The sequence below is a fragment of the Lachnoclostridium sp. An169 genome (assembly GCF_002160525.1).
GTDB lineage: Bacteria > Bacillota > Clostridia > Lachnospirales > Lachnospiraceae > Mediterraneibacter > Mediterraneibacter cottocaccae.
Map to the genome: position 1 here is coordinate 1 of NZ_NFKT01000031.1, position 56711 is coordinate 56711.

The following is a 56711-nucleotide window of genomic DNA, read 5'->3' on the forward strand; positions in this document are numbered from 1 at the left end:
GAAAAGTAACCCCACCCGCCTGAGTGTCAGGAGCATGAAAGTGCTTCTGGCACTTTTTTGTAGCTTTTTTGTGAATTTGATTAAAAAGTCCTTGACAACTCGTTTCGGGTAAGACAGCGAAGAGTATTCTGATCAGCTGCGGAGCGAGGCTGGCGCCCTTTGATATTGTGGAAGTACGTGAAATTACCATGTATGATGAACTGGAGCTTGATCTGGTGGGAGACCGGAAGACAGCTCTGTTTTTTATTATCTCGGATACGGATGCCACTTTCAATTTCCTTGTCAGTATGGCTTATACGCAGCTGTTCAATCTGCTGTGTGAAAGAGCTGATGACAAGTATGGCGGACGGCTTCCGGTGCACGTGCGCTGTCTGATCGATGAAGCGGCAAATATCGGGCAGATCCCGAATCTGGAAAAACTGATGGCGACGATCCGGTCCAGGGAGATTTCCGCGTGCCTTGTATTGCAGGCGCAGAGCCAGTTAAAGGCACTGTATAAGGACAACATGGACACAATTATCGGGAATTGTGATTCCAGCCTGTTTCTGGGTGGCAAGGAAGAAACTACCCTGAAAAGCTGGAGTTCCCTTCTTGGGAAAGAGACCATTGATATGTATAACACAAGCGTTACGAAAGGAAATCAGGAGAGCCACGGCCAGAATTTCCAGAAGCTGGGAAAGGATCTGATGTCAATGGACGAGTTGGCTGTGATGGACGGCGGGAAATGTCTGCTGCAGGTCAGAGGCGTCCGGCCGTTTCTTTCTAAGAAGTATGACATTACAAAACATCCGAACTATCATCTTCTCTCTGATTACAATGAGAAGAATGCTTTCGATATTGAAAAATTTCTCTCTACAAGGCTTCATGTATTGCCGGGAGAAATGTACCAGAATTATGTAATTACGGCGGAAGAGCTGAAAGAGCAGCCGGCGTAAGGAAAGGAGATGAGGCGGGCTGAGGATCCGTGATTCACCGTGAAAACTGAATATCCGGCAGGGATGCTTCTGCCGTTTGTATGCCGCCTTTATGCCTGAATATTTTCAACGCATGAAGGTGGCTTATTACGGTTTATCGAAATAAAGGAGAGACTGAATGGAGTTTTGAGTGTGTTGTGAATAATGAACATTGGTTGATATCATGGTATAATAAGGTGATTTAATTTATCTAAATAAGGTGGTAGAAGTTATGGATTGGAAACAAGCGATAAAAGAAATTCAGAAGGCTCAAGAAAAAAACCAATTGGTTATTTTTGTTGGCTCAGGAGTTTCAAATAATTCTGGTATACCGACATGGTGGGATTTGATAAAAGTTATTGCGGATGAACTAGGATATGATAAGTGTAATTCTTGCAAAAACCGGCAAGAAGATTGCCCTAAGTCAGAGTGCGAAGAACGATATGATTTTTCTCAAGATGAATATCTTCGTATTCCAGAATACTATTTTCAAAAAGATACATCGAAAGATCATAGTCAATACTATGAACTTATAAAAACCACATTGAAAAGTGATAAAGATTCTAATCCTATAGATGATGAAATTTTCAAGATTTTACCCCATCATATTATTACAACGAATTATGATGCACTGTTAGAAAAATCAAAAAATCTAAATTCAAAATTGTATACTGTTGTAAGCCAAGACAGCGACTTGCTATCGAAATCAGATGAAAGATATATTATTAAAATGCATGGCGATCTTGAAACTCCAGAGACAATCGTTTTAAAAGAAAGTGACTATATTGATTATGAACAGAAACATACGTTGATTAGTACTTTTATACGGTCTCTTCTTGTAAATCATACCTTTTTGTTTTTGGGATATTCTTTGAACGATTATAATTTGAATCTCATAATTGGATGGATTAACTACTTCAAAAAATTCTATAATGTAGAAGACCGACCAATGAATTATATGGTGAGTTCTACGGTACCTTTGGAATATGAAAAAATGCGTCTTAAAGATAAGAACATTTGCGTAATTGCTCTTGATTCATTACCAAAGGATCTAATTGATAATATAGAGATGCCTAGATCGATTATTAAAACAGAAGGGAAAAAATTGTATTCCTTTCTGAGATGCATTACAGATTCTGAAATTTATCAAAGATATATTCCCTTAGCTAATACGTTAGCAGAAAGATATCAGGTATTAAAAGCATATAAAAAAATCTCGTTTGAAGATTTGATCAACACATATCCATTAGGACAAACATTTTTTGTGAGTACAGAACTTGTCTTTTACGATAAAGTTTGGTATGAAAAAATTTCATCTATTATAGACAGTGGGAATGAGCAGATATTAGATGTTTTTCAACGCGCAATGATAACCAATATTGCACTATTTAAAGAGAAGCATAGTAAACAAATCCCATTGGTATCAGAAGAACAGAATGAGGTGTTTAATTTATATATTAGTAACGATTATATAACTCTTTGGTCAAAAATTCGAGATTCTTCTGATACTGCTGAAAAAATTTATTATTATCACTTTTTTGGAAAGAATAAAACGGAGATTAAAGACATAATTAATGAAGAGTCTTTATTAATTGATTCCAAAGACTATGTTAGTATTATACTTCATAAAATGCGTGCTTATTTAGCGACATTAGACTTTTTAAATAATCAGTCATCCAAAAGGAAAGAACTAGAACAATTGTTTGACACTGCACCTATAAGATATAGAGAAGCAATCAAATACATAAAATCGCTTTTTGAGTCGCCGACACAAAATATGGTTAAAATGAATAAAATCCTAGAGGAACAAGAAAAAAGGTATAAATCAAACAGTAATACCTTGTTTTCAGGACATAGCTTTACAAAAATATGGGATATGCAAAGATATATTTATGATTATTACTTTTTTTTCAAAAAAAACTATTTACCTTTGGATTATTTTTCCGATCCTCAAAATTATTTGAATTATTATGTAAAAGCAATTTTATGTTCATATTCTCCGGTAGCAATAGAAGATGATGAAGGCTTATTATTTAAAACTGACCGTAGACATTATTCACTTAATGAAATTGATTTTGATATAATTATAAAATATATTAATACAAAAGCATTAATAAATACATTGGAAAATTATTCCGTTCAGTTTTTAGAAGTAACAGAAGAAGTTAATATTATTAAGAAATATAATAATTTATGTGCTAGTATTGCAGAATTTAAGTATGACAGTTGGATTGGTCAATTATATAACTTTAATGTACTTATTTGCATATTAGATTTAGATAATGAGTGCAAAAAAGAGCTTTTCAATGCGTTTTGCAGTATGTATATAAATGTCGTTAAAGGGCATGTATATATGGCAGAGAGTTTGTTTGAACCATTAAATCATCTTATAAGAAATATGTCAGTTGGAGGTGTAGAAAGGATAAAAGCAGAGTTACTGGATACGTTGCTCTTAGAAAAAGTTTATGAAGTGTTGATAGAAAGAAAAAGCAGAATGTTTTCAAATGTAATAAAACTCTTATCGCCAAACATAAAGGAAGAGACTACAGAGAGAATTATATCCGAAATCAATCATATAACTGAAGAAAGCAAAAAAATTGAAAAAATATTTATATTACGCTTTGCTTTTTCAAATGAACAATATAGCAGTTATTTGAGTAATAGTATCGGAGAAATAAATTTGGGATGTTTGTTTCAGTTGGTCATTGAAAAAAGAGTTCCATATAATGATTCAGTATTTCAAAGGTTCCTTGAAACAATAGAGAACGAAGTTAAAAGGCGAAAAGAAAATCCAGGAGTTTATTCTTATCCGAATCAATTATCATCCGCTATTGAGGAATGTATTATATTAAAGTTAATAGACTTTGATATAGATATAACCAAATTAAGTCCATATGCAGATTATTCAGAGCCTCTTCAATTTATGTTAGAACCGAAAGAGTTTGATTATTCAAAGGTAAATACGAATAATTATATGTGGCAGAATTTAATATATTCTCCCATGTATAAGCAGTATTTTTTGGAACATAAAAAGGAGATACTTTCAGATGACTTAAGAAAAGTTTTCGATTTAGGATTAGAGACAAGAGATCAACAGAAAATTGTTTATGGTTTATTGTTAGAGGATGATGAATTACGAGGATTTTCTTCATGACAAGTTGTCCGATAATATAGAACTAGTATATGTCGAACTTGCATAATATAATAGCGCTAATCCGCAGCCAGGTAATTGAGCGATATCAATTATCTGGCTATTTTTATATTCATTTTTATCTTGTAGATATTTACGAGGAGGTGTTAAACTGAGAATCCGTGACTCACCGTGAAAACTGAATATCCGGCAGGGCTGCCCCTGCCGTTTATATGCCGCCTTTGTGCCTGGATATTTTCACTGCATGGAGGCGGCTTTTTTGCGTTTTATGTTCAAAGATGAAATATAGAATTACCGAAATAAAGGAGGAACTGAATGGAGTTTTTTTCGAGTGCTATCGATACCCTTCGTATTCTGGTTATTGCTCTGGGAGCAGGACTTGGGGCATGGGGGATCATTAACTTATTAGAGGGTTACGGAAATGATAATCCAGGTGCGAAATCACAGGGAATCAAGCAGCTCATGGCGGGCGCTGGCATTGCCGTTGTGGGTATGACGCTGATCCCTCTGCTGTCCGGCCTGTTCGGTTAATAGCCGATGGGCGGTCTGTTCGACTGGATAACCGAATGGATTAAAGAGGGGCTGATCGATGCGATCACCGGGCAGTATACGAATATTTTTGACTCGGTGAATACGCAGGTTGCTGACGTGGCGTCTCAGGTAGGGGAGACGCCCCAGGGATGGAACAGTGCTGTATTTACCATGATACAGACGCTTTCAGAAACAGTGGTCATTCCCATTGCGGGGATTATCCTGACATTCGTACTTGTGTACGAGCTGATCCAGATGATCCTGGAGAAGAATAACATGCATGAGTTCGATACCTTCAATATCTTCAAGTGGATCTTTAAGACATTTGTTGCCACATATCTGCTGACCAACTGCTTTACGATCGTGATGGCGGTCTTTGATGTGGCGCAGAGCGTGGTGGCGGACAGTGCGGGGGTGATCAACGGAAGTCTGGACGTCACTGCAGCTCTGGAGAACCTGGAGACGCAGTTGGAAGCAATGGGGATGTGGGAACTGATCGGTCTGTGGTTGGAGACGAATATCATCAATCTATGTATGTGGATACTGTCTATCGTGATCTTTGTGATCGTATATGGAAGGATGATTGAAATCTATCTTTCCGTGAGCCTGGCGCCGATCCCGTTCTCTACGATGGTAAACCGGGAGCTGGGGCAGATGGGGCAGAACTATCTCAGATCCCTGTTTGCACTGGGATTTCAGGGATTTCTGATCCTGATCTGTGTTGCAATCTATGCGGTGCTGGTGCAGTCTATCCCTGCATCTGATGATATCCACGGGGCAATCTGGGGCACGGCAGGGTATACGGTCCTGCTGGCATTTGCCCTCTTTAAGACAGGAACCTTATCCAAAGGAATTTTTAACACACATTAGTAATGAGTCAAAATGACAGGAGGAATTGATTTTATGGGTAAAACAAATACAGAAGGAAATATGGCGGAAATTCCGGCACAGGAGGAAAAGAGAGAAGGCTTGCAGATGGACGTCCGGGTGAGGCCGATCGCGCCGATGGGAAATCTGCTTGCTTTCGGTAATGTGACGATCGGGGGATGCTTTAAGATTGACGGGTTCCGTATCTGTTCCGGGGATAAAGGGATGTACGTCAATATGCCCTCTACTCAGGACGGGAAAGGGAACTGGAAGGATGTCTGCTATCCGGTAACGGCAGAGTTCAGAAAGCAGTTATGTGATGCGCTGATTGAGGGATACAGCGCAGCGATTGAAAATCTCCAGGCAACCCTTGAAGCGACCAGGGGAGCAGCGGAAAAGCCGTCTGTTTCCGGATCATTAAAGGAGAACGCCGGTAAAGTAAAAAATCAGCCGGCGAAGTCTGCTCCTGCAAAGACTGAGCAGGCACGCTGATCTTGCAAAGGCGAGGGAGCAGCAGGATGGGTAAAGAAACAGATGAAAAATATGTAGAGCTTATTCAGCGTATAGGCAGTAATCTTTTCGAGGTTCAGGGCAGATTCCTGTCTCTGGATAAACAGGTAATGGCTCAGAGCGTGGAGCAGGTTTCTGTGGCTATGGAAATATACCGCTATATGATCAATCATTATGAGCCACAGTTGGAAGAGATGGAATTTCTTCTACAGTATGAAAATCCGTTGTCGGTGATACAGAGTTACTGGCCGAAACCGGATCCTCTTTTAGGCCATACTGTTATGAAGAAGATCCGGGAAGATGCCCGTGCAGAATTAAAAGAACGTCAAGAGAAGGAATCATCTCTTCATGGGAAACTCAAAAAATCTGCAAGGGATATCAAAAGGGAAAATGACAGAAAGAATAGTGGTAAGGAAAAAACAGGCCGGACGAGAGAGAAAGGACGGTGATTACAATGCCTTATGTGCCTGTGCCAAAAGACCTTGCCCGGGTGAAGACGAAGTTGGCGTTTAATCTGACAAAAAGACAGCTGATCTGTTTCAGCCTGGGCGGGCTGGCAGGGCTGCCCGTATATTTCCTGACACGCGGGGGGATTGGAAATTCAGCAGCGGTACTCCTGATGATCGGGGTAATGATGCCGTTTTTCTTTTTCGCCATGTATGAAAAGGATGGGCAGCCGGCAGAAAAGATCTTAAAGAATATACTCCGTCACAAGCTCTGGCCGAAACAGAGAATCTATCGGACGGAGAACTTATATAGAGCGATGACAAGGAAGGAGGGCTGTGAGATTGCCAAAAAGCAAACAGCAGGAGGCTCAGGAAAAGCGTCTGCAAAGAAATATCCGGCAGGCGGGAAGAAACAGGGCCGACGCAAAAAAAGGAGGGCATAAAGGTTCACGCACAAGGCCGCCGGGGAAGAATAAATCCATCTTCGGTCTGAGCGCGGATGCCCCGCAGACAGTCCAGCAGAGTATCCCGTACCGGGAGATGTACCGGGATGGGATCTGCCGACTGGATGACAGGACCTATACAAAGACAGTACAGTTTTACGATATCAATTATCAGCTGGCGCAGGCGGATGATAAAGCGCAGATCTTTGAGGGATACTGTGATTTCCTCAACTATTTTGACGCTTCGATCCATGTGCAGCTGACCTTTATTAACCAGAGAGCCAATATGCAGGATTTCTCCCGGAATATTGAGATCCCGGAAAAAGGGGATGCATACGACGGGATCCGCAGGGAATACAGTGAGATGCTGAAAGGACAGCTCCAGAAAGGAAACAACGGTCTTACGAAAAGAAAGTATATCACGTTCGGGATCGAGGCAGATGACCTGCGCACGGCAAAGATGCGGCTGGAGCGGATTGAGGCGGATGTGATCGCCAACTTTAAGACGCTGGGAGTGAAAGCCAATCCGCTGAACGGGCTGGAGCGACTGGAGCTTCTGCACAGCCAGTTTCATCCGGACGGCCAGGAGAAGTTTCATTTCCAGTGGAGTGATTTGGCGGAGACCGGGCTGTGTACCAAAGATTTTATTGCCCCTTCCGGGATGTCGTTCTCAAAAGACGGGAAGACTTTCCGGGTGGGAGAGCATTCAGGCGCAGTTTCCTTCTTACAGATCCTGGCGCCGGAACTGACAGACCGGCTGCTGGCAGAGCTGTTGGACTTAAATGATGCGGTGACGGTAAATCTGCATATCCAGTCTATTGACCAGGCGCAGGCAATCCGGAATATAAAGCGGAAGATGTCGGATCTGCAGAAGATGACCATTGAGGAACAGAAGAAAGCGGTGAGATCCGGTTATGACATGGATATCATACCAACGGACCTGTCCGTATACGGGGAAGAGGCGAAAAACCTGCTGCAGGATCTGCAAAGCCGGAATGAGCGGATGTTTCTTGTGACTCTGCTGGTAGAGAATATCGCCCCGAAACGGCAGAAGTTATTCAATGATATCTTTGCTGCATCCGGCGTGGCGCAGAAATATAACTGTGCGCTAAAGCGGCTTGACTATCAGCAGGAGCAGGGGCTGATGTCTTCAATCGCCCTGGGCAGAAACCAGATCGAGATTGAGCGGGGGCTGACAACAAGCAGTACCGCTATTTTTGTGCCCTTTACGACCTGCGAACTGTTCCAGGAAGGAGAGGCACTTTACTATGGCTTGAACGCTTTGAGCAATAACCTGATCATGGCGAACCGCAAGACGCTGAAAAATCCAAACGGGCTGTTCCTTGGAACGCCGGGAAGCGGCAAGTCATTCAGTGCGAAACGGGAGATCGTGAATGTTTTCCTGACAACGGATGACGACATTATTATCGCAGATCCGGAGAATGAATACGCTCCTCTGGTACGGCAGTTCGGAGCCCAGGGGCAGGTGATCGATATTTCTCCGGGTTCTGCGAATTATATTAACCCGATGGATATCAATCTGGATTATTCGGATGACGAAAACCCGGTCACGCTGAAAAGTGATTTTATCCTGTCCTTGTGCGACCTTATTATTGGCGGAAAAGACGGGCTGACACCCATTGAGCGGACGGTGATCGACCGCTGTACCAGGCTTGTGTACCGGGAGTACCTGCAGGATCCTGTACCGGAAAATATGCCGATCCTGGGAGATCTGCACGGCCTTCTTTTAAAGCAGCCGGAGCCGGAGGCGCAGAATATTGCGACAGCGTTGGAAATCTATGTCAACGGATCGTTGAATGTGTTTAACCACCGTTCTAATATCCGGATGGATGACCACCGTGTCATCTGCTTTCAGTTGAAATCTCTGGGAAAGGCGTTAAAAGAGATCGGGCTGTTGATCATGCAGGATGCGGTCTGGAACCGGGTAACGGCCAACCGTTCAAAGCACAGGACTACATGGTTTTATATTGATGAATTCCATCTTCTTCTGAAAGGGCAGACGGGAAGTTTCAGCGTGGAGATCTGGAAACGCTTCCGCAAATGGGGCGGGATCCCGTCAGGATTGACGCAGAACGTGAAAGATCTGCTGGCTTCCCGTGAGATTGAAAATATATTTGAGAATTCCGATTTTATCTATATGCTCAATCAGGCCCAGGGAGACCGGCAGATCCTTGCGAAACAGCTGGGAATCTCACCCCATCAGCTTTCTTATGTGACACATTCCGGGCCCGGGGAAGGGCTTTTATTTTTTGGAAATGTCATTATCCCATTCGTGGACCACTTCCCACGGGATACCATGCTGTATTCCGTCCTTACGACCAGGCCCGAAGAGGTGGGAACCGGCAGGATACAGGAGGCATCGTAAATGAGTGATGAAAAAAACGGAAAGATTACGTTCTATGCGGCGGAGTGTATGGAGTTCATTCATTATGGAGAGCTTCGTGATAATCTGACGCTTGCAGATGCGGTCAGGGAATATAAGAAGATATATCGGAGAAACGCCTCTTCCGGACCGGGGATCGGATTTGTCCTGGAAGACAGAAATATGCCGGATTATTCCGGGATCGAGTATCCCATCTATGAAGGCGGCAGGCTTGCAAAAGAGCAGATTGAACTTGTCCCGGCATTCCGGGATCATCCTCTGGTAAAGCAGGCTGTAAAAGCGATGGAGGCATATCTTCCGCAGCTTGCAAAGGCAGAGAGAGGAAGAAGCGGTGCGGAGCGATAGAAAGAGAAAATCAGAGCGGGTTATTTACGGGAGGTGATTAAGATACCGCGTGACAGAAAATTTGAGAAAGGTCGAAAGGACAGCCGTATGCCGGTCCGGGATGTACATGGAGATGAACGCATGGACGCCGGGAAACGGGAGCAGGACTTTGAGCTTCGCAGACCCAGGGATGCATCGGTGCATGGAAGAGAAAAGAGATACCGGCAGAATGGAACGATAGACCGGCAGCAGAGGGCAGAGCCACGTCCGGGGGATGGATCTGGATCCGGCGGGGAAAGAGCTGAATATGAGAGGTTTGGCAGAGACGAAAGGAGCGCCTCTTTTTCTGATACAGAAAGACTACATCCAGAGCCGGACAAGACCGTGCAGTCCGGGGAGAACGGGAAAAGGCGGAGACTGGATCAGCATGGAAATCAGTATCAGCAGCGCTTCCAGGAGGCGGCGCAGGCAGAGGATGCAAAAGAGAACAGTCAGGGCGCTGTATCGGAGAAACCGGGGCGTAATTCCAAACTGGAGTTTACGGCGGATGAACTTCCGGTGGATCGTGCGGAGAAGAAATTGGCAAAAGCCCGGCAGAGGGCAGAGCGGACAGAACAGAAGCTGGAAAAGGCGGAGGCGCGTCTTCCGGCGCAGAGAAAACTCCGGTTGGAGACAGAGGCGGATCCGCAGACCGGGAAAGGAAAGAGACGGCTGAAATTTGAAAAAGAGGTGAAATCCCAGAGCGCTCATGTCAAGGGCGCTCTTCCTTTGCGCCCGGTCAAGGCGGCAGCAAATGCAGCAACTGCTTATGCGCACAGAAAAGTGTATCAGGCTGAGGATGAAAATGTAGGCGTCAAGGCAGCGCACCGGATGGAGATGGCAGGAGAAGCCGGAGCGCGGACTGCGTACCGGCGGCACCGGACAAGACCTTACCGGAGGGTGGAACGCCTGCAGAAACGGTCAGCCCGTGCCAGGGCAAAAGCAGCCTATCATCAAGCCCTGCAGGAAAACCCGCAGCTTAAGAAAAATATATTTTCCCGGATGTGCCAGAAACGGAAACTGAAACGCAGGTATGCCAAAGCAGCAAGGGAAGCGCAGAAGACCGGAAAACGGGTAAAGAATACGGCGGTTACGACAGAGCGGATTGCAATGCACGTGACATTGTTCGTGAAGAGGCATCCGGTTATTTTCGGCATCCTTACGCTCCTGCTTCTGTTGGTCTTCCTGATCAGTTCTGCACTTACCTCATGTTCCAGTATCGGATCGGGGAGTCTGGGGGCCATGGCTGCTTCTACCTATCTTGCAGACGACCATGATATCAACCAGGCGGAGCTTGCCTACACCGAGTGGGAAACAGATCTTCAATTACAGATCAACCGTGTGGAGACCGACCGTCCCGGGTATGACGAATACCGCTATCAGATCGATGCGATTGAGCATGATCCCTATGAACTGATGGGATATCTGACTGCGGTGTATCAGCATTTTACTTATGAGCAGGTAGAGAGTGTGCTCCGGGAGCTCTTTGCAGAACAGTATACCCTTACTTTTACCGAGGAAACAGAAACCCGTTCCCGGACAGAGACACAGACGGATCCGGAAACCGGAGAATCGATAGAAGTCGAAGTGCCTTATGAGTGGAAAATCCTGAATGTAAAACTGGATGCAGCGCCTATGGCAAACCTGATCGTGGCACGGATGACAGCGGATCAGAAGGAAATCTGTGAGATACTGTTGCAGACGAAAGGGAACCGGCAGTATGTACAGAACGTATTCGGAACCAACTGGCTGCCTTATGTTACGAGCTATTATGGTTATCGGATCCACCCGATCAGCGGGGAGAAGAATTACCATACTGGAATCGATATTGCAATGGCTCAGGGTACAGACATTCTGGCCGGGCATGACGGTGAGGTGACAATGGCGGGAGAAGCAGGCGGTTATGGTCTGTGCGTTGCGATCGAGGGAGAAGCATATGAGAACCATACCCTGACGACGAAGTACGGGCACTGTTCACAGCTTCTGGTATCCGTGGGGCAGGAAGTAAAAGCTGGGGATGTGATCGCCAGAGTGGGGAACACGGGAAATTCCACCGGAGCCCATCTTCATCTGGAAGTGCTGTTGGATGGTGAGTATGTGAATCCAATGTATTTTGCAGATACCGGGGATACGACAGAGCGGCATCTTCCGGATCTGGGAGCAGGCGGAGCCGGCGGCAGCGGGGATTATCTCGACTATGATATCCCGCCGGAGGCGCTGGAAGATGAAGAGTTCGCAGCTATGATCGCAGAGGCGGAAAAATATTTGGGATATCCTTATGTATGGGCTGGATCAAATCCGTCCACATCCTTTGACTGTTCCGGCTATGTCAGCTGGGTGATCAATAACTGCGGCGTAGGATGGAATGTGGGCAGGCTGACCGCGGACGGACTTCTGGGAGTGTGTACGCCGGTGTCCAGAGAAGAGGCAAAGCCGGGCGACCTGGTCTTTTTCCAGGGAACCTATAATACAAGCGGCGCATCGCACGTAGGCATCTATGTGGGAAATGGAATGATGATCCACTGCGGGGATCCGATTTCCTACGCAAGTATTAATACAAGTTACTGGCAGCAGCATTTCTATACATTTGCAAGACTGCCATAACAGATGGGAGGTAATAAGACAGATTGAATCCGAAAATCGAAAAAGTGGAAAAGGAGATCACGAAAACAAAGAATAAGATCTCGGAGCTGCAGGAAAAGCTCCGGGGTCTGGAGAAGCAGAAAACTGAGTTGGAGAACACGGACTATGTGGCGGTTGCCCGCAGCTTTCGCCTGACTCCGGAGGAACTGGCAGAATTTCTGAAAACAAGGCAGGTTCCATCTACAGGGAAGGAACTGCCGAAAGGACAGGAGGAAGGAAATGAGGACTAGAAAGATTTCCTTATTGGCGGCGCTTATGGTTTCCATAGGCGCCTTTACTCTGCCGTTGACAGCCTATGCGGGAGGGAAGACAGATACGTCACCTCCTGTGCTCTCGGCTTTGTTGGAGGGCAGTACGCTGCATGTGTCAGGCAGCGATGCGGAGTCCGGCTTACAGGCGGTGTATGTAGATGGAACCCGGATCAACTCTCTGTCAGATGGATCAGCGGACGTCCTGCTGAAAGATTATGCAGGAACCGGGAGACTGGTCAGTGTCTATGCAGTGGACTATGCCGGGAACCGGTCGGATACGGTAAAGTTGGAAAATCCGTATTATGAAGAACCGGAAGTAACGGCTATTTCTGCGGCAGCGCAGGCTGCTCAGAACACGGCAGAACCGAGTGTGGCGGCAGTTCCGGTCAGTACGGGAAGTGCAGAACAGGACAGCGGATCTTCTCAGGAAGATACGGGATCATCCAGTGATACAGGGAGTGCATCTTCGGGCAGCAGTGAGGATGCAGGGGAAGAAAATGCTTCGTCCATTCCTGACGGAGCGTTTACCCCGGAGGGAACCGGAACGATCCAGGATGCGGCTGTGGAAGAGAAAGACGAGAAACAGTTTTATACCATTACCACCGAAGACGGCAATGTCTTTTATCTGGTCATTGACGGGAAACGGGATGCCAATAATGTGTATTTCCTTAATGGGGTTACAGAAGAGGATCTGATGAGCCTGGCAGAGAAGAGCAACGGCAGTATCAGCGTGATCCCGGAGGAAGAAGCCTGCACCTGCACGGAAAAATGTGAGGCGGGCAGTGTGAATACATCCTGTCTGGTCTGCAAGAATGACCTGACAGGATGTACGGGAAAGGAAGTGCAGCCGGAAGAACCAGAGGAATCTGCACAGCCGGAAGAGTCTGCAAATGAGGAAGGAAGTATCGGGATGATTGTCTTTTTGATACTTGGTGTACTGGCAGTGGTCGGGATCGGATACTATGTGAAAGTGATCCGGCCGAGGAAGCAGGCAGAGGAAGAAGAGGAATTTGACGAAGACGGCTACGGGGATGGTTTTGATCCGGATGAAGCCTATGGAGAACCGGAATACTTGTCAGAGGATGACTTTGACGACAGGAGGGAGGACGGCCGGTAGAGCCGTCCTTAACAATATGAGAAAGTGAGGATTTTTATGGTGAATACGAATACACACCGCCACGGATGGAAACGGTTCGTGGCATTTCTGCTTGGTGTCATCTGCGCACTGGGGATCCTTCCCATGCAGGCGTTGGCTTTATCGCCGGGGCAGACAGCAAGCTCGTGGATCGGGGAGAGATATGTAGGATCTGACGGAAAGGAATATTATGCTCCGGCACCCTATACCTATCTGGTTTATAATTCTGACGGCACAATGGATGTCCGCACCAGCTCCGGAGGCGGAGCCTATCAGCATTATATGCTGACAGCTTCGGATGGAACAAGCCACCAGGTTTACTGTGTAGAGAGTGGAGTGGCTTACAATGCCTCTGAAAATACTTATACATCAGAGAGCGGGAGCAACAGCCGTTATCTGGATCTGCTTCCGTCTGCATCCAGACAGGGGATCAAGCTGACTTCCATATATGGTTGGAAACCGGGGGCTTCCCTTCCGGTCTCGGGAATTAACGAGGATGACTATAAGATAGCGACACAGGTGATCCTCTGGGAGTACCAGCAGCAGTTACGGAGTGATCCGTACAGCCGGCACGGAAACGGACACGCATCGGCGGATCAGTATTACAGTGTGATCGCCGGACGTCCGGCAGAGAAGGCATATAACTGGATCCTTGACCAGGTGGCGTCCCATTCGACGGTTCCTTCTTTTACCTCGTCCAGTCAGTCAAAAGCTCCGGAACTGGAACTGAAATGGGATACAGAGAAGAAGATCTATACACTTACAGTTACAGATACGAACAACCTGAATATTGATCTGGAGATGCTTTCCGGTAGCGGTGTGTCGGTTACGCGGAGCGGGAACCGTTATACCTTTACCAGCGAGAAGATGATCATGGATCCGGTTACTTTTACATTCCGTAAGGATATTCCGGTGGCGGAAGATATGCTGATCTGGGGCAGGCCGGGATATCAAACCATGATGACCGGCGCCAGTGATCCGGTGTCTTTCTATGTGAAGATCAAGACAGAAACTTATGGCACGGCAAAGCTCGTTAAGACAAGTGAGGACGGGATCGTATCAGGAATTACATTCAATATATCCGGCACGGATATCCTGGGAAATAAAGTGGATCAGGATGTGACCACCGGGGAAAACGGACAGATCGAAGAGAAGTTCCTTCCGGGAACCTATTTTGTAAAGGAGCTGCCTGTGGACCGTTATGTGACGCCGGCGGCTCAGTACATTACCATTGAAAGCGGGCAGACATCCACTGTTCATTTCAGCAACATTTTAAAGAAGTTCCGTGTCCATGCCGTGAAGACAGATGCGGATACGGGAACTGCACAGGGCGACGCTACCCTGGCAGGCGCGACCTATGGACTGTACAATAACGGGGATCTGGTGGATACCTTTACAACGGATGCAGCGGGGGAATTCCTGACCGGATATTATGTGTGCGGGGAGAACTGGACGCTCCGGGAGATTGAACCGAGTACAGGATATCTTCTGAATGAGACTGTTTATGAAGTAGGCGCTTCTCCCACTCTGTACGAAGTGGAGCTGAATACAGCGGAGAACAGTGTTACTGAGACTGTGATCTATGGAAATATTCAGCTTGTAAAGCATACCGATGAAGCAGATCCGGATGTTTCGGAGGAAGAGAACGCAGACAATCCGAATGAGGGTGTGATCGAAACGCCGGAAGCCGGAGCTGTGTTTGAAATCTATCTGACAGCAGCAGGCAGTTATGAGGAAGCGAAAGAAAGTGAGCGGGATCTGCTGACAACAGATGAAAACGGGTTTGCGGCGTCAAAACAGCTGCCCTACGGTCACTATACAGTCCATCAGATTGAAGGGAAGGATGGGAAAGGATTTATCCCGGATTTTACCGTTTTTGTCAATGAGAACGGCCATACATACAGCTATATCTTAAACAACCGCACGATCACTTCCAGACTGAAAGTTGAGAAATGCGATGCGGAGACAGGAAATATCATTCCTCTTTCCGGAACCGGCTTTCAGATCAGGGATCTGTCTACCGGGGAGTTTGTTACACAGGAAATCTATTATCCGAACCCGGAGACTCTGGATACCTTCTACGTTTCCGATGAAGGATGGCTGATGCTGCCGGAGCCTCTGCCTACAGGGGATTATGAACTGTACGAAGTGGCTGCTCCGGAGGGCTATGTACTTGCAGATGAACCGGTGCCTTTTACTATTGACGGAAGTGAAGCGGTGGTGACGGTCACACAGTATAACATGCCGCAGAAAGGACAGCTGACAATCACGAAGACTGGAGAAGTTTTCTCTTCTGTCCAGGAGAATGAGGGATTATATCAGCCGGTTTATGAAGTGACCGGACTGCCGGGAGCAGTCTATGATGTGATTGCAGATGAAGATATTTACACTGGCGACGGAACACTCCGGGCAGAAAAGGATACGGTTGTGGAAACATTGACGACCGGGGAAGACGGATCCGCACAGAGTTCCCTTCTGTATCTGGGGCGCTACCGTCTGGAGGAACGGCAGGCTCCGAAGGGAATGGTGCTGAATACCGAACCGGAATATGTGGAGCTGACCTATGCAGGAGAGACCGTGGAAGTGGCACAGGCAGCTGTGGGATTATATGATGAACGGCAGAAAGTTTCGCTTAATCTTCTGAAAGAGCTGGAAACGGATGAACTGTTCGGCATAGGGCTGGGCGAAGAATATCAGGATATTTCCTTTGGCCTGTATGCGGCTGCTGAGGTGACGGCGGCGGATGGCAGTGTGATCCCGGAGGACGGACTTCTGGAAGTTGTGTCAGTTTCACAGAGAGAAGATGGAAGCTATGGAGCAGCGTTTGCGGCGGATCTTCCTTTCGGCAGTTACTATGTAAAAGAGCGGACAACGAACAATGCTTATGTGCTTTCGGATACGGAGTACCCGGTGGATTTTGAATATGCCGGACAGGATACGGGTGTTGTACAGATCACAGTGAATGAGGGCAGTGCGATCCCGAATGAGCTGATCCGAGGAGATGTGGACGGCAAAAAGTACGGGGAGGCAGAAGACGGCAGCGATCCCGCGGAGCTGGCCGGAGCAGTGATCGGGCTTTTCCGGCCGGAGACGGAAGAATTTACAGAAGAGAACGCCCTGCTTACTGTGACGACTGGTGAGGATGGCAGCTTTGCCTTTGAGGGAATTCCGTATGGTCATTGGATTGTGAAAGAGATTTCTGCGCCCTCCCTTTATACGGTCAGCCCGGAGGAACATCATGTTTATGTCGGGGCAGACGGACAGAGCATCCAGATCCGGATTGATGATACATTGATCCGGGGCAGCGTACAGGTCAGAAAGACCGAAGCGGTAGACGACCCTTCCTCCACAGAAGCAGAGGAGGAAGAAAAGCCGTTTATGCGGACTCTGGAAGGAGCGGTCTTTGAACTGTATGAGGATACCAACGGGAACCAGGAATTTGACGAAGAGGATCAGCTGATCGGGGAACTGACGGAGACAGACGCAGGACTTCATGCAGCGGAAAATCTTCTGGCAAAGGGATATTTCATTAAAGAGAGCCAGGCGCCGGAAGGATATGAGCTGGACGAAAATGCCTACTACTTCCAGATCAGCGAAGACGGCCAGACAGTCGTAGTGGAGAACGGCGAGGCAGGATGCGGATTTACCAATGAGGCACAGAGAGGAAACCTGAAGATTACGAAGGATTCCAGTGACGGGCGGAAAGACGGCTTTGCTATTGAGGTGAAAAGCGCGGATGGCTCTTACTGTGAGACATTTACTACACCAGAAGACGGGATCATCGAGGCTAATGGTCTGCGGGTCGGCGTCTATACTGTGACAGAGATTTCCAACCGTGCAAGCCAGGATTACATCATCCCGGATGCGGCGACGGTGGAGATTAAGGCAAATGAAACAGCAGAGGTACAGCTGTTCAATGAGAAGCCGGTGGAAGAAACACCGGATAATCCGGATACACCTGGAACAACAGGCGAAAGTGGAAAAGCGGTACCGCAGACAGGTGACGACAGTATGACCGTTCTGTATGGCGTTCTTTTGGCAGCGGGGCTGATCGGTGCAGGTACTTCTGCGGTTGTCCTCTTCCATATCAGAAAACAGAAAAAAGACAGGGGGAGAAGGGCTGCGGGGATCGCGGCTCTCTTTGTCTGCGGCATACTTGCTGTGGGCAGCGGGTTTTTGATGACGCGGGATCTTATGCAGTATATCCAGGGAGCAGATGCTTATGAAAAACTGGCGGAACATGTAGAGATAGCGGATCCGGCAGCAGGAGATGAAGGGAGTACGGCGGGTGATCCTGCCGGGCGGCTCCCGAAAGTGGATTTTGATGCGCTGCGGGAGACAGGACCGGATATCATCGGCTGGCTGAACCTGCCGGATACGGAGATCAACTATCCGGTGACACAGACTGTGGATAATGAGTATTATCTGGATCATCTGTGTGACGGTACTTACAGCAAAGTCGGTTCCCTCTTTGTGGATTATGAGAACCAGGCGGATTTCTCAGACAGGAATACGATCATCTACGGCCACAATATGCGGGATGGATCCATGTTTGCCCTGCTGAATGAATATGACAGCCAGGCATTTTATGAGGAACATCCGAAGATGTATCTTGTCACGCCGGAGGGCGGGTATGAGGTGGAGATTTTCGCTGCATTTGCGGCGGAGCCGTCAGAGTCTGGCAGCGATGCTTCCCCCTGGCGTCTGGAATGGAAAGACGATGGGGATTACACTACGTGGATCACTTCCATGAAAGATCGCTCCCTGATTGAAACGGATGTGACCGTGACCGGGAGCGATCAGGTGCTGACGCTCTCCACCTGCACGCCGGGCGGCACAGAACGTTTTCTGGTCATGGGAACTATGACAGAAGTGGAAGAGTAACTGAATAACTGGAGAAAGGATGCGGGGGCGGATGCTCCCGCATTTGCTATAGGAGGAGTTGTATGGTAAATACCATTGTTACGTTACCGGGATATGTCCATCTGTACCGTTCTCTCCTGCGCTTTTATGAGATGCCGGAAAATGAGGTGCGGGAGATGCTGTATCTTTTGAATACGGCAAATCTGGAATGTTATGAGTATTATCATCCGGGGCGGGTTATTGTCGAGAGCGGTCCTGTTGCTTTCTGCGGATGGCTGGAGAAAAAAGGATACCGGCCTTACCGGACGGAAGTTCAGCTGTATAAGTCGCTGTTATTCTTAAAGCGCAGCATTGACCGGGAGCTGATCGTCACGTCACAGCGGGAGGCGCTGCAGACGCTTCGGTGTATCCTTTCCAATCTGGAGTACCGTTTCTATAAGGCGTACCGGATGGAGATTGAGGATAAGCGCACAGTGTTTGGGGAATGCAGCTACCGGCTGGTTCCCCGAGAGGACGAGCCGAGCGTGTGCCTGATGCGAGACTGGATCGAGCTGCCGAGCGCGTGATGTCACGGATAATATATAAAATATGTGACATAAATTTGTTGGAAATGTCTTTATCTGAATCTGCATTCGCAGCGTATAAAAATGAATTATGAAGATAATACTCAAATTAAAGCACTGTGGATTATTGCATTCATGTCACGGATAATATATAATATTCGTGACATGGAGAGGAGGCAGTATTGTGGATCATGGATATACAAAACAGATACGGGAACGGATTTTGTCAGCTGAAGACGGAAGCGTTTTTACGGCCTCTGATTTTGCGGATATTGCAGATACGACAACAGTACGGCAAAGCTTAAAACGGATGACGGAGTCGGGAACTCTGCGCAGGATTCTCAATGGAATTTATGAAAAACCAAAATACAGTGCGCTTCTCGAGGAATATGTTGCAGCAGATCCTGATGCTGTGGCAAAGGCGCTTGCAAGGAGTTATCATTGGACGATTGCTCCGTGTGGGAATACAGCCTTAAATCTTTTGGGGGTGTCCACACAGGTAACAGCAGTATGGTCTTATATCAGCGATGGCCCATATAGAACCTATGAGTGGAATTCTACAAAATTGGAATTCAAACATCGGACAAACAAAGAGATTACCGGGCTGTCGTATATGACAAGTTTGATCATACAGGCACTTAAAACACTTGGGAAATCAAATGTTACCTCCGAAATCAAACAGATACTAGCAGATAGATTAACGGAGAAAGATAAAAAGGCGTGCCTGAAAGAGGCAACAGAAGCAACTGACTGGGTTTATGATACGATACGGCAGATTTGTGAAGGAGAAAAGATACAATGAGAAATGTAGCAAGGCTTTCCGACAGTAACAGGAGGGAACTGTTCAGAAACACGTCAGATAAAATGGGATTAAATGACGCTATTGTGGAAAAGGATTTCTGGGTATGCTTTACGTTGGATTATTTGTTTCACCGTTCTCCATGGAAAGACTCCATTACCTTTAAGGGCGGCACCAGCTTGTCAAAAGCCTTTCATCTGATCAGCCGGTTTTCAGAGGATATTGATCTGATCCTTGACTGGCGCATTTTGGGATATGGTAAAGATGAGCCTTGGGAGACACGTTCTAATACAAAACAGGATGCCTTTAATAAAGAGGCTAATATGCGGGCAGAGGTGTTTTTGGAAAAAACATTTTGTCCGACAATCAAATCGGAACTGTCACTGGAACTTGGACACGAGGCAAAGATATACATAGATGAAAAGGACAAACAAACCGTTATATTTGCATATCCAAATCTTTTTACTAACAAGGCAACTTTGCAGGTGATCAGGTTGGAGATTGGTGCGCTGGCAGCGTGGACACCGGCTAAAATGGCAAAGATTGAACCGTATGCCGGAAAGTATTATCCGAGAATATTTAAACAGAGAGAAACTTCTATTCTTACAGTTGCGCCGGAGCGGACTTTTTGGGAAAAGGCAACAATCCTGCACCATGAGGCTAACAGACCGGAACATCTGGAGATGCCGCAACGGTATTCAAGACATTATTATGATCTGTACCGTATGTCTAAGACGCAAGTGAAAGAAGCTGCGTTTGAAAGGCTTGATCTGCTCAAAAAAGTTGTGGATTTTAAAATGAAATTTTATCCCAGGGCATGGGCGAGATATCCAGAGGCTGTTCCCGGAACTTTAAAGCTGATTCCTCCGGAATACCGGTTTGCAGCATTGGAGGCGGATTATGAGTCCATGAAGGATATGCTGTATGGTGATATTCCCACATTTGCTGCTGTTATGACATCGGTTCGGGAATTGGAAACAGAAATCAATACACTTTAAACAACTATATAATCATTGCTTTGTCGGCTATTCTAAGGTGTTTTAGAGTAGCCGTTTTTATTTTAGGAGGGATGCTGTATTACACAAAAAGAAGTAGACGATGTTTTCAACGAACAGGTACGGCTCTGTGAGGACACGATGCAGAGAAAGACCAGGGAATACACCGGGGATGAAGAGGACAGGCTGTGCGCATTTAAAGCAGCGGCAACTCTTCTCCATACAACCCCGGAGCGGGCGCTTGCGGGGATGATGGCGAAACATATCGTATCTCTGTATGACATGTGCTTTGACGATGGCGGAAGTTATGATATGGATACCTGGGAGGAAAAGATTACAGACAGTCTGAACTATCTGTTCTTACTGAAAGCGGTTGTAAAGGAGGGAGATAAAGATCGACAGGATTGAAGTGAAAATCTTAAATTGCATGGCGGTGGGAGAAGCTGAGAAAAATATGGTGTTTGCAGCCAGGATGACGCAGCGAGGACACAGAATCCGGGGAATGGACAATCTGATGGAACTGTATGAAAAGACATTTACGGACGATACGGTGGAGGCAATCAGCAGCCTGCCTCATCCTGCGGTCCAGAAGTTTGCCGCGATCACTGTAGCTGTCACAGGTGCAAGCCGTCGTTTTCTTGCACAGATTACCAGACACCAGAAAGAGGTGCAGTTTATGAGTGCATCGCTGCAATATAGTAATTACGCAGGGCAGGCGGACTTTGCCGTGCCATATGAGATCATGGCATCTCCCAGGGAGATCAGGGAAATGTATCTGGAGAGCTGCCGGAAAGGGATGGACTGTTATGAGAAATTATGCGGCGCCGGAATAGGGCATGACGCAGCTGGATATGTGGCATCTCAGGGATTAAGGAATGTGCTGCTGATCAGTGCGACGCCTTATCAGTGGAAGCATATGATCGGGCAGAGAGTTTGCCGGCGCAACACAGATGAAACCAGGATCGTAATGCTGAAAATATGGAAAGAGCTTTCGGCTTTGAGTCCGATATTTTTTGCACCACCGTTTACAGGCCCGTTCTGCCAGAGGGAGCAGTGCCTGGAGGGGAAGATGGCCTGTGGAAGAAAACTGGGAAAAGAGATGAGGTCGGATGACATTCTGAGGGCAGACTACCCTCTGCTTTACACGGCAGAAAAGAGGGCGGCAGATGAAAGTTAAGCTCATAGACTTTGGCGTGCTGGAGGATCAGAGGCCGGTCCGGATTCACGGGAACGACGCAGGAGCAGACGTGTATATGCCTTATGACTGCATATTACAGCCGGGAGAGGTCGCAAAGATCCCTCTTGGTTTCGGACTGGAGCTGCCGGACGGCTGTGCCGGGTATGTGTTCCCGCGCAGCAGCATGGCAGCAAAAGGACTGACCTGTGAGCTGCCTCCGGTGGATTCCGGATACCGGGGCGAGATCCATGCGATCATCAGCAACGTGAGTAACCGGACGCAGAAACTTGTCAAGGGATCAAGGGTGGGGCAGCTTGTGATCATGCCGGTGGTCATTGCGGATTTTGTTTCGGATCTTGGAGAAGACAGGGGAAAGGGGGCATTTGGAAGCACAGGAAAATAGATAAAGAAAAGCGCAGGAACCTCTATTTTTCGCAGAGGGGATAGGATATAATAGAAAGAAAAACGGCCTGTAGAAAAGGCCGTTACTTCCTGCTGTTCAATTCTTTCATAATACCAAGTATGTAGGATAAGGATTTCGGATCCAGTTTCTTTGCTTCGGCGATAAACTCGTGAAGGATTTCAGGGTAAGCAGTTCCCTGATCAAAGAATTCCTGCGGAGTTATGCCGAGATATTCACAGATATAGAAGAAAGACTGCATGGAGGGAAGTGCTTTTTTGTTTTCAATGTTGTTGATGTAATTGTTGGCCTGTCCTATGGACAATGACATATCGCGTGCAGATACGCCTTTTTGTGTCCTTAACTGTGCCAGCCGTTCCGGAAGAAAATCTTCATACATCAGCATCACCTCCCATTCTGCAATAGATTCTATCTTACATGATGGCGAAAGCCGCTAATACAGAAAGGGCATTTACATTGACTTGAAAAAATAAATCTATTACAATGAGAAAAATAAAAATTTTAATCTATCAAATGGAGGCGGCACAGATGGAAAAGACCTGCTGTGTTACAGGGCACAGAGATATGGATACAGAGCAGACAGAGGAAATCAGGGATGCTCTGAAAAAGGAAGTTGAGAAAGCGGTGGAAGACGGCTATGTCTGTTTTCTGAGCAGTTTTACCGGACCGGCAGAACTGGTTTTTGCAGAGACCGTTCTGGATCTGAAGAAGGATCATCCGGATCTGAGACTGTCCGCAGTCATCCCTTACCGGAATAAGCTGGTGCGTCTGATGGATCAGGAGGCGGCAAAAGGGCTTCTTGACGACTGCGAGGATATCATAGTCCTGAAAGAAGAGTATCAGCCGAATGTATATACAGAGCGGAACCGCTATCTGGCAGAACATTCCGACCGGGCAATCATCGTCTATGACGGCCGGGATAAGGGCGCAACTGTAAATATGATCCGTCAGGTTCACAGGAACAAAAAGGAGATGCGTGAAATACCTATAGGTCTGAATCTTAAGTTTTCAGGCGGACAGAGGTTCTGACAGAAATAGTGTAGAGAGAATGACAGCCAGCCGGTTTCGGCTGGCTGATTTACTTCCGCTTATGTTCCAATACTGCCTTGATCATTACGATTACAAGTTCCTGTTCGCTGGGAGAAGCGTCTTTCCAGAGGGCTTCAATCTCCCGGATCCTGCTGATCTCATTTTCTTCCAGGTCATCCTGAAGAAGATAGTCCGGAGAAATATGCAGGGCTTTACAGATATCTATAAATACCGGCAGGCTCGGCATTTTCACGCCGCCTTCGATCTGCCGGAGATATGTGGCATTGATATTGCATGACTCGGAGAGCTTATCCGCTGTTAAGCCCCGGTCTTTCCGTACTTCATTGATCCGTTTTCCTAATCCTTTCCGCTCCATAGTCCTCACCTGTATATTAGCCATCAGTTATTATTTTATACACTACAAGACTATAATATGATTGCTGTTCAGAATAGACTCTGATAGACTATACAATATTAGCTTATAGCAAAATGAAAGGAGGTAACATGAGCAGGATTTGGAAAAAAATCAGAGGCAGATGGCAGTCATACTGGCAGGATGACGGGGATGATCCGGGGATGATACATTTAAGCCGGCAGGATAAGCGTTCCCTCTTATATGGAGGCTTTATGGTCAGTATGGTGACGCTCTTTCTCCTTCTGGCAGCAGTTACAGTCAGCAATTGCCGGGCAGACCGGGAAAATGCAGAGAGTCTGGAAAAGGTGCTTGATATGGTCAATGCCTATCTTGCCACAGCAACAGAGGATGAATATGAGGACGTTGCCGAGACGATCCGGCATGACCTGGTGTACAGCCAGTATGGAGAGGATATCGAAAGCCTGATCCAATACATTCCAAATACGGCGGACAGCTGCTGTCTGGATCGGGAGAAATTTCTGTCACGGATCAATTTTGTTTTTCTCAATACAGGGGAAGCATATGATCTGGATATTTTGGAGGCGGAGGATCAGACGGGAGAGAAAAGCGGCGGCATACAGCTGACCTGCGGATATGACGAGATCAGCGAATCCAGTATCCGTATTACAGAGGAAGGGGGCGAAGCATCCGGAACAGCAGTCCTCAGCAGAGGGAGAGGGATTGTCAGTATCCATAAGATGAAAGGGAAGTTTTGTGATACCTGTATGCAGAAAATCCTGGAAACAGTTAAGGAGGAAGCGGTTGGAGAGGCGGTCATTTATGACACGGTGGATAAAAGGTTCTATCCGATTGCAGAGGGTGAACGGCAGATCGGGGATTATGTATTCCAGACCGCATACGAACAGGGAAACTATGAAATACAAATAGAATATGTGCGCTGAATACCAGCGTATCTGAGCAGGAGATCAAGATGGTTTCCTGCTTTTATTATGGGAAAAACAGGAGGAATTTCTATGTGGAATATGATTGCACACTTTTTCAGTTTTACTGCAGGTATGACAGCAGGTGTAATCCTGATGTGTCTGCTGCAGGTCGGAAAGCAGGAGGATGAATGGATGGAACAGTTAGAGAAGAGTGAGGAAGAAGGGAGTGAAAAAGAGTGAAGTTAGTGGTCGCAGAAAAGCCCTCTGTCGCTATGGCTTTGGCGTCAGTCCTGGGAGCAGACGATAAAAAAGACGGATATCTGGAAGGGAACGGTTATCTCGTAAGCTGGTGCCTGGGGCATCTGTTAGAACTGGCGCAGCCGGAAGAATATGGAGAACAGTATGCCAGATGGAATTACGGCGACCTGCCGATCCTGCCTGAGACGTGGAGATATCGAGTGCCAAAAGAGAAGAAAAAGCAGCTCTCTCTTCTCTGCCGGCTGATGAAAGAGAAACGTGTGGAAAGCGTGGTGTGTGCCACAGATGCCGGGCGGGAGGGGGAACTGATCTTCCGGTTGGTCTATGAGTATGCACAGTGTAAAAAGCCGATGGAGCGTCTCTGGATTTCCAGTATGGAAGATGATGCGATCCGGGAGGGCTTTGCACATTTACGGCCGGGAAAGGATTATGACAGGCTTTATGATGCGGCAGTGTGCCGGGCAGAGGCAGATTGGCTGATTGGGATCAATGCAACCCGTCTCTTTTCTGTTTTATACGGCATCACCCTGAATGTAGGGAGAGTTATGACGCCCACGCTGGCGCTTCTGGTACGGCGGGAAACAGAGATCAGGGATTTTATAAGCAGTCCGTACTATGTGCCTGAGATCAACTGCGGAGTCTTTACAGCGGCTCGGGAAAAAATGACGGAGAAAAAGGATGCGGAAAAGATCTGTGGGGAGTGTAATGGAAAATCTGCTGTTGTCCTGGAAGTGGACAAGCAGATGAAAACCATACAGCCGCCCCGGCTTTATGACCTGACTACCCTGCAGAGGGAATGCAACCGGATCTATGGGTATACAGCGCAGCAGACGCTGGATTACCTGCAGTCTCTTTATGAGAAAAAACTGGCGACCTATCCCCGGACGGACAGCCAGTTCCTGACCGACGATATGCAGGATACAGCAGCGGCGCTGGTGCACTGGATGCGTGAACATCTTCCATTTGGAAGCGGATGCCAGGGGGAGCCGGAGATTGACCGTGTGACGGACAGCAGGAAAGTAACAGACCATCATGCGATCATTCCCACAATGGAGATTGCCAGACAGGAGCTGTCAGAACTGCCGCCCGGTGAGAAGAATGTGCTTCTTCTGATTGCTATGAGGCTGCTCTGTGCGACAGGAAAAGCGCATTGTTATGAGGCGGTTAGAGCAGAGATTGGCTGTGCCGGACATACATTTACAGCAAAGGGGAAGAGTGTGCTGCGGGAAGGATGGAAAGAAACGGAGCGTCTTTTCTGGAACAGTCTGAGACAGAAAACAGAAGAAAAGGAAAAAGAAGATGCAGCTCTGCCGGAACTTCTGAAAGGGCAGTCATTTGAGCCGGTAGAGGCCAGGATCAGGGAAGGGAAGACAAGCCCGCCGAAACACTATACGGAGGATTCCCTTCTGGCGGCGATGGAAACGGCAGGGGCGGCAGATATGCCGGAGGATGCAGAGCGGAGAGGGCTGGGAACCCCGGCTACACGCGCAGCGATTTTGGAGAAGCTCGTTTCTTCGGGATTCGTTGCGAGAAAGAAGAAGCTGCTGATCCCGACAGAAAAAGGAACGAATCTGATCATGGCCCTTCCGGAAGAGATAAAATCTCCCCTGCTTACTGCCGAGTGGGAAGCACGGCTGAAAGAAGTGGAGCACGGAGAACTGGCTCCGGAAGAGTTTATAAAAGGGATTGCGGAAATGAGCCGCTGTCTGGTGGAAACCCATAAAGCTCCGGAGGAAGAGTTTGCAGGGCTCTTTCCGAATACGAAAAAGATTGGGAGGGAGGCAGTGGGTACATGCCCCAGATGCGGAGCCCCTGTGTATGAGAATAAGAAAGGCTTTTCCTGTGATAACAGGGAATGTACTTTTACGCTCTGGAAAGAGAACCGTTTCTTTTCCGAGAAGAAGAAAAGGATCACAAGGCCTGTTGCTGCGGCTTTGCTGAAAGAAGGGCGTATCTTTCTGTCCGGGCTCTACAGTAAAAAGACCGGCAGGACATATGATGCTGATGTAGTGATGGAGGATACCGGGGATAAATATGTAAATTTCCGTCTGGAATTCCCGGAGAAGAAAGGCAGGAGAAAATGAGGGAGCTTACCCGCAGAGAGCGGGCGAAAATCCGGCGGATGGTGACAGGGCAGTGCGCAAACTATGACAGCCAGGAGCAGATTTGCCTGACTCTGGACAGCCCGTGCTATATGCTGCATAAATGCTGGACAGGCGGGGCATGCCGGTATTTTTGTGAGGCGCTGCTTCCGACAGATCCGGAACTTGCCCTAGCTGTTACCGGGGAAGATACATCCATGAGACAGAAAATATGCCCGGTCTGCGGGAAAGCCTATCTTCCTGTTACGAGCCAGGCATATTGTTCTGAGGTCTGCCGGAGCTATGCCAGGCGGAAATCTGAGCGGGAACGGAAACGCAGGGAACGGCTGAAAAAGAGATAGAGAATGTCCGCAACTTGAAGAAAAAGAGGCAGGATTTATAAGGCTTTTCAGGATTGGTTCATAGGATTATGGAGAAGAGTATGCCTGCCTTTTGAAATGAGCATAAGTTGCGGACAAATTTAGTATTTTGAGTGGAGGTGAATGATTGAAAGTCCAAACAATAACAACAGAAGAAATGCGCAGGAATGATGCGGGAGAGGGGCTGATCCTGCAGGGATGCGGCGGAGACTTACAGGAATGGGTAGACGGGATCAACGAAATGTTGGCAGAGAGCGGAATTTTGAAAAATGATATGCGATTTGAAAATGTCTATAAATTTGAACATGACGGGCTGGTCTGTCTGCTCTTTCCTTTTAGAGATGTAGATCTGGATATGGGAAGGCTTGCAATCTGGAGATTGCAGACAAGAGAGACTTTTGGAAGTATGTGGCTTTCGGACTTTGTGGACAATTATCTTGGCGGTCCACTGGAGAAAGTACACGAAGGGAAAATCGGGGAGTATGTAAATATTACTGGCTCTGATGAAGAGAGGGAAGAAAGAAATCCTACGGTGGAGATCCAATCTGCTGTACACAGCAATTATGTGGGAATGGTTGCTATGCTGGGAGCGGATAACAGGGTGTATCTTGGCAGGGAAGAGAGATATTGTCATCAGGAAGATCAGCCGGCATATTATGATAACCGGGATGGCTCCCTGTGTTTTGTCAGTGATCAGCCGGATATGTATTATTTTCTTTATGGGGAAGGATGGACGCATACCCAGGAAGAGATGCTGGAGCGGGGGCTTACCATGAAACAGTATGAAGAATTCGCACGGATACGGGAAGGAGTGCTGTCGCAGTTTACACCCCGCCGTGAGATCCTTTTTGCAGGGGAACCCTTCCGGGAGCCGGAAAACTATCTGAGAAATGCAGAGCTTTATGTGGAAGGGCAGATAGGAAACTACAATATGATTGATGGACGGATCAATAATATTCCGGCTGAGCAGGAGAAAAGAAAGGAAAAAACGTCTTTGCTGGCACAGCTGAAGACAGAGCGCATTGCACAGAGAAAAGAGGAAATCATTCCAACCCTGCCGGAAAGGGAAAGATTATGAATGGACTGAAATTTGAAGATGTCGATGTACTGCATACCCTGGCGCAGATCGTGGAAATTCATACAAAGCATTATCGGGAAGATTTTGACCAGGATAAGGAACTGATCCGTCATATGGCAGAAAGCCCGGAAAGCGAAGACAGAAATCTGCTGTGGATGTCAAGGACATGCGGTACATACTGCCTTAGTGAGAGAGAAGTTTATTTACAGGGGAGCAGTTCTAACAGGATATGGAATTATTACCATGAGCAGACAAATGATACGATCCTGGCATATGCACTACAGCTGAAAGGCATACAGGAAGGGAAAGTGACCGGGAGTATTTATACCCTGGACTATCACGAACATGTGGAACGTCTGAAAGGCCTGACCTGTCCGATTGCGCGGGTCGCAGTGAGGTTTCAGGATGGAACGGAGACGATCATACCGTATCAGTTGTATAACCGTCAGATGTCTGCGCTGAAACAGTCGCATGGATTTCCTGAAGCAATCCGGTTCCTGCCGGAGAGTGAACGGGAGCTGGCTGTGATCTTAAGACGGGAGCGGATGAAACATGATTATCATGCAGAGCCGGGAGATATCGGGGAGTATCTGGACAGCCTGAAACAGGAGACACTCCGAGGGAGAATGGATGAGGCGAGGAAAAGAGCTGCAGCACCGAAAGGCAGGGCAGGCAGCAGGAGTGTACCGGAACGATGAAGAAGAGCGGAGAGAAAAAGACAGTCCGGATGCAGCTTGTGATCTCGCAGAAAGAGGCAGATCTGATAAAAGAGCGCATGGCAGAGCTGGGGATTACGAACCTTTCCGCGTATCTTCGCAAGATGGCAGTGGATGGTTATATTATCCATCTGGATACAGGGAATATTCAGGAAATGGTGCGGCTTCTGCGGATCTGTTCTAATAATCTGAACCAATATGCGCGCCGTGCCAATGAGACCGGGAGTATCTATGCGGAAGATGTGGAAGATCTGAGGGAGCGGCTGGATGGTCTGTGGGATCAGATGGATCGGCTGCTCCGGGGATTTGCAAACATTTCATAAACTGGATGACGCCCCGTTGCTTTTAGAAGAATACCACGGTAAAATTTTTATAGAAGAAAAAGTTTTGGGAGGAGGTTCGGCTATGCGGCTGTTATTTAAGATTTTGGCACTTCCGTTTGTAATGGTTACGGGGCTTTTATATCTGGTGTGTAAGTTTCTGGTATTGATCTCCGGAGCTGTGCTTGGGATACTTTCGGGAATAATTTTTCTGGCATCGCTGGTTCTGTTTTTTACCGTCGGCCTGTGGGCGGGCCTGTCATGGATGGTGATCGCATTTCTGATCAGTCCGTATGGCCTGCCGATGCTGGCAGCAGGTCTGACCGGGATGATCGGCAGTGTGAACTGCGCACTCAGAGATTTTATATTTGGTTAAACAGTTTTTGACGGGGCACTGCGGTGCTCCGCTATTTTTTTGATTGAAAATGATGATGGAGGGAGCAGAATGGATTTGGAAAAGAGAATGGAAGAAATATATCCTCATTCGGTAATTTACGCACTGGAACATGGCGAGATAGAGCAGTACCGTCTTTCGCACAATGTGAATGTAGAATGTAAAGAGGCGATCGAACAGGCGATCGCCGATCATTACAGAGCAAACCGGCTTGGATCAGAAGCGGTTCATCAGGTAGTGGAACAGTTTGGATATGACAGAGTATTTCTTGTACTTGCCAATACAGTCCGGCAGAAGGAATGGGATGGACGTATTTCCCATAGTAACAAGGAGTGGGCAAAAGCCTTTCCAGTTCCTGAGGACAAAGACAGCTTCGGGAGAGACAGAAACAGAGAGCTTATTGTGGACCGCAGCCATACCGGGCTGATGAATCTGCTTCTCACACAGGTCAGAAGGGAATACGAGGAATTGCAGGAACAGAAGCCTTCTGTGAAAAATCAGCTTCATAAAAGTAATGGATTGCAGAAGTGTGCGGATAAAAAGAAAGTTCATAAAGAACCGGAGAGATAAATGAAAGAAGCATGATGGAGGTGGTCTGAAATAGCAACAACACGGCTGATGCCGCTCCATATCGGGAAAGGCAGGGATATCTCTACAGCAGTAGCGGACATCATTGATTATGTAAAAAATCCGCAGAAGACGGATCAGGGGAAATTCATATATGGATATGAGTGTGACACCCGGATTGCGGACGCAGAGTTCCTACTGTCCAAAAGACAGTATACGAATTTAACAGGTCGGAGCAGAAGTGAGGATGATGTGATCGCCTATCATCTCCGTCAGTCATTCAAGCCAGGAGAAGTTACACCGGAAGAGGCAAATCATATTGGCAAGGAACTTGCACAGAAACTGACAAAAGGAAGCCATGCTTTCATCGTCTGTACGCATGTAGACAAGCACCATGTCCATAATCATATCATTATCAATTCTATAACGCTTGATTGTACCAGAAAGTTCCGGAACTTTTGGGGATCCACATGGGCAATCCGGCGCATAAATGACAGGCTCTGTCTCGAACATGGATTGTCTATTGTAGAAGATCCAAAGCCAAGCCGAGACCATTATGGCACATGGCTGGGAAATAGAAAGCAGCCGTCTTTTCAGGAGCAGATCCGGCAGGCTATTGATGTTGTCTTGAAAGATAATCCGAATGATTTTGAAGAGTTTTTGGAGAAGCTGGCGGCAGCAGGCGTAGAAGTCAACCGGGAAAGGAAAAATCTTCGTTTCCGTGTGCGGGGGCAGGAAAACTATACCCGATGCAATACTCTGAAAGGCGATTATACTGAACAGGCGATAAAGGAGAGGATCAGCGGTGTCCGTATAGTAAACCCACAGCGGATATCAGGTTACAGGCAGGCATCAGGAATTAAACTTCTGGTAGATATTGAAGCAGCAGTCAGGACAGGAAAAGGTCCGGGATATGAACGGTGGGCGAAGGTATTTAACTTAAAACAGCTCTCCCAGGCAGTCATGTATCTGAAAGAGCATGGGGATATGAGCTATGAGGATCTGAAAGAAAAAACGTTGGCAGTGACAGCACGCTTTAATGACCTGTCCGAGCAGATAAAAAGTTTTGAAGAACAGATGACATCGAACAGTGAATTGCAGAGACAGATCATTACATATGCAAAGACAAGAGAGGTGTATGTAGAATATCGGAAAGCCGGATACAGCAAGAGGTTTCGTGCGGAGCATGAGGCAGATATCCTTCTGCATCAGGCAGCGAAGAAATACTTTGACAGTCTGGCAACCACAAAGCTACCGTCTGTTAAAAAACTCCGGGAAGAATATGCCGGATTGTTAGAACAGAAGAGGAAAGCATATGCAGAGTATAAACAGGTTCGAGCGGAAATGAAAGAACTGCATAATGTCAGGGCAAATGTAGAGTATCTGCTGGATATTCCTGCCGGACAGGAGACACGGAGGAGAGAGGAACAGAACCGCCAGTAATTGTTTTTTTGCTTTGGGTATTCAGCGTTACAACGGAACGCGCAGCCGTCACCGTAGGTGGCGATCTTTGGGGGTTGGGGAGATATCACCAACAAGCATTCCAGAGGATTTTCCGGAGACGGAAAATCCTCTGGAATTGGCAAACTTACGTAAGTTTGCATTGCTTGCCGGTATTGTTTCAAATTCAGTATAATTGATTAGAAAAAAAGTGGTAGAATATTGTGTAAATCCGAAAAATTTTTTCTGGAATAAGACAATCATTAAATTTAGAATAAATATAACAGAATGAATGTAACAATCAATCGCGAAGGAGTTATCAAGCATATGAAAGAAAGCAAATGGTGGAAAAAGGCAGTTATATATCAGATTTATCCGAAAAGTTTCCAGGACAGCAACGGAGACGGCATCGGTGATCTGAGAGGAATCGTACAGCGGTTAGATTATCTGGAAGATCTGGGTATAGATGCAATCTGGCTGTCTCCGGTGTACCGGTCGCCTCAGGATGATAACGGATATGATATTTCTAATTATCAGGATATAGATCCGATGTTTGGCGATATAGGCGATATGGAAAATCTGATCCGTGAAGCAGGAAAACGAAATATTAAAATCATTATGGATCTTGTCCTGAACCACTCTTCGGATGAGCATCCGTGGTTTTGCGAGGCAAAAAAGAGCAGGGAAAATCCTTATCATGATTACTATGTATGGCGTGATGGCGAAGAAGGAACGCCTCCAAATGATATGCGGGCATCTTTTGGCGGCTCTGCATGGGAATGGGTTCCGGAATTAAAGCAGTATTATTTTCATCAGTTTTCTGTAAAGCAGCCGGATTTAAATTGGGATAATCCGAAAGTCCGTCAGGAAATCTATCAGATGATACAGTGGTGGATTGATAAGGGAGTCGGCGGATTCCGGTTGGATGTTATTGATCAGATCGCGAAGGAACCGGATCAGAAGATAACGGCAAATGGTCCGAGATTACACGAATATATCAGGGAAATGAGCAGCGCTGTTTTCCAAAAGGGAGACTTGATAACTGTAGGGGAAGCATGGGGAGCAAATACAGAGAATGCGAAACTGTACAGTAACCCGGACGGAAGCGAGTTTTCTATGGTATTTCAGTTTGAGCATATATGTCTGGATCAGCAGGAAGGAAAAGAAAAGTGGGATCTGGCTCCGCTGCCGTTTATAAAACTGAAAGAAGTGCTGAACCGGTGGCAGACAGAACTGGACGGCTGCGGCTGGAACAGTCTGTTCTGGGATAACCATGATCTTCCGCGGATTGTATCGAGGTGGGGAAATGACAGAGAATATCGTGTGGAGTCTGCGAAAATGTTTGCTGTACTGCTGCATGGAATGCAGGGAACGCCTTATGTTTATCAGGGAGAAGAACTTGGTATGACAAATGTCCGGTATTCCATTGATGAATACAGGGATATCGAAATACTGAACATGTATCGTGAACGCAGGGAACAGGGGTATCCGGAAGATGATATTATGAACTCCATCTATGCAAAAGGACGGGATAATGCGCGGACACCGATGCAGTGGGATAAATCTGAAAATGCAGGTTTTTCTGCCGGAACACCGTGGATCAGGGTGAATCCCAATTATAGAGAAATCAATGCCGCGGATGAAGTCCATGATCCGGATTCTGTGTTTACGTGTTATAAAACGCTGATCAGACTGAGAAAGAAATATCCGGTTTTCGTTGAAGGCCATTTTGCGCTGATCCAGCCCGAGAACGAGATCTTTTTTGCATATTCACGGGAAAGTGATGATGAAAAGATGTATGTGATCTGTAATTTCTTTGGGCAGAAAGCGGAATGGAAACCGGAGGAAGACCAGAACGGGACGAAACTGCTTTACTGTAATTATAAGGCAAGCGGGGAAACAGACTGTTACCGGCCGTATGAGGCGAGAATTTACTATATGAAAAAATAGTTGAAGGAAGATATAACCTGTCGTATGCTTAAAACAAACGATGGGTTTTTCTATAAGAGGAATCGAGGTAAGCAGATGTATCGGATGATGATCGCAGATGATGAAGACGGCGAGAGGATAGGGATTCAATATTTGCTGAATAAACTTGGATTTGAATTTAATATTATCGAAGCCGAAGACGGCAAAGAAGCCCTGAGAAAATTGGAGGAATGTGCAGTCGATATTTTAATGACTGATGTACGGATGCCTTTTATAGACGGGCTGGAACTCTCTGAGATTGTCAGGAACAGATTCCCTGACACAGAAATTATATTTTTCAGCGGATATGATGATTTCAGTTATGTAAAACAGGCCCTGTCGATCCAGGCAGTTGATTATATCCTGAAACCGGTCAATCCGGAAGAATTTAAGAAAGTGATTGATCTTGTTATAGCCAGGATAGAGAGAAAAAAGACAGTCGAATTACATGATCGGCAGCTCAGGAAAGTATTAGAGCCATATATAATAACAAGATTACTGAGCCAGATCCCTTATGAAAAGCTCAGAAATACATATCGTGAAAGCGAACTGGAGTTTTTAAAGCTGTATAAGAGAATGATCTTACTGGAATTTGAAGAAGATTTTTTTGGAAAGACAGTGGAAGATATTCAGGAGCTGAATAATAAAATTGCGGAGAATGGACTGGCATTATCCTGCGATATGGTCGATCTGAACCCTGCTCAGGGTATTCTTCTTTTTACAGATGAGGGGAAAAGTACTTCTTATTACAGAGAAGCTGCAGATGCAATACACATTTTGATCGAAAAGGAATATCAGGTTTCCTGTTTCCTGGCAGTCAGCGGTTTGATAGAAACGCCGGATGATATAGGCAGTGTTTATCAGGAAACAGAAGCGTATTTTGAAGAACGTTTTTTTCATAAAGATATTTTCGTATATCCGATAGAATCCGATGACAGGGCAGTGAATGTCAATTCAGAAAACATTACCCGCGCCTTTAATGAAATCGAGGAGGATATTAAATTCTGTGATGTATTCAGCCTGAAAAAGAACGTGGAGATCATATTGGATAAATGCAGGAACAATGAATTTCAGTCTTATATTTATACGAGATTTATCTGCGGCAATCTGATCAAGATCCTGTATCATGCGCTGCCGGAAGATCAGGATGAAATAGCTGATAAAATAGAAGAGCTGTATAGAGTAAATCATTTTTCTGAAATCGAACAGAGCCTTTTGGATCTTATGGGAAGAGTGGTCAGAGTCCTTGATTCACAGCAGGATTCGCCGAAACATATGATTGCGATCATAGAAAAATATATACGGGATCACTATATGGAAGTATTGAGCCTTGACGTATTAGCTGAAAAGGTTTTTCTTACCCCGCACTATCTCAGCAGTATTTTCAGCCAGGAGAAAGGGATAGGACTTAATAAATATATTAAGAAAGTCCGTATGGATAAGGCCGAGCAGCTTCTTACTACGACAAATATGAAAATAGGAGATATCTGTGAAGCGGTAGGGTATACAAATCTGTCGTATTTCTGTAAGACATTTCGCAATGAATATGGAGTGACACCTGAAAAATACAGAGAGAAATAAGGATCGTTGATGAAAAAGCTGAGACAATGGTATAGAAATTTAAAATTCAGAAAAAAAGTCTTGTTCAGTATGCTGCTGGCAAGTCTGCTTCCGGTAATCCTGCTGGGTATATTCTGCTATTTTCAGTGCAGGAACCTGCTGATACAGAGGGAAGAGGAGATGCTGAGCCAGACATTGGAGCAGAATGTAACCATCCTGACAGGCAACTTAAATTTGTATAAGAGCTACATGGACAGCATTGTATGGGATGATAACCTTCAGCAGGCGCTGGAAGCCGATTATGAAGATAATCTGCAGATGTACGTGGCGTATCGGGATATCATAGATCCGGTTATATTTAATATGGAAAATCTGGATTCCGCCGTGAAACAGGTGACGATATACAGTACGAACGATACCTTGTATCCGCACGGCACAAATTTTCTCCCGGCGGAGCGGATGGATTCCGGTATGGACGAACTGGAGCGGGGAAGAGTGCTGTGGGATGCCAGGCCGGACGCCAATGAATTGAATATGTACTGCAAAATGTTTTCGGAATATGGAAGATATGAGAATGCGATACGTATATCATTGGATTATTCAAAAGTATTTTCAATATTTACAAACTTGTTTTCGGATGATTATGGCATTGAGATTACAGACAATGACGGGAATACTATTTTTTCATTTGCACAGAAGAATGCAGATCATAATACGCAGGAGTCTGCGGTAAAGCGTACGGCAGATGAAGAACGGGAAAAAGACTGTGTTGTAAAAACGGAAAAGATCAGCTCTGTAAACTGGCGGGCAGAACTGCAGAGACCTGTCAGTGAAATTTCGGCTGCGGCAAGGAGCATCACGGTTCTTGTCCTGATCGTTATTCTCGGGTGCTGCGCTCTGGTCGCTTTCTTAAGTCTGACACTGACGAGAAGTATAACAAAACCGGTGAATGAACTGGTGGAAAATATAGAGCAGATTGAACTTGGCTCTATGTCGGTGGACGTGGTGAATGAATCTCAGGATGAGATCGGACATCTCTTCCGGAGCTTTAAAAGGATGATGGAACGGCTGAATGATATGATTAATCAGGTGTATCAGAGCAGGATCCTGCAGCAGCAATATGAGATGAAAGCGCTGCAGGCTCAGATCAATCCTCATTTTCTGTATAACAGTCTCTCTTTGATCAACTGGAAAGCCATTATGGCGGAACAGACAGAGATCAGTGAGATGGCGCAGCTGCTGTCAACTTTCTATCGTACAACGCTGAATAAAGGGAAGAATACGATAAGCGTAAAGGGAGAGTGGGATAATACCTGCTCTTATGTGAAAATCCAGCAGATGCTGCATTCCGGGAAATTTGAAGCGGTTTTAGAGATAGATGAAAACATTTTGAATTACCATATGATCAATCTGCTTTTGCAGCCGTTAGTAGAAAATGCGATCATACACGGACTGGATCATAAAGAGACAGAGGGTAAAAAAAGACTGGAGGTATACGGAAGAGAGCAAAAGGATGAACTGGTATTTACGGTAAGAGACAACGGCTGCGGGATGTCAGAGAAGACGATGGAAAATATTCTGATTGAGCAGACAAACGGATACGGCGTTCAGAATGTACATCACCGGATACAGCTGTATTATGGAGAAGAATATGGTTTGTCTTATCAAAGCAAAATGAATGAAGGAACAACGGTTACACTTACCATTCCGAAAAGAACAGATCCGGATAACGAAAAAACTGTCTGAGAGGGCAGTTTTTTCATTGTCCGGATCTGCTTATCTTTGTAAAAATGTTGTTTAAAGCGGTATTTTGTTTCGTTTACCGGAAATTTGTTTTAATTTATAATAAAAATACCTTAAGAAATGGCCATTAATACAAGGAAGGATGGAGGAAATATTTGTGAGACGAAGATTATTTATAAAACGTGTGTTGAGTATAGCAACTGTGTCAGCGCTTGCAGTATCATTATCAGCCTGTGCAGGGGGCGCCGGCGGGCAGGAAGAGGCGGTATCAGCGGCGGACGGACCGCTTGGTGCATATGAGGATACCCTGGTCTGCAGCATGGGAAGAAGCACGATAGCAAACCCTAAATTCCCGGAAGGCGATTCATACGAAGATAATGCATACACGAGATATTTAAAAGAAAAACTTAATGTAGAAGTAAAGGATTCATTTGAAGCTAACGGTGAGGATTATGACCGGCAGGTGTCGCTGGCTATCGCTTCGGGAGAATTACCGGATGTGATGCGCGTCAGCTCAAAGGATGTACTCGACGAGCTGGTTGAAAATGATCTGGTTGAGGATCTTACGGATGTATATGATGAATATGCAAGCGATTATATTAAAGAAGTATATGATTCATATGACGGCAGATGTCTGGACGGAGCAATGTATGACGGACGGCTGATGGCTCTGCCTGGAACAAATTATGATGCTGCTCCGTGTGTAGTATTTATTCGGCAGGATTGGGTGGACGATCTTGGGATGAAAATTGATGAGGACGGGGACGGATGTCTGACAATCGACGAACTGGAGAACATTACAAAAACTTTTGTAGAAAAAGATCCGGGAAATACCGGAAATCCGGTTGGGCTTGCGTTTGCACCATATCTTACATCAGGTGATTATGGTGGAAGCGGTTATACCATGATGGCTATCGGGGCGGCTTATAAAGCATTCCCGGGAAGCTGGCTTGAAGATGAAGACGGAAATCTGTATAACGGTTCCACAACAGAAGGGATGAAAGCTACACTTGCAAAACTGGCGGAGTGGTTCCAGAAAGGTCTGGTAGATCCTCAGTTTGGTACAAGAACATGGGATGATATTACAGCTCTCCTGACAAACGGACAGACAGGTATTACATTTGGACCGTGGCACCTTCCGGACTGGCTTCTGAATAATGTAAGAAGTATGGATCCTGATGCAGAGTTCTCAACTTATACAATCTGCGATGACAATGGCAAAGTAAACGTTATTCATAATAACGCTGTAAACGGATATATGGTTGTCAGAAAAGGCTATTCAAATCCGGAAGTACTGATTAAAATTGCGAATCTGTTTTTTGATGAGATTGTGAACAATAAGAATCTGGAAACAGAGCAGCCGGAAGTATATCAGTACGTTACAACGGTGGATAATTCAGCCAGACCGATACAGGTCGAATTAAACAAGAATACATATCTTGTTGATGAATATTCGGATATTAAAAATTGTGTGGATGGGAAGATATCCATGGATGAGGTCCGCTCGATTGAGTCAAAGACGAATGTGGAAGCAATCAACAGATATTTAGCGGATCCGGCGAATTCAGAGGTGACAGACTGGTCAAAATATACGTCGCGGATGAAATCGATGGAGTTGATCGATCGACTGACGAATGAAGGAAAGCTTGAATGGGATACGCCTGTATTCTTTGATACTACAGAGACAATGAGAACCAATAATGCTGACTTGAATAAACTTCAGGAAGAGACATTTGTCGCTATCGTTACCGGTTCAAAACCGGTGGATGAGTTCGATGCATTTGTAGATGCATGGAGCAGCCGCGGCGGTGAGCAGATTACCAAAGAAGTGCAGGAAATTATCGACGCTCAATAGTGAAAACAGATTGGATCATGGGTTGATATTCAGCCCATGATTCTTAAATATAAGAGGTAAAGGGATGAAGAAAAAAACATTTATTCAGAAGCGCAGCATGCGGTCTCAAAGTATGTATCACATGATGATGCTTCCGGGAATGATCTTTGTATTGATTTTTTCATATGTGCCTATGTTTGGTATCATTATGGCATTTCAGGACTATGTTCCGGCAAAAGGAATACTGGGATCAGAGTTTGTCGGTCTGAAACATTTCAAATATATGTTCTCTCTGCCGGATATCTGGCAGATACTGACGAATACTGTAGTAATTGCTGTAGGGAAGATTATTCTCGGAACAGTTATGGCGATCGCTTTTGCAATTTTGCTCAATGAAATAAGAGTCCGGTTTTTTAAGAAGACCGTTCAGACAATCGTATATCTTCCGCACTTTTTATCATGGGTCGTCCTGGCTGCGGTTGTAATTAATATGGTAAATCTGGACGGACCGGTAAATCACATCATTCAGATGCTTGGATTCGATAAAGTCAATTTCCTCGGAAGCAATACATGGTTCCGCCCAATGATCATTGTGACCGATGTGTGGAAAGAATTCGGATATAATTCAATTGTGTATCTCGCGGCGATAACTGCCATTGATCCGGGGCTCCATGAAGCGGCAGCTATTGACGGGGCGAACTGGTGGAAAAGAGTATGGCATATTACACTTCCGGGAATGCTCCCAATCATACTTTTGATGGCTGCGATGAGCCTTACAAGTATTTTAAGCGCCGGATTTGATCAGATTTATAATCTGTATTCACCGATGGTCTATCAGACAGGAGATGTTCTGGATACATATGTTTACAGAATGGGCTTAATCAGTCGACAGTACAGTTTCTCTACTGCAGTGGGCCTGCTCAGATCCGCAGTCGGCATGGTGCTGATGCTTGCGGCAAACGGACTTGCAAAGAAGTTTACTGACAGGAAAATATTCTAGCGGAAGGGAGCGTTTTTATAATGGTACAAAAAAAGGGAATTGTTTCAAATTTAGGCAGGGGTACGATTTATTTTATTGTATTTCTGTTAGGACTGATATGTCTGCTGCCTTTGTTAAATATTGTCGCCGTATCATTCAGCGGCAGTGCGGCTGTAGCCGGAAACAGAGTGGGATTTCTTCCTGTAGATTTTACGGTGGCTGCATATGAAAAGATCCTGGGGGATCATCAGTTTTGGAGATCCTTTGGAATATCGGTGCTCCGGGTTGTCCTGGCATTGATTCTGAATCTGGTGCTGATCACATTAATGGCGTATCCGTTGTCCAAATCAAAGCGAGAATTTAAAGGCCGCAATATATATATGAATCTTTTGATTTTTGCCATGCTGTTTAATGGTGGAATGATCCCGACATATATTGTGGTAAAAAATCTGGGCCTGTTAAATTCAGTATGGTCTCTGGTGCTTCCCGGTGCGGTTCCGATATTCAGTGTGATCATGGTAATGAATTTCTTTATGGGAGTTCCAAAGGCTTTGGAAGAAGCGGCAGTAATTGATGGAGCTACGCCGCTGCAGGTATTGACAAAGGTTTATCTGCCCTGCTCAAAACCGGTTATTGCAACAATCGCATTATTCAGTATCGTGGGGAGCTGGAATGATTTTTTCAGTGGTCTGATCTATATGACAAAAGTGAATAACTATCCATTACAGACATATATACAGTCATTAAGCGTGAAGCTTGAAGATATGTTGAACGCAGGCGGAAGCCTTAGTTCCCTTGTTAATGTTATGGACGTATCATCACAGAATCTGAATGCTGCCAAAATCGTAGTCTCCGTTATTCCTCTGCTGCTGATTTATCCGCTGCTCCAGAAATATCTTATTACGGGAATTGTAGTAGGAAGCGTGAAAGAGTAATATGCAAAACAGAATTATTTGGTGGTGATGACTTGGGAAAATAGTCTGTTTAGATATGGGAATGTCTGGTGAACAGATTGGTAAAGAACTGATTCCTTTTCTAAACAAAGTGCAGAAAAAAGAATTGATTCAGTTTTTGAAATCTTACTCAGCGATCATAAATCATAATTTTTTTAAAAGAGATTTTGAACCAACAGACATTGACCTGACAGAAATGTATTTCGGAAAATTATATATATGTTTAGAATATCGTCTTGTTAGTGTAAGTGGTCAACCAATTAACTTAACTGCAAAAGAATTCGACATTCTTGCGCTTCTGATCATGCATCCGAAACGTGTCTTTACATATGAGATGATCATGGAGCTGGTCTGGAATGAAGACTATACATTTTATTCCCGTAAGGCTATCAATAACCATATAAGTAATCTGCGGAAAAAATTAAACATTGCCCCGGATATACCCGATTATATAAAAAGTGTCTATGGCGTCGGTTATAAATTCGAGGTGTGAAGAAGTGCGGTGATGTTGAACCGCGCTTCTTCTGCTAAGTAAAGCAGGCTTTGTGTGGGCTCTGGTAGAAAAAGGACACTTCGGGAAAAAGAATAGAAGATTTCCACGTATGCTCTCCCATACAGAAGGAGGTTGACGATAAAACGTCCATAGGTTCTCCTTCATGGAGGGAGAACAGAGTGGATGGAGAGAAAGCCGGAAATTCGGCCCCGGAAACACCGGGTATATTTTTATAGCGGCCCTGTAATTCAGCTGAGGATTACAGGGCTTTTCCATTCGACAAAAAATGACATAAATTATTCGCTTTCTGCAAATTGCAGAAGCGGTCAGCATAGGTGTGCGTCTGTCTGTTGGCAGGCGCCTCTTTTTATATTTAGGGAAGAAGAGCCTCTTTCTGTTTGGCGTATACGCTGTCGGTCCCCGCCTTCGATTTTGATTTTCAGTTCAATCAAAAAATCAAGATCGGAGGATTACTATGAGAGAAATAAATCTGCGGGAATTCTACCCGGAAATATATAAAAAAGATTACGTTGTTTCACTGCCGGACGAGGTTGTGGAAGCCCTGATGGAATTCAGACGGGGAGATACTGCTTACCGGATCCGTACATACAGGTATAAAGCATATTTTTCTCTGGATTGTGGCGACAACATTGAAAGGAAGATGCGTCGCCATGCTCCATCTGTTCAGGAAATCATAGAGCAGCATATGGAAGAAGAAAAACTCTATGCCGCGCTTAATCAGCTTACTGAAAAACAGAGGAAGAGGGTGTATGCGCATTACATTCTCGGCATAAAGCAGTCAGACATTGCAAAAATGGAGGGAACTTCGGTAAGTACAGTCTATGAAAGCATCCGGAGAGGACTTCGGCGGCTGGGAAAAATTTTGGAAGAAAATTGAGAAAAAACCCGAAAATAAACCTCATATTTGTACTGAATAATAGGAGGACAGCCTGTATGGAAATGCCTGACAGTGGACGGATCGTTCAAAGGAAAATCTGCTGACCATTAGGGCAGTATTCCCGGCTTCCCCGTCGCACCTTGACAACTTCATATACGGTACCACAGGTACGTTACCTGTGCCTTGAGCGAAGACAGAGCGTCGCGAAGAAAGACAGTCCACCGGGAGGTGATGGCAGCAGGACAGTCCGAGCGGGCAGCGTGATCTGTCGATCCGGCTTCGGCATGCCGGACGCGGTGACAGGCACAGGGGATAATGATACTTTCTCACGATCCCTCACAGACTGGAAGGGAAGTTCCTGCAGTGCGCGCAAGTTCCGGCAAAGCGGCGGCACAGGCGGGGCTATGATGCGGTAAGCTGGCCGCAGCCTGTGGTATCCCTGCTGTCAGGGGGCGTGGCAAAAGTGACAGAGTTTTTGGAGAAGAATATAAGACAGCTGTGCAGCAGGAAATGGATCAACAGAACCAGATATTCTGCACAGCTGTCTTTTCCTTATATATGGAAGGAGGAGTTAATGGCAGGAAATAATAATATTGGCGAGATTTCTGGGTTCCAGTTGAGAATCAATGATTCTGCGGTGCTGGTAAGATTCAGCAGAAGCGCAGAACAGGATGTCAGGGCAAAGGTTCGGGATATCCTGACAGAAGCCTATGAGGAACGGTTTCAGCAGGGGATCACCGCTTATGCACAGTCGCTATGAAACTTACAGAATTGCGCTTGCTTTTTGAGACCGCGCATTGAAGCGGCGTGCTCTTCGCGGTATAATGAATGTGTCGGGAGAGATATATTCTCCGGCAGGAACCTTGAAAACCGAAAAGAGATCAGGCAACGCAATTCCGTACAAATGAAGTGATGTACGGAGGAAGCGTTATGAAATTACAACGGGTTATTTGTCTTTACAGAGTATCTACAAAGAAACAGGTAGACAAGAATGAGAATGACATTCCGATGCAGAAAACAGCGTGCTGGGATTTCGCCAGCAGCAAGCCGGACTGGACCATTGTAAAAGAGTATTCGGAGAAAGGGATTTCCGGGTACAAGGTGTCAGCCGATGACAGGGATGCGATCCAGGAATTAAAGGAAGCAGCCCTGAATGACGAGTTTGACATCCTGCTTGTGTTCATGTTTGACCGGATCGGCAGGATCGATGACGAGACACCTTTCGTGGTGGAGTGGTTTGCAAAGCACGGGATACAGGTCTGGAGCGTCATGGAAGGACAGCAGAGGTTTGACAGCCATGTGGACAAGCTGATGAATTATCTGCGGTTCTGGCAGGCATCAGGGGAAAGCGAAAAGACTTCCATGAGGATCAAGAGCAAGATGCAGCAGATGATAGAAGACGGATTGTATACGGGAGGGCCTGTAAAGTATGGATACCACCTCTCGGACAGCGGGCTGGTAAACCGCAAAGGGATTCCGATCAAAAAGCTGGATATCGACGCAGTTGAGAGCGAAGTCATCCATATGATGGACAGCATGACGATCCATAAAGGCTACGGTTCACACAGGCTTTCCAGATATCTTAATGAGAATGGGTACCGGACGCATACAGGCGCCAGGTTTACGAGTACCGTCGTCAACCGTATCTTAAAGGATCGTTTCTACTGCGGCTATCTGGATGACGGAACATCCACAGAGGCATTGCAGGCGCTGCGGATCCGCAGTGATGAAACTTATGCACAGATCCTGGAGATCCTGGAACAGCGGAACAACGCGAATGAGGAGAAACGCCACATTGCCTTGCGGACGAAAGGTCAGGCAATGCTCTCCGGCAATATTTTCTGCGCACACTGCGGCGGACGTCTGACGACGATCCGGTATCGGGATCATTATACAAGAGCAGACGGCTCCGAGTATTCCGTGGATCAGATCAAATATTCGTGCTATCACAAAAGCCGTAAGCTCTGCAAGTGCGATGGCCAGACTACATATCAGGCGGACCGGGTGGATGAGATCATCCGCCAGATCATCCGTCAGATATTCAGCTGTATGAGCGGAGCGCCGGAAGAAGAAAAATTACAGGCTTTGTTGAAACGGCAGATAGCAGGAAATAAGGCGAGACAGACACAGCTTGAACATGAGCTTGGAAAGAGCCGAGAGCAGCTGACAAAGCTACAGCTTGAGATTGCGAAGACGCTGACCGGCGAAAGCGTGTACTCGCCGGAAGATCTGACGCAGGTTCTTCGGACTGTGAAAGAGAACATTGCAAATGGTGAGCAGGAGCTTGCAAAGCTCAGAGAGGAAGAGACGCAGAAGAAACAGAGCATCGATCTGATCACACCTGCTTATAATCAGTTTAAGTCATGGGCGGAAGAATTTGACACCGCAACACTGGAGCAGAAAAAGATGATCGCGTGCTACCTGTTCAAGCGGATCGAAGTCGGCAGAGGATACCAGATCTCCGTAGAGCTGAATATGACATATCAGCAGTTCTGTACAGAATGGAATAACGGAGATTTCTGGAAGACCACGGCTGCGGTCTGAACAGTGAGAACTCCTAAGATACTATTAACCGACATAACCCGGTATGTAATCGTAATAATATCCCCCACAGGAACATTCGAGGCGAAAAACGCCGGATACGTTTTCCGGTATGTGACCGCCTCGCGTGGTAGAGCATTCGGCTGTTAACCGAAGTGTCGTTGGTTCAAGTCCAACAGGGGGAGCTTGGAAAGGGGCTGTCGCATGAGGAAGTAAATTCCTCATGTGGCATGCCCCTCTTTTGCTGCTTATTTCAGAGAAATATCCAGACGATCCGCCTATTTTTGACTTTCTGCTTGAAAAAGCGCAGACCTCCCCTTACCTGTCTGTTTGGCGTTTTGAACCTTCTAAATTTATGCGCTCTTCTTTAACGCAAACAGGTGTGTCCCTGTTTTTCCGTTTTGGATTTTTTGATGTAGCTTCCTGACATTATGTGCAATCGCCAGCAGAATACTTTGTGCTTCTACATTCGCGTTTCCACGGTATCGGAATCTTCGGAAGCCTGTATCCTCTTTCAGATCACCAAAGCTTCCCTCGGACTGGATACTCCGGTTCACCCGCAGCACAATCCCCTCTTCACTGGTAATCCTCTCCAGGTCTTCCTCACGGTACTGGTTGAACTTCCGGGAAACATACAAATTTTTCGTCCTGTCTTCGAATGGAACTTTACTGTGGTTCCCTTTGATACATTCTTTTTTGTAGGGACATCCGCTGCAGTCTTCACAACTGTAAATGGTCGTTTCTCTCTCATATCCTGTCTTTGTTTTTTCTTTCTTTATCTTACTGACTTTCAGGCTTTTCCCGTTGTGGCAGGTGTAGGTGTCCGACTGCGGATCATATTTCATATTTTCTGCCCTGCCGATGTCGTTTTGATAAGAACGCTTTTTCCCGATCTCATAATTCGCCGGCTTGATAAATGCCTCTTTCTTTTCTTTCTCCAGATAAGCGTAATTCTCTTCACTTTCATATCCTGCATCCGCCGTAACTCTCTGGTATTTAAAATCATCTACGTATTCTTCCAGATCCTTAAAAAACGGGATCAGTGTTGTAGTATCTGTAGGCTGCGGTCCTACGGTAAGCCAGGTGATATATTCTGAATCAACACCATGCGGGATATTATATCCGGCTTTGAGCTGACCGTTCCCCATTGCGTCTTCTTTCATCCTCATAAAAGTCGCATCATGGTCTGTCTTAGAATAACTGTTCCTGTCTCCACAAACATAAAGTTTCCGGGTATACTCTTTCAGTTTCTCCAGATATTGCTCCAGTGTTTCAATACTTTTCTGCAATGGGGATTTTCTTTTCCCTGTCCCGTGTACAAACTCGATCCCTTCTTCCTCTTTCAGCCTATACAGTTTTTTCCTGAGCTTTTTCAGATGCTTTACGGTAACTTTATTCTGATAAACAATCTTCAGGCCATACATTTCCTCGCAGGATTCTACAAAGGCTGCAAGTTTTTTTAGAAGTTTTTCCAGATTTTTTGTTGTTGCCTTTTTCCAGACAAAGGTGTATTTATTCGCATAAGCCTCGATCTTTGTTCCGTCAATAAAAATGTCTTCTCCTGAAATCTCCCCAATACTGTAAAGAAACTTTGTAACAGCGGCCAGGATCTTTTTCGAACACAATGCGAAATGCAGGGTATGGAAACGGGCAAAAGTTGCATGGTCAGGCACAGGCGCGCCTTCCAGCAGAAACATAAAGTTAATATCCCTGCGGCAGTCCTTCTCCATATCGCGGGAAGAAAAATCCCCGTTCATATAAGCATACAACACAACCTTAAGTATGGTGCGCGGTGACGGATTTTCGGGTATCCTCTGATACGTCGAATATAAGTCAGACAAATCCATCTCCTCCACAAACTGACTTAGCAGCCGCACAGAATCGTCTTTCGGTATGATGCAATCAATATTTAATGGAAGTTTTAATTGATAACCGTTTTGATTTAAGGTATAATCTTTTTGTAAAATATTTGATTTTTCCATAACTATATTTTACACCTTTTGCCGGGCTTTGTTTAGCCCGGCATTTGGTTTATTAGGAAGAAAAGGGGCCATCGCACTAATTGCTTAGTGCGACAGCCCCTTTTTTGGTCATTATTCAAATGGGATTGAGATTATGCCAGTCCCTTTTCTTCCAGCCAGTCGATGAGAAGCGGTTGGCTGTTTTTGCGCCGGCGCGACATGTGCTGAAACTGAAGGATCGTAAGTCCGGTAAATACAACGGTCAGCAGGGCGAGCAGAATCACGGAATTCCTTATATTTCCTCCGCCGCTGATCGTACTTCTGAATGCGTCCACGGTATAGGTAAACGGCAGATAAGCATGGATGTCAGCGACAAATGCCGGTGAGATCTCAACCGGATAAGTGCCGGCGGAGCCGGAGAGCTGCACGACCATAAAGATCAGCATGAGAAAACTTCCGACTTTTCCGAGCGTAATATTGAAAAAGTACATGACAGATGTAAATGCAACGGCAGTAAGGCAGGCAAACAGTATTGTCTCAGTCATTTTCGCCGGAGTGAAACCATCGATCACATGAAGCAGCCAGATCAGCATAAGCCCCTGCAGGACTGCTACCGGATAGAGGACGGACGCTTTGCTGGCCCACCATGCAAGTCCGGATTTCAGTTTCCCGTTGTATCTGGTCAACGGGTACATAAGGCAGAAAGCCAGGCATCCCACCCACAGTCCCACGGACATCATGTACGGCGCCATGGCATGACCGTTATTTTCTACGGTGGTAATCTGTGTCTCATCTGTATTTACCGGAGAAGCAAACATATGAATTGTATCTTCGTCTGCGGTTGTAGCGGAGGCCTCCTCTGCGCCTTCGGACAGGCTGTCTGCAAGAACATCGGCGCCGTCCTGCAACTGAGCCATTCCTTCATCCAGTTCCACAGAACCGTCATAAAGCCGGGAAGCACCGTCACAGAGCTGACCGGCTCCGTCTGCGAGAAGCGCTGCGCCGTCGTTCAGACGGTCATTGTTTTCGACCAGTAAAGCGGTTCCTTCCGCCAGTACGGCAGTTCCATCAGAAAGCTGACCGGCTCCCGAACAGAGCACGCCTGCTCCGTCAGCCAGTTTTGCAGTACCGTCTGTCAGAGCAGAACTGTTGTCTGCAAGTGTGGATATGCCGTCGGTATAAGTACGGATTCCGCTTCCCAGCGTCTGAATACCGTCGGAGACTGTAAGTCCTCCGGAACGGATGCTGCTGATTCCGCCGGTTACATCGGTTCCGGCTGCGCGGAGGCTGTCCGCTCCGTCCAGAAGAGCGTCATTGTTGGAAAGGAGAGTATCGAACCCTGTGTTAAGTTCTTTGATTCCTTCGGATGCCGCCGGAAAATTTTCAGTCTGTGCCTCAAGTTCGGTTAGTGCGTCTGAGACGGCTGCTGTGCCTGCAGACAGCTGACGGGCGTTATTACATAACAGACCGGCGCTTTCGGTCAGGTCCTGAAAGCTATCCGCGGAGATATCCGGGATGGAGTCAGCGTTCTCTTCCAGTCCGGCAGCAGTATCGTCAAGCCGGCTGGCAGCAGTATCCAGTGCTTCGTCCAGAGAACTGAGCCCGGAGGCTGCGGTATCGGATATCTGCTGTGCCCTGGCAATATAATCATTTGTCTCAATACCGGAAATCTCCTGAATATTTCCGGCAGAAGAGTCAAGAGAATCGATTGTCTGTCGAAGTGAAGCGAGGGCGTCCTCCGGAACAGAATCATTTTCAGACAGTTTCTCCCAGACTGCTTCAAGAGAAGAAGCGGACGATGTTAAGGTATCCTTTGCGCTCTGAAGCTGTCCGTTGGCAGTGCTGATTCTGTCATTTCCATCAGCCGCACAGGATGTTACAAGAGAGATGCTGCTGTCCGCAGCGGCTGAAACAGAATCCTTTGCAGCACGGATCTGCGAGGCCGTATCTGAGAGAGTGCCGGAGGCGGACCGCAGGGCGCCGGCAGAATCTTCCAGTATCGGGGAAGCGCTGCTGATGACGGATGCATGTTCCGAAAGTTCCTGCATCCTGATGTACAGGCTGTTAAGATTATCGCTTAAGCCCTCGGCACTGTTTTTGAGGGAGAGATCTCCTTCAGAGACAGATGCATTAAGCAGGGAGATCGCGGAAGACGCCTGATCCAGATTTTCCAGCGGTTCCAACTGTTCTGCGCCCTGTGCGAGCTGTTCTGTTCCCTGTGCATAAAGGACAGCATTCCGGGTAAATGTATCGACTGCGCTGACGTACCGGTCTGTGCCGGTCTGCAGGGTATCCAGTCCCCGGGTGAGGCTTTGGGCTCCTGTTTCAAGATCCTGCACCCCTGCCAGCAGCTGCGGGGAATTTGCATTTAGTGCAGCCACTCCGCTGGTATAGGTTTTTACACCATTATTTAATGTATGGATACCGCCGGTCAGTGCGGGCAGAGAGGCAGTAAGGGAGTCGGTTCCTTTTTTTAACTGTGATGCACCGGTGTTGATCCGGCTGACTCCGTCCGTATATTCCTTCAGCCCTTCCGTCAGAGTGTCAGCTCCATCGGAAAATGTCAGAGTGCTGTCAGTAAGTATACTCAGGTTTTTCGTAATTGCCATGCTGCCGGCAGAGGCTTTGTCAATCCCGTCTGCTAATTGCAGCGAACCGTCTGCGGCTTCTGAAAGCCCTCTGCCGGCTTGTGCGATCCGGTCAAAGACGATGGCAGTGTAAGTCTCTGTAACCTGGGCTGCGACTTCATTGCGGATTCGGAGCATTGCAGTTTCGCTCATTTTGGAGGCAATATAATTGGTGCCCGGGTTCGTTGCGTATTTCAGCTCCATTTTCCGGGGAGTGTCATCCAAAAGAGTTGCTGCGCTGCGGGAAAAATCTTCCGGAATCGTTATTACCATATACCACGTACCGTTTTCCAGACCTTCCCCGGCTTTTTCACTGTCCACAAAATGAAAGTCGAGAGTGTCATTATCTTTCAGTGCCTCTGTCAGGTCATCTCCTATGCACAGGGTATTGCCTTCGTATTCCACCGGCACGTCTTCATTTACAACCGCAACCGGCAGCTTGTCAAGATTTCCGTATGGATCCCACATAGATTTCAGAAACAGACCTGCATAAATAAAAGGAATCGCAATAATTGCGATCAGGACAATAAGAAGAATTTTATTTTTCAGCAGGCCTTTCCACTCGTTTTTGATCATATAATCAATCCCTTCTTTCTGGCTGTTTTACTTACAGAAAGATAGCATGACCGGCGGCGGTTTCATACAGACATTTGAGGCTTTGTGCCTGAAAAACAGACAAAGAGCCTAAAATGTCTGAAACCTGCTGACAGGAATGTTGTGCGGGAAAACTATTCTGTCTCAAATCTGCGGATCATTTCTTCCACAGTTCCCTTTTTCAGTTGATAGATACGTTCAAATGTGAGGCGGATCTCTTCTGTAAGGCCGGACTGGAGCCATGCAGACGCAATTCCGAAACTTAAGGCTTTGAGGTACTGGACTATGATGCTCCTGTCCTCCGGGCGGATCTGGCGTCCGTCCAGTACGGAATCTACATAAAGAATCACGACCCGCTCGCATACCTGCCACAGATACTGCTCAAACAGCTCCCTGTTTACGGAGTTGTAGATATGCAGAAACATGGTTCTGTTTTTCAGTATATAGTCGATGACAGTTTCAAAAAAGTCCTCGATCGTATTGGCGGAGGGATATTTCTGTATAATGTATTCAGCCTGCTCCGTTACCATATCTTCGATCAGAGAAGGAATATCATGGAAATAATAGTAGAATGTATTGCGGTTGACTCCGCAGTCAGCTACAATATCTTTTACTTTGATCTGGGCCAGAGGCCGTTCATTTAAAAGCTTTATAAAAGATGCTTTGATCGCATTGTATGTAAAATTCGGCATGGGTATTTCCCCTCCTTCAGGCGGATTGATGCAGCTCTGTCATGAATGATATGCAGCAGCTCAGGATACGGATTATGATTTTGGAAAAAGCAGCAGTCAGTGCTGCTTTCTCGATTTCTCTGGTTTTAGAGTCAGCATTTTCATCCGGCACTTCCGTCAGAGTCTGAAAGTGCAGATAGAAAGGTGCGCGGGTGAGAATATTTTTCTTAGAACAAGATTATCCTGTTACGAAACAATATGTCAAGAACTTTTTTAGTGTAATGGAACAGATGTAAAGGAAAAGACGGACTGCAGTCTGTCCTGTAAGCATTATTGACTTCCTTTTTTATGGATGTTATTATTAAATTTACATGATGGATTATAACGTATTATTCTATAAATTACAAGTTGCGGAATCAAATTTTTGAAATGAGAGGTGAAGCTATGAAGTATTCGACAAAATTAAGCGACACGATTCACCTTCTTGTCTTTCTCTGTCTGGCAGAAGGAAACCGGATGACAAGCGCGAGGATCGCGGAGAGTGTAAAGACAAATCCCGCCTATATCCGGCAGCTGATGTCTGCATTAAAACGGGGAGGGCTTATAACTTCAGAACGGGGGCAGGCGAATGCAGCTCTGACGAGAAAGGCGGATCAGATCACCATGCTGGATATCTACCGTGCGGTAGAAGGGGAAAAGCCGCTGCTGCATCTGGATATCCATACCAATCCGGAGTGCGGCGTGGGAATCAACATCCAGCTTGCCATCGGTGATTTCTACCGGGAAGTCCAGGATGCGGCGGAGCAGAAGATGCAGGAGATCACGCTGAAGGACATTATTGAGCATTATTACGAAAAAGCAGGGACAGCGTAGAAATGAACAGGAGGAGATTTGCAATGGAACAAAAGAAGAAAATCATGGCATAACGTTTGATTACTGCATCGGCGTTTCCGGAGGCGCCGGGAATGTGGCGTCTTTTGTGGCGGGACAGCGGGGGCGCAATCTCCGTTTTTTCACGGAGCATATTTATTCTCCCAAATATTTCGGAATCAGGAGCCTGCTGAAGACGGGAAACCTGTTCGGGCTGCAGTATATCTACGGAGAACTGACCAATTCCACGGGAAAAGATCCGCTGGATTTCCGGGCAATCATGAAAAATCCGGTGAAATATGAGGTGGCAGCCACAAACGCCCTGACCGGAAAGGCGGAATATTTCGGAAAGGAAGACATGAAACAGGATGATTACCGCCCGGTTATGGCGTCCAGCGCGATCCCGGCCGCGTGCCGTCCGGTGGAGATAAACGGGGTTCCATACTATGACGGAGGGATTGCCGATGCGATTCCGGTCCGGCACGCCATGGAAGAAGGATGCGACCGGCTTGTGGTCATCCTGTCCAAACAGCGGGACTACGTGAGAAAGCCTCAGGGGATGCGTTTCCTGTATTCCCGTCTGTGCCGGAAATATCCGAAGATCATAGAAGATATTGACCGAAGACATATTACATACCAGAAAAATCTGCAGGAAGTGTTCGATCTGGAAAAGGAGGGGAAAGCATTCGTCTTTGCGCCCAGTGAGCCGCTCAAAGTGGGAACTTATTCTATGGATGAAGACACGGAGCGGAAACTGTATGATCTGGGGATGAAGGATTTCGCAGAACGTCAGGAGGAGCTGAGACGTTTCCTGGCGGAAAATTCTACGGCAGAAAAACCGGCTTAAAGCCGGTTTTTGTCTCCCCATTCGCACATTCCGTCCAGAATCGGAATCAGTGATTTGCCTCGTTCTGTCAGACTGTATTCTACTTTGGGCGGAATCTGCGGATATTCTTCTCTGTGGACAAGCTGATCTGCTTCCAGTTCTTTCAGGGTAGAGCTCAGCGTTTTATAGGAAATCTGTCCGATGTATTTTTTCATCTCATTGAATCTTACGACGCCGAATTCCATCAGTGTATAGAGAATCGTCATCTTATATTTCCCGTTGATCAGAGACAGCGTATAACTGAATCCCGTGGTGCTTAAGTTCTCGTTGGATATGCATCTTTTTCCCATTTCACACTCTCCTTGAGGTAAGTATTAAACCTGCTTGTTAGTATCGCACTTTCATGTGCGTACTTGTTTTCTGTCATGTTCTTGTTATGATTGTAATATCAGCAGCAGGGAAAGTCAATCCTGCCGACAAGACGGACGGATGCGCGCAGGCGGCTGCACTGGCGGATAAGTTCTGAGACGGAAATCATTCCGCCGCCAGAATCTCCAGTGCGATTTTGGCGGCGGAGCTTCCGGATACATTTTCTCCACCAGTGCTCCCGGATATATTTCCTGCAGCAGAGCTGTCCGTGTCTGCCCCGCTCTGTACATTTACCGCAAAGCAACACATATGTCCGTCGTTTTCCAGAAAGCCGACAAACCATCCGTTTACATTCTGTCCGTTCACCGAACCTGTTCCGGTTTTTCCATAGAGTTTTCCAACAGTTGTCTCTGAAATGAAAAGCGCATCGCGCACAGCCCGGATGTTCTCGTCCGCAAATCCCCACTTGTTCTGCAGCAGATCTGCCAGAAGAAGAACCTGCTCTACAGGAGAGATCTTCAAAGAAGATTCCGCCCAGTATGTGTCAATTCCGCCGGTCAGATTGCAGTTTCCGTAAGAAATTTCGCGGTAATAGTCTGAGAGTGCCGAATATCCGGTCAGCCGGTCAAGTTCCTGGAAATACCAGTTTACGGAATTCTGCATGGCGCTTTCCAGTGTCTGGTCCCGGTTCCAGGAGTCAAAGTTGTATTCCGTGCCGTCCCAGGGGAGGGCGGTGGAATCCGGGGAAATGATCCCTTTCTCCAGAGCGAAGAGAGCGCTGTATATTTTAAAAGTCGAATCCGGTGATACACGCCGGGTACTCAGTTCCTCATTGTAAATCCGGAAATGTCTGTCCGTCATATCGTACAGGACGAATGTCCCTTCCAGTCCATGAAAATATCGGGAGAGATCCACGTATTCTGTATTTTCTTCATAACTTTTTCCGGGAGCTTCTGCAGGTACATCTGCATATGAGTCTGAGGCTGCGCCAAAAGTCCGAACCGAGAGAAACGGTGCTGCCGTGCATACGAAAAGGGCGCTCATAAGAAGGATGCAGATGCTTCTCGCTTTATTCAGAGGCGTATCCGCCCTGTAACCGGCAATCTCCCTGATCCGTCTCATAACCGCTTCCTTTTCACCGCCCAACAGGGAGAGCGGGGAGAGGAAACTCTTTCTGCCAAGATTTTCCGCATACCGGATCAGTGTGTAACCGTAACCGGCGGCATGTTCCTTTCCGACGGTGCGGATGACAGCGTGATCGCAGGCAGTTTCCCGGTCGCAGCGCATCACGGCAAAACAGTACCACACAAGCGGGTTAAACCAGTAAATAATCTGGAAAAAGCAGCTTAGATTATTTAAAACGGCGTCTTTCTGCCTGCAGTGCTGCAGCTCGTGCAGAAAGATAAAACGGAGATCCCGGGGATCAAGGAGAATGTCCAGATCCTGAGGGATTATAACCGTGGGAAACAGCAGCCCGTAAGAGACGGGGCTGGTCAGGCTGCAGGATGTGTACAGGGAAACCCGGCGCCGTATTTTCAGCTCTTTTCTGCAGGAAAGAAAAAGGTCGTACAGTTCCGGTTCCGTTTCGGGCGTGACCGCATATCCGGATTTGCGGATGCGGTGAATCCGGTAAATCTGCAGGAGATAATATAGGACAGTTAAAGCGCATCCGGCGAGCCAGAAAAGGGTAAAAATCCGGCTGAAATCGGAAAAGTCCGTGCTTCTTACGGCTTCTGCCAGATCATACAGTCCCAGAGATGGAACAGATGAGGCGGAAGCGGAAGAAGTAGAAGAAGCGATGTGATCTGCTTCTACGGGTGCGGTGATCAGAGCAGCCGAGGCGTTGTAGAAAAGATCCTGCATCCAATCGTTTTGCGTCAGACTTTCCGGCAGGAACGGCAGAAAAAGCGCGGCGGTAAAGATATACCACATATGATAACGGCTGTCCGCTGTGAGATACTTTTTGAAAATCCGTTTCAAAAGCAGTAACATGCCTGCCAGGACCGCGATCACGAGATTACACAGTAAAAAATGGATGGAAAATGTCAAAACCTGGTGCCTCCGTCAATGCTCTGGGTTATTGAGTTTCGAATCGATCAGTTCATACATTTTCTGCAGGTCCTCATCGGAAAGCTCTGCGTCAGAAATCAGTGACGACACCAGGGACGACGCCCTGCCGTTGTAGAAACGATTCAGAAACTGATGCCTTTCCTGTGAGATATAATCTTCCTGCGAGATCAGAGGCGAATAATAGAACATCCGCCCCCTTTTCTCATAGGAGATGACCTGCTTTGCCGTGAGACGGGAGAGCAGGGTGTGAACCGTTTTGCTGCTCCAGTTGTGTGATTTCGGGACTCTTTCGCAGACTTCGTTTGTGCTGATGGGCGAAGAGTCCCAGATGATTTTCATGATTTCGTATTCCGCCTGGGAAATCTGAGGCAAATTTTTCATGTGGACGCTCCTTTTAATCTTACTTTTGTAGTAATTATACGCGGCGGGAGAGGAGCGGTCAAGCGGAAGCAGGATTGACAGATCATTCTTCTCTCCGGCCTGACTTTTTTATCACAATAACTCCCACCACAATTACAATTACGCATACAACAGCAAAAATCACAGCCGCCCGTATGAGCGCATTGCCGCCGCTGTTTCCGGTATGCATGATATTGTCTGCAGTTTCGCGGAAGCTGTCTCCGATGAACTCGGCAATGCTTAAATCCAGGTTATTGTAATTCATTTCAAAATAGCTCCAGAAGATAGTCTCGGCCTCGTCGTCCATGACGGAGTAGGCGGCTGAGCCGTAGTAGATGTAAAACGTGCCGTCCATATCTTCCGAGTCGTTTTCACATGCGAAATATGCAAGGATCATATGTCCGTTGTCCGAGAAGATATTCCGGTAGATTTCTGCCAGATATTCCTCGGCGGCGGATTCGTTGAAGATTCCGTTATTCCACAGGGATGCATCATAGTCCAGAATCATCACATAGGGCTGGATACCGGTCTGGGAGTAGAAGTATTTCAGTCCGTCTGTCAGGTCTGTGTCGTGACCGATAAAATTCATCTCATCCACGTACCATTTCCCGTAGGTCTGTGTCCCGGTTATGGCTGTCCGCTCGGTCCGGGAGATTGTCACTTCCGTATTCTGCGAAGTACTCCGCGATGAGCCGATATCAGTGAAAATCTGGCTGATCAGTGAAAACAGCAGGATAATGACTACAAGAACGATTACAGAACAGCCGCATCCGCCGCGCCGTCCCGGTCCGCCCCATCCGCCGCCGGGGAATACGGGTCCCCTTCTGCGCGGCCCACGGAACCACGGTCCGCCAAAACCGGGACCGCCGAAACCGGGACCGCCCGGTCTGGGCCCACCAAAACCGGGACCACCGAAACCGGGACCGCCCGGTCTGGGTCCGCCAAAACCTGGTCCGCCCGGTCCTCTGCCGCCGCCACCGAATCCGCCGCCGGAGCGCCCTCCGAAAGATCTTCCTCCGGAATGTCCGCCTCCGCCGTGTGAAGAACCACCGCCTCTGCCCATAGTAAAAACCCCTTTCTGTTACATGACAAAAGTATTGTCTGATTATTTTATTATTATAAATAGAAGAGGGAGAAAATGTCCAGGGGAATGTGGACGGAAAGGATAACTTGAGTTTCCGCAAACTGCATTGAAAAGATAGATATGTCCTCTCCAAGTACCAATCTGCCGTTTTTTTTGAGAGCTCTCGAATGGCAGTACCGAGAATAGAGGCACTT

The 56711-nt window shown here is 46.6% G+C and carries 50 protein-coding genes, 1 tRNA gene and 1 pseudogene; 43 read left to right on the forward strand and 9 right to left on the reverse strand.

Annotated features, from left to right (window positions below; all coding sequences use genetic code 11):
• Positions 1 to 95: 95 nt before the first annotated feature.
• The 19 genes and pseudogenes from B5F07_RS17510 to B5F07_RS17600 all read left to right on the forward strand — a co-directional run.
• Positions 96 to 935: pseudogene (locus B5F07_RS17510) on the forward strand (VirD4-like conjugal transfer protein, CD1115 family); the annotation flags it as partial.
• Between the two features lie 250 nt (positions 936 to 1185).
• The gene (locus B5F07_RS17515; protein ID WP_087162502.1) at positions 1186 to 4107 is read left to right on the forward strand and encodes an SIR2 family protein; all 2922 of its coding nucleotides are present in this window, start codon (positions 1186 to 1188) and stop codon (positions 4105 to 4107) included.
• Positions 4108 to 4419: 312 nt separating this feature from the next.
• On the forward strand, positions 4420 to 4635 hold the full coding sequence (locus tag B5F07_RS17520; RefSeq protein WP_087162503.1) for a Maff2 family mobile element protein: 216 nt from the start codon (positions 4420 to 4422) through the stop codon (positions 4633 to 4635).
• A 6-nt stretch (positions 4636 to 4641) separates the two neighbouring features.
• Complete coding sequence (locus tag B5F07_RS17525; RefSeq protein ID WP_087162504.1) at positions 4642 to 5505, forward strand: VirB6/TrbL-like conjugal transfer protein, CD1112 family; 864 nt, start codon at positions 4642 to 4644, stop codon at positions 5503 to 5505.
• A gap of 33 nt (positions 5506 to 5538) precedes the next feature.
• Positions 5539 to 5994 (forward strand): SpoVG family protein, encoded by a 456-nt coding sequence (locus B5F07_RS17530; RefSeq protein ID WP_087162505.1) that lies wholly within the window; start codon positions 5539 to 5541, stop codon positions 5992 to 5994.
• Positions 5995 to 6020: 26 nt separating this feature from the next.
• Positions 6021 to 6461, forward strand: a complete 441-nt coding sequence (locus B5F07_RS17535; RefSeq protein ID WP_087162506.1) for a hypothetical protein — start codon at positions 6021 to 6023, stop codon at positions 6459 to 6461.
• A 5-nt stretch (positions 6462 to 6466) separates the two neighbouring features.
• Positions 6467 to 6901 (forward strand): PrgI family protein, encoded by a 435-nt coding sequence (locus B5F07_RS17540; RefSeq protein ID WP_087162507.1) that lies wholly within the window; start codon positions 6467 to 6469, stop codon positions 6899 to 6901.
• Positions 6801 to 9287 carry a VirB4-like conjugal transfer ATPase, CD1110 family gene (locus tag B5F07_RS17545; protein WP_191404392.1) on the forward strand — a complete coding sequence of 829 codons (2487 nt, stop codon included), beginning with the start codon at positions 6801 to 6803 and terminating at the stop codon, positions 9285 to 9287. Before B5F07_RS17540 ends, B5F07_RS17545 begins: the two co-directional genes overlap by 101 nt.
• A complete protein-coding gene (locus tag B5F07_RS17550; protein WP_087162508.1) occupies positions 9288 to 9650 on the forward strand; it encodes a hypothetical protein in 363 nt (120 codons plus the stop codon).
• A 33-nt stretch (positions 9651 to 9683) separates the two neighbouring features.
• A complete protein-coding gene (locus B5F07_RS17555; protein ID WP_330397870.1) occupies positions 9684 to 12272 on the forward strand; it encodes a CD1108 family mobile element protein in 2589 nt (862 codons plus the stop codon).
• Positions 12273 to 12295: 23 nt separating this feature from the next.
• Positions 12296 to 12541, forward strand: a complete 246-nt coding sequence (locus B5F07_RS17560) for a DUF4315 family protein (RefSeq protein ID WP_087162509.1) — start codon at positions 12296 to 12298, stop codon at positions 12539 to 12541.
• Complete coding sequence (locus B5F07_RS17565) at positions 12531 to 13679, forward strand: DUF4366 domain-containing protein (RefSeq protein WP_087162510.1); 1149 nt, start codon at positions 12531 to 12533, stop codon at positions 13677 to 13679. The genes B5F07_RS17560 and B5F07_RS17565 overlap by 11 nt, the downstream gene beginning before the upstream one ends.
• A gap of 36 nt (positions 13680 to 13715) precedes the next feature.
• On the forward strand, positions 13716 to 18581 hold the full coding sequence (gene srtB, locus B5F07_RS17570; RefSeq protein WP_087162511.1) for a class B sortase: 4866 nt from the start codon (positions 13716 to 13718) through the stop codon (positions 18579 to 18581).
• A gap of 62 nt (positions 18582 to 18643) precedes the next feature.
• Positions 18644 to 19126 carry a hypothetical protein gene (locus tag B5F07_RS17575; RefSeq protein ID WP_087162512.1) on the forward strand — a complete coding sequence of 161 codons (483 nt, stop codon included), beginning with the start codon at positions 18644 to 18646 and terminating at the stop codon, positions 19124 to 19126.
• A 220-nt stretch (positions 19127 to 19346) separates the two neighbouring features.
• Complete coding sequence (locus B5F07_RS17580; RefSeq protein WP_242972570.1) at positions 19347 to 19925, forward strand: DUF6088 family protein; 579 nt, start codon at positions 19347 to 19349, stop codon at positions 19923 to 19925.
• On the forward strand, positions 19922 to 20920 hold the full coding sequence (locus tag B5F07_RS17585) for a nucleotidyl transferase AbiEii/AbiGii toxin family protein (protein ID WP_087162514.1): 999 nt from the start codon (positions 19922 to 19924) through the stop codon (positions 20918 to 20920). The genes B5F07_RS17580 and B5F07_RS17585 overlap by 4 nt, the downstream gene beginning before the upstream one ends.
• Before the next feature lie 138 nt (positions 20921 to 21058).
• Positions 21059 to 21325: a hypothetical protein gene (locus B5F07_RS17590; protein ID WP_087162515.1), complete on the forward strand. Its 267-nt coding sequence runs from the start codon at positions 21059 to 21061 to the stop codon at positions 21323 to 21325.
• A complete protein-coding gene (locus tag B5F07_RS17595; RefSeq protein WP_275533128.1) occupies positions 21312 to 22094 on the forward strand; it encodes an FAD-dependent thymidylate synthase in 783 nt (260 codons plus the stop codon). Before B5F07_RS17590 ends, B5F07_RS17595 begins: the two co-directional genes overlap by 14 nt.
• On the forward strand, positions 22084 to 22497 hold the full coding sequence (locus B5F07_RS17600) for a dUTP diphosphatase (protein ID WP_087162516.1): 414 nt from the start codon (positions 22084 to 22086) through the stop codon (positions 22495 to 22497). The genes B5F07_RS17595 and B5F07_RS17600 overlap by 11 nt, the downstream gene beginning before the upstream one ends.
• Positions 22498 to 22579: 82 nt before the next feature.
• On the opposite strand, the gene B5F07_RS17605 is transcribed toward B5F07_RS17600, so the two are convergent.
• Positions 22580 to 22894 carry a helix-turn-helix domain-containing protein gene (locus B5F07_RS17605; RefSeq protein ID WP_087162517.1) on the reverse strand — a complete coding sequence of 105 codons (315 nt, stop codon included), beginning with the start codon at positions 22892 to 22894 and terminating at the stop codon, positions 22580 to 22582.
• Positions 22895 to 23043: 149 nt separating this feature from the next.
• On the opposite strand from B5F07_RS17605, the gene B5F07_RS17610 reads away from it, so the two are divergent.
• Entirely contained in the window at positions 23044 to 23544 is a 501-nt protein-coding gene (locus B5F07_RS17610; protein ID WP_087162518.1) for an SLOG family protein, read from the forward strand.
• Between the two features lie 49 nt (positions 23545 to 23593).
• Here the strand turns inward: B5F07_RS17610 and B5F07_RS17615 are convergent, their stop codons facing one another.
• Positions 23594 to 23920 (reverse strand): helix-turn-helix domain-containing protein, encoded by a 327-nt coding sequence (locus tag B5F07_RS17615; protein ID WP_087162519.1) that lies wholly within the window; start codon positions 23918 to 23920, stop codon positions 23594 to 23596.
• A gap of 128 nt (positions 23921 to 24048) precedes the next feature.
• Between B5F07_RS17615 and B5F07_RS17620 the strand changes: the two genes are divergently transcribed.
• The 21 genes from B5F07_RS17620 to B5F07_RS17720 all read left to right on the forward strand — a co-directional run bounded on the left by B5F07_RS17620 (position 24049) and on the right by B5F07_RS17720 (position 45230).
• A complete protein-coding gene (locus B5F07_RS17620) occupies positions 24049 to 24861 on the forward strand; it encodes a hypothetical protein (RefSeq protein ID WP_087162520.1) in 813 nt (270 codons plus the stop codon).
• A gap of 72 nt (positions 24862 to 24933) precedes the next feature.
• The gene (locus B5F07_RS17625; RefSeq protein WP_087162521.1) at positions 24934 to 25083 is read left to right on the forward strand and encodes a DUF3789 domain-containing protein; all 150 of its coding nucleotides are present in this window, start codon (positions 24934 to 24936) and stop codon (positions 25081 to 25083) included.
• Positions 25080 to 27185 carry a type IA DNA topoisomerase gene (locus tag B5F07_RS17630; protein ID WP_087162522.1) on the forward strand — a complete coding sequence of 702 codons (2106 nt, stop codon included), beginning with the start codon at positions 25080 to 25082 and terminating at the stop codon, positions 27183 to 27185. Before B5F07_RS17625 ends, B5F07_RS17630 begins: the two co-directional genes overlap by 4 nt.
• Entirely contained in the window at positions 27182 to 27544 is a 363-nt protein-coding gene (locus B5F07_RS17635; RefSeq protein ID WP_087162523.1) for a cysteine-rich VLP protein, read from the forward strand. Before B5F07_RS17630 ends, B5F07_RS17635 begins: the two co-directional genes overlap by 4 nt.
• A 145-nt stretch (positions 27545 to 27689) precedes the next feature.
• Positions 27690 to 28640: a DUF4316 domain-containing protein gene (locus tag B5F07_RS17640; protein ID WP_242972571.1), complete on the forward strand. Its 951-nt coding sequence runs from the start codon at positions 27690 to 27692 to the stop codon at positions 28638 to 28640.
• The gene (locus B5F07_RS17645; RefSeq protein ID WP_087162524.1) at positions 28637 to 29338 is read left to right on the forward strand and encodes a hypothetical protein; all 702 of its coding nucleotides are present in this window, start codon (positions 28637 to 28639) and stop codon (positions 29336 to 29338) included. Before B5F07_RS17640 ends, B5F07_RS17645 begins: the two co-directional genes overlap by 4 nt.
• The gene (locus B5F07_RS17650) at positions 29335 to 29679 is read left to right on the forward strand and encodes a plasmid mobilization protein (RefSeq protein ID WP_087162525.1); all 345 of its coding nucleotides are present in this window, start codon (positions 29335 to 29337) and stop codon (positions 29677 to 29679) included. Before B5F07_RS17645 ends, B5F07_RS17650 begins: the two co-directional genes overlap by 4 nt.
• Before the next feature lie 82 nt (positions 29680 to 29761).
• Complete coding sequence (locus B5F07_RS17655; RefSeq protein ID WP_087162526.1) at positions 29762 to 30052, forward strand: CD1845 family protein; 291 nt, start codon at positions 29762 to 29764, stop codon at positions 30050 to 30052.
• 69 nt (positions 30053 to 30121) lie between these two features.
• Positions 30122 to 30640 carry a DUF3849 domain-containing protein gene (locus B5F07_RS17660; RefSeq protein WP_242972572.1) on the forward strand — a complete coding sequence of 173 codons (519 nt, stop codon included), beginning with the start codon at positions 30122 to 30124 and terminating at the stop codon, positions 30638 to 30640.
• Positions 30641 to 30670: 30 nt separating this feature from the next.
• Positions 30671 to 32080: a relaxase/mobilization nuclease domain-containing protein gene (locus B5F07_RS17665; RefSeq protein ID WP_087162527.1), complete on the forward strand. Its 1410-nt coding sequence runs from the start codon at positions 30671 to 30673 to the stop codon at positions 32078 to 32080.
• A 324-nt stretch (positions 32081 to 32404) separates the two neighbouring features.
• Positions 32405 to 34027, forward strand: a complete 1623-nt coding sequence (locus tag B5F07_RS17670) for a glycoside hydrolase family 13 protein (RefSeq protein WP_087162528.1) — start codon at positions 32405 to 32407, stop codon at positions 34025 to 34027.
• A gap of 84 nt (positions 34028 to 34111) precedes the next feature.
• Positions 34112 to 35626 (forward strand): response regulator, encoded by a 1515-nt coding sequence (locus B5F07_RS17675; protein WP_162613164.1) that lies wholly within the window; start codon positions 34112 to 34114, stop codon positions 35624 to 35626.
• A 69-nt stretch (positions 35627 to 35695) separates the two neighbouring features.
• A complete protein-coding gene (locus B5F07_RS17680) occupies positions 35696 to 37351 on the forward strand; it encodes a sensor histidine kinase (protein ID WP_162613165.1) in 1656 nt (551 codons plus the stop codon).
• Positions 37352 to 37505: 154 nt separating this feature from the next.
• The gene (locus B5F07_RS17685) at positions 37506 to 39203 is read left to right on the forward strand and encodes an extracellular solute-binding protein (RefSeq protein WP_204248864.1); all 1698 of its coding nucleotides are present in this window, start codon (positions 37506 to 37508) and stop codon (positions 39201 to 39203) included.
• A 64-nt stretch (positions 39204 to 39267) separates the two neighbouring features.
• Positions 39268 to 40182: an ABC transporter permease gene (locus B5F07_RS17690; RefSeq protein ID WP_204248865.1), complete on the forward strand. Its 915-nt coding sequence runs from the start codon at positions 39268 to 39270 to the stop codon at positions 40180 to 40182.
• 20 nt (positions 40183 to 40202) lie between these two features.
• A complete protein-coding gene (locus tag B5F07_RS17695) occupies positions 40203 to 41096 on the forward strand; it encodes a carbohydrate ABC transporter permease (RefSeq protein WP_087162532.1) in 894 nt (297 codons plus the stop codon).
• A 61-nt stretch (positions 41097 to 41157) separates the two neighbouring features.
• Positions 41158 to 41607: a winged helix-turn-helix domain-containing protein gene (locus tag B5F07_RS17700; RefSeq protein ID WP_087162552.1), complete on the forward strand. Its 450-nt coding sequence runs from the start codon at positions 41158 to 41160 to the stop codon at positions 41605 to 41607.
• Between the two features lie 475 nt (positions 41608 to 42082).
• Entirely contained in the window at positions 42083 to 42505 is a 423-nt protein-coding gene (locus tag B5F07_RS17705) for an RNA polymerase sigma factor (protein ID WP_087162533.1), read from the forward strand.
• Positions 42506 to 43079: 574 nt separating this feature from the next.
• Positions 43080 to 43265 carry a hypothetical protein gene (locus tag B5F07_RS22410; RefSeq protein WP_140398044.1) on the forward strand — a complete coding sequence of 62 codons (186 nt, stop codon included), beginning with the start codon at positions 43080 to 43082 and terminating at the stop codon, positions 43263 to 43265.
• A 170-nt stretch (positions 43266 to 43435) separates the two neighbouring features.
• A complete protein-coding gene (locus tag B5F07_RS17715; RefSeq protein ID WP_087162535.1) occupies positions 43436 to 45049 on the forward strand; it encodes a recombinase family protein in 1614 nt (537 codons plus the stop codon).
• Between the two features lie 115 nt (positions 45050 to 45164).
• Positions 45165 to 45230 (forward strand) — tRNA-Asn (locus B5F07_RS17720).
• A gap of 169 nt (positions 45231 to 45399) precedes the next feature.
• On the opposite strand, the gene B5F07_RS17725 is transcribed toward B5F07_RS17720, so the two are convergent.
• From B5F07_RS17725 to B5F07_RS17735, 3 genes are all read right to left on the reverse strand, one after another.
• The gene (locus B5F07_RS17725; RefSeq protein WP_087162536.1) at positions 45400 to 47028 is read right to left on the reverse strand and encodes an IS1182 family transposase; all 1629 of its coding nucleotides are present in this window, start codon (positions 47026 to 47028) and stop codon (positions 45400 to 45402) included.
• A 131-nt stretch (positions 47029 to 47159) separates the two neighbouring features.
• Positions 47160 to 50210, reverse strand: coding sequence for a YhgE/Pip domain-containing protein (locus tag B5F07_RS17730; RefSeq protein ID WP_087162537.1), 3051 nt, complete (start codon positions 50208 to 50210; stop codon positions 47160 to 47162).
• 152 nt (positions 50211 to 50362) lie between these two features.
• Positions 50363 to 50920, reverse strand: coding sequence for a TetR/AcrR family transcriptional regulator (locus tag B5F07_RS17735; protein ID WP_087162538.1), 558 nt, complete (start codon positions 50918 to 50920; stop codon positions 50363 to 50365).
• 423 nt (positions 50921 to 51343) lie between these two features.
• On the opposite strand from B5F07_RS17735, the gene B5F07_RS17740 reads away from it, so the two are divergent.
• On the forward strand, positions 51344 to 51772 hold the full coding sequence (locus tag B5F07_RS17740; protein WP_087162539.1) for an Rrf2 family transcriptional regulator: 429 nt from the start codon (positions 51344 to 51346) through the stop codon (positions 51770 to 51772).
• Positions 51738 to 52616, forward strand: a complete 879-nt coding sequence (locus B5F07_RS17745; protein ID WP_087162540.1) for a patatin family protein — start codon at positions 51738 to 51740, stop codon at positions 52614 to 52616. The genes B5F07_RS17740 and B5F07_RS17745 overlap by 35 nt, the downstream gene beginning before the upstream one ends.
• On the opposite strand, the gene B5F07_RS17750 is transcribed toward B5F07_RS17745, so the two are convergent.
• The 4 genes from B5F07_RS17750 to B5F07_RS22415 all read right to left on the reverse strand — a co-directional run bounded on the left by B5F07_RS17750 (position 52613) and on the right by B5F07_RS22415 (position 56496).
• A complete protein-coding gene (locus tag B5F07_RS17750) occupies positions 52613 to 52945 on the reverse strand; it encodes a winged helix-turn-helix transcriptional regulator (protein WP_087162541.1) in 333 nt (110 codons plus the stop codon). The two genes, B5F07_RS17745 and B5F07_RS17750, sit on opposite strands and share 4 nt — an antisense overlap.
• Before the next feature lie 184 nt (positions 52946 to 53129).
• The gene (locus tag B5F07_RS17755) at positions 53130 to 55013 is read right to left on the reverse strand and encodes a BlaR1 family beta-lactam sensor/signal transducer (protein ID WP_087162542.1); all 1884 of its coding nucleotides are present in this window, start codon (positions 55011 to 55013) and stop codon (positions 53130 to 53132) included.
• Between the two features lie 15 nt (positions 55014 to 55028).
• Positions 55029 to 55415 (reverse strand): BlaI/MecI/CopY family transcriptional regulator, encoded by a 387-nt coding sequence (locus tag B5F07_RS17760; protein WP_087162543.1) that lies wholly within the window; start codon positions 55413 to 55415, stop codon positions 55029 to 55031.
• A gap of 82 nt (positions 55416 to 55497) precedes the next feature.
• On the reverse strand, positions 55498 to 56496 hold the full coding sequence (locus B5F07_RS22415; RefSeq protein ID WP_140398045.1) for a hypothetical protein: 999 nt from the start codon (positions 56494 to 56496) through the stop codon (positions 55498 to 55500).
• Between the last annotated feature and the right edge of the window lie 215 nt (positions 56497 to 56711).

Bases quoted from the DNA above. Each gene is read 5' to 3' on its own strand.
- B5F07_RS17645 (WP_087162524.1), top strand. From the start codon at position 28,637: ATGAATGGACTGAAATTTGAAGATGTCGATGTACTGCATACCCTGGCG.
- B5F07_RS17620 (WP_087162520.1), top strand. From the start codon at position 24,049: ATGAGCAGGATTTGGAAAAAAATCAGAGGCAGATGGCAGTCATACTGG.
- B5F07_RS17610 (WP_087162518.1), top strand. From the start codon at position 23,044: ATGGAAAAGACCTGCTGTGTTACAGGGCACAGAGATATGGATACAGAG.
- B5F07_RS17715 (WP_087162535.1), top strand. From the start codon at position 43,436: ATGAAATTACAACGGGTTATTTGTCTTTACAGAGTATCTACAAAGAAA.
- B5F07_RS17600 (WP_087162516.1), top strand. From the start codon at position 22,084: ATGAAAGTTAAGCTCATAGACTTTGGCGTGCTGGAGGATCAGAGGCCG.
- B5F07_RS17525 (WP_087162504.1), top strand. From the start codon at position 4,642: ATGGGCGGTCTGTTCGACTGGATAACCGAATGGATTAAAGAGGGGCTG.
- B5F07_RS17705 (WP_087162533.1), top strand. From the start codon at position 42,083: ATGAGAGAAATAAATCTGCGGGAATTCTACCCGGAAATATATAAAAAA.
- B5F07_RS17650 (WP_087162525.1), top strand. From the start codon at position 29,335: ATGAAGAAGAGCGGAGAGAAAAAGACAGTCCGGATGCAGCTTGTGATC.
- B5F07_RS17700 (WP_087162552.1), top strand. From the start codon at position 41,158: ATGTCTGGTGAACAGATTGGTAAAGAACTGATTCCTTTTCTAAACAAA.
- B5F07_RS17735 (WP_087162538.1), bottom strand. From the start codon at position 50,920: ATGCCGAATTTTACATACAATGCGATCAAAGCATCTTTTATAAAGCTT.
- B5F07_RS17690 (WP_204248865.1), top strand. From the start codon at position 39,268: ATGAAGAAAAAAACATTTATTCAGAAGCGCAGCATGCGGTCTCAAAGT.
- B5F07_RS17730 (WP_087162537.1), bottom strand. From the start codon at position 50,210: ATGATCAAAAACGAGTGGAAAGGCCTGCTGAAAAATAAAATTCTTCTT.
- B5F07_RS17550 (WP_087162508.1), top strand. From the start codon at position 9,288: ATGAGTGATGAAAAAAACGGAAAGATTACGTTCTATGCGGCGGAGTGT.
- B5F07_RS17695 (WP_087162532.1), top strand. From the start codon at position 40,203: ATGGTACAAAAAAAGGGAATTGTTTCAAATTTAGGCAGGGGTACGATT.
- B5F07_RS17585 (WP_087162514.1), top strand. From the start codon at position 19,922: ATGAGAAATGTAGCAAGGCTTTCCGACAGTAACAGGAGGGAACTGTTC.
- B5F07_RS17590 (WP_087162515.1), top strand. From the start codon at position 21,059: ATGCAGAGAAAGACCAGGGAATACACCGGGGATGAAGAGGACAGGCTG.
- B5F07_RS17625 (WP_087162521.1), top strand. From the start codon at position 24,934: ATGTGGAATATGATTGCACACTTTTTCAGTTTTACTGCAGGTATGACA.
- B5F07_RS17725 (WP_087162536.1), bottom strand. From the start codon at position 47,028: ATGGAAAAATCAAATATTTTACAAAAAGATTATACCTTAAATCAAAAC.
- B5F07_RS17565 (WP_087162510.1), top strand. From the start codon at position 12,531: ATGAGGACTAGAAAGATTTCCTTATTGGCGGCGCTTATGGTTTCCATA.
- B5F07_RS17675 (WP_162613164.1), top strand. From the start codon at position 34,112: ATGATGATCGCAGATGATGAAGACGGCGAGAGGATAGGGATTCAATAT.
- B5F07_RS17605 (WP_087162517.1), bottom strand. From the start codon at position 22,894: ATGTATGAAGATTTTCTTCCGGAACGGCTGGCACAGTTAAGGACACAA.
- B5F07_RS17740 (WP_087162539.1), top strand. From the start codon at position 51,344: ATGAAGTATTCGACAAAATTAAGCGACACGATTCACCTTCTTGTCTTT.
- B5F07_RS17575 (WP_087162512.1), top strand. From the start codon at position 18,644: ATGGTAAATACCATTGTTACGTTACCGGGATATGTCCATCTGTACCGT.
- B5F07_RS17760 (WP_087162543.1), bottom strand. From the start codon at position 55,415: ATGAAAAATTTGCCTCAGATTTCCCAGGCGGAATACGAAATCATGAAA.
- B5F07_RS22415 (WP_140398045.1), bottom strand. From the start codon at position 56,496: ATGGGCAGAGGCGGTGGTTCTTCACACGGCGGAGGCGGACATTCCGGA.
- B5F07_RS17635 (WP_087162523.1), top strand. From the start codon at position 27,182: ATGAGGGAGCTTACCCGCAGAGAGCGGGCGAAAATCCGGCGGATGGTG.
- B5F07_RS17515 (WP_087162502.1), top strand. From the start codon at position 1,186: ATGGATTGGAAACAAGCGATAAAAGAAATTCAGAAGGCTCAAGAAAAA.
- B5F07_RS17615 (WP_087162519.1), bottom strand. From the start codon at position 23,920: ATGGAGCGGAAAGGATTAGGAAAACGGATCAATGAAGTACGGAAAGAC.
- B5F07_RS17670 (WP_087162528.1), top strand. From the start codon at position 32,405: ATGAAAGAAAGCAAATGGTGGAAAAAGGCAGTTATATATCAGATTTAT.
- B5F07_RS17540 (WP_087162507.1), top strand. From the start codon at position 6,467: ATGCCTTATGTGCCTGTGCCAAAAGACCTTGCCCGGGTGAAGACGAAG.
- srtB (WP_087162511.1), top strand. From the start codon at position 13,716: ATGGTGAATACGAATACACACCGCCACGGATGGAAACGGTTCGTGGCA.
- B5F07_RS17660 (WP_242972572.1), top strand. From the start codon at position 30,122: ATGGATTTGGAAAAGAGAATGGAAGAAATATATCCTCATTCGGTAATT.
- B5F07_RS17680 (WP_162613165.1), top strand. From the start codon at position 35,696: ATGCTGCTGGCAAGTCTGCTTCCGGTAATCCTGCTGGGTATATTCTGC.
- B5F07_RS17750 (WP_087162541.1), bottom strand. From the start codon at position 52,945: ATGGGAAAAAGATGCATATCCAACGAGAACTTAAGCACCACGGGATTC.
- B5F07_RS17655 (WP_087162526.1), top strand. From the start codon at position 29,762: ATGCGGCTGTTATTTAAGATTTTGGCACTTCCGTTTGTAATGGTTACG.
- B5F07_RS22410 (WP_140398044.1), top strand. From the start codon at position 43,080: ATGGCAGGAAATAATAATATTGGCGAGATTTCTGGGTTCCAGTTGAGA.
- B5F07_RS17530 (WP_087162505.1), top strand. From the start codon at position 5,539: ATGGGTAAAACAAATACAGAAGGAAATATGGCGGAAATTCCGGCACAG.
- B5F07_RS17520 (WP_087162503.1), top strand. From the start codon at position 4,420: ATGGAGTTTTTTTCGAGTGCTATCGATACCCTTCGTATTCTGGTTATT.
- B5F07_RS17535 (WP_087162506.1), top strand. From the start codon at position 6,021: ATGGGTAAAGAAACAGATGAAAAATATGTAGAGCTTATTCAGCGTATA.